The sequence below is a fragment of the Streptomyces sp. NPDC053079 genome (genome assembly GCF_044546695.1).
In the GTDB taxonomy this organism is placed as follows: domain Bacteria; phylum Actinomycetota; class Actinomycetes; order Streptomycetales; family Streptomycetaceae; genus Streptomyces.
This window is the reverse complement of the sequence record NZ_JBITZJ010000003.1, coordinates 57,672-115,342: the sequence shown is the minus strand read 5'-3', so window position 1 is coordinate 115,342 and position 57,671 is coordinate 57,672. Positions and strand designations below refer to the sequence as shown.

Sequence of the window (57,671 nt, the reverse complement as noted above, 5' to 3'; positions counted from 1 at the left end):
CCCTTGGCCGTCCGGCCCTTCTCCTCTTCCTTGGCGATGAACCCGTCCTTGTCGATCCAGACGTCGATCTCGGCCTTTTCGATGCCGGCTTTACCGGTCTGCAGGAGGTACAGGTCGCGGCAGTCCTTCGTCATGGCCGGACCCTCGTAGTTCTTCAGGTCGGCGAGGACGACCGTGCCCCGGTAGTGGTCGGTGGCCCGTCCACCCACCGTTTCGCCGCCGATACGCTTGAGGTCCTTGGAAGCGGTCAGCAGGGCGCCGACCCACTTCTTCACTGAGCCCCCGACGCGCCGGCCGGCGTTCTCCTTGGGCGGCGTCGACGGCGAGGCCGCCGGTTTCTTCGCTCCGGAGCCGGGCTCCTCCATGACGAACCAGGACTTGCCCGGCACGTCCTTGGTGGCCAGGTACGACGCGCCGCCCACGGACACCATGTGCGTCTCCGCCGTCTTGACTTCGGACGCCTCGGGCTCGTTCTGGAAGGCCATCTCGGCGCGGGACTCCGGCTCGTCGCCGGTCTTGCCGGTCTCGACGGTCCGGTAGGAGTTCTGCCGGGCCATCTTCTCCATGGCGGCCTTCAGAACGGCGGGTGCGTCAGCACGCTCTCGTGCCGCCGCACTGCCGGGACCGGCGGAAGAGCCGTCCACGGCCGACGCCTTCGTGTCGTGGCCGCCGCAGGCCGCCAGGCTCATGACCAGGGCGGCGCTCGTGGCCGCCATGACGCTCTTACGGATCGCCTTCACGGCTTTTGAAGCCCTTTGTCAGTCCTGAAGTAAAACAGGGGAAGACTACCCTTTTGCCGCTGTCGATTCGAACTTATTGCCGAAAGGTCGTCCCGTCACGCGCAGGCCAAACGAAAAGCGGGTCGGCCCACCCCGGTGGCTTCGAGACCGTCATCGGCGCGAGTAGCACGCTGGACGAGACGGCTGACCGCATCTTGCGCGACTCCGGCCTGGCCTGCCTTCGCACGATCGAGCACTGAACAGCCGAGGCCCGGGGTATGTCTCCCGAGGCCTCGGCTGTGCGTGGTAGGGCTGGTTCACGAACCGGCTGCGACCGTCTCCTTGTTGCAGCCTTCCGATTGCATCCGGCGGTGTCGCGCGGGGGAGGGGAGCGCAACGCGGCAGTGCTCCCAGGGATGGCCGGACGCCTCCACCTCGTGGAAGAGGGGGCCGTAGCCGACCATGTGCCAGCCGTCGCGGCCGGCCTCTTCCAGGGCGGCCATCTCGTTGAACGCGGACAACCCGCTGAGCTTGCGGCGCTTCGGGGCGTTCGGCCCCTCGGCGGGCGGCGCCGACGGGCCCGCGCCCGCGGCCTTGCCCGCGAAGCGCTGCTGGGCGGCCTGACGGCTCACCCCCAGGACGCGGCCCACCGTCTCCCAGCTGTGGCCGGCGGCCCTGGCGCCCTGGACGGCCTCGCGCAGCAGCCGGCTCGCCTCCTCGGCGCCGACGCGCGAGGCGTCCACCAGGCGCAGGTACCCGTGGGCGTCGTGTTCGAGCGAGTCGGCCATGCCGGGACGGACACCAGCAACGTGGTGTCCGCGCCGCGCCGGCCGCGCTCGCCGAGGGCCGCCAGCGGGCGATGGTGCCCGCGAGGCGGAGGGGTATCGCCGGCATCCGGGCGGCCCGACGGAGGACTGGTACTCCGACGTCGCCCAGGGCGTGGCACGTCTACCTCGTGCACATGGACAGGGTCCAGCAACCAGGCTGTACGCACGCGCTCTCCAAAACCGGCGACAGACCCGCATACTCCTCACGCGTCTGGTCGCTGAGGGTGACCCGGCGAAGCCGGGGACAGTGCTGCGCAGCGGCGGCGGAGCGAGGCCGAGTTCGTGGGCCGTTTCGAACGCGGTCCACACGCACGTGTGCGTGTGGACCCGTCCTGATCAGGCGTCCGCCTCGGTCTCCTCGGCCTGCAGCCCGCCGACGGGCTCGTTGGCCAGGAGGTAGTTGGCGCTGTTCGCGCTGGAGTGGGCGCCCCCGGCGGGGCAGCGCCCGTTGTCCGGGAAGCCGTTGAACCACAGGCCGTAACACTTGTTGCACCAGCGTCAGTCGCCGGTCGGGCACTCGAACCGCCGATGTACCGCTGTCTGTCCGCGCAACTGCGCAGGCTCGCCGCGAGGGCCGCTTCCCTGACTTGATCGACACCGTCCACGCCGAAGTCCATGTGCCGTCGGCATGGCCGGGCGCGGGCGCGTTCATGGACGTCCCCAAGCTCTCCCCGCTCGAGGACCGGCACATCAACTTCCGGGGTCGCTACCTGTTCACCATCAAGGCCTGCGGCCTCGGCCGGGGCCTGCACCCTTCCGGGACCCCGGATGCCGCCGAGCACTGACTGCCGACGCACCGGCTGACGTGCGCACACCGCACATGGCGCATCGCTGTGCACGCCGCTGGACCCGATGCCCCACGCTCCGGGAGTGCTCGTGTCGCGGGTTCCGGAGTTCTCGCGAGGGTCCCTGCGCACGCACCATGTGTGGGGGTCGTTGTCGGGGAGTCGGATATCGGCTGTGATCTTGAAGCCGCGGTGCAGGGTCGAACCCCCGCGTATGCAGACGTGCAGCCGACGGCTTCGCCGATGTCACGGGTGTCGTCGAGGGTGCGACCTCGGAACTCCCACGACCTGCGGGCTGGTCCTCTGGGTTCGACCTGGCACGGAGAGTTTCACGGTCATGCCTCTCCTGCTGTACGCGCCGCAGCGACCACGGCCTCATACACCTCCAGCGCCGGCTGGGGCTCGCGGCCCAGGAGCGTGCGCAGGGCGTTGTCCTCGATCCCGCTGCCGTCCAGGAAGCCCCCGGCGATCACCGAGTACGTGCCCACCAGCATCGGCACCTGGTACGGCAGCGCCTGGCCGGCCTCGGTGATCGCCTCACGGGCCGCGCCGAGCGAGGAGGGCTCGTACGAGCCGCCGATCGCGGCAGCCAGCTCGGCGCCGCCCAGGGCCCGCTCGCCGACGAGCTCGTACACCCGCCCCGCGTGCCGTTCCGGCTCGGCCGCCACCCGGGCCGCCACCGCCGCGAGGTCTGCGCGGGCCACCGCGGCCAGGCGGCCCTCGCCCAGCGGCGCCGCGATCGTCCCGTCGGGGCCCGGAGCCGCGATACCGGCGAGGAACTCGGCGTAAAGCCCGTTGCGCAGGATCGTCCACGCCAGCGGGCTGCGCTCGAGGCGGCGTTCGGTCCAGCGGTGGGCGAGCGCGTAGGCCAGGTGGTCGCCGTCGCCGCTGAGGCTGGTGTAGACGATGTGCCGCACGCCCGCTCTCTCGGCCGCCGATATCGCCGCGTCGTGGCGGGCGATGACGACGTCGTCCTCGCCGTACCCGGCGGAGATGAGCAGCAGGGTGTTCACCCCGGCGAAGTCGAGCGAGGACGGGTCGTCGAAGTCGACGCGCCGCTCCGCGGTGGAGCGGGGGGTGCGGGTGCCGAGGACGACGTCGTCCCGCCCGGCCAGTTCGTCGGCGACGAGCTGTCCGAGCGCGCCGCCTGCACCGGTTACCAGAATCATTGAGATCTCCCTCCTGAGCTGTGTGTTTCCATCATGGGGAGTGAGTTTCGATCGCATAAGGAGGCACTTTGATGTCAGTAGGGCACACCGCGGTAACCACCCCGGTGCCGGACGAGCCCGTGATCGTCTGCGAGACGCCGCAGGACGAGTGCGGTGTGAGGGACGTGCTGGACCGGCTCGGCGACAAGTGGTCCGTTTACGTGGTGGTCGAGCTCGCCTCCGGCATACGGCGGTTCAAGGAGCTGCAGCGCGCCATCCCGGGCAATATCTCGCAGCGTATGCTCACGCTCACCGTCCGGCGTCTGGAGCGCGACGGGGTGGTGAAGCGGACCGTGTATCCCACCGTGCCGCCCCAGGTCGAGTACGAACTGACGGAAATGGGTCACAGTCTCACCCACCTCGTCAAGGCCCTTGCGGACTGGTCGATCGCCCACCGGCCCTTCATCGCCGCCTCGCGGGCGGCCTGGGACGCCGCTCACCCGGAGCCGACTGCTGGTGAATGAACGGCGGCCCGTGGCCGCCCGCCCGGGGTGCTCCGAGCGCCGAGGGCGGTCGAGCCTGGGCGAACGCTCAGCGCGGTGGAGAGTGAACAGCGCGCGGCGCCGGGCGGCGGCGTATGAGGTGGCCGGTCGGCGTGGCCCAGGTGGCTGTTCATGGGAACCGTTCGCGGGCCCTGCGGGCCCGCGAGCTGCAGCTCGCCATCGTGTCCCTCGCGTCCCTTGCCACGGTGTCTGGCGTGGCGCCTGCTCAGCGGGGCAAGCGCCGTGCTCGCCTCGCCTGCCCATGCCGACAGCACCGATGACGGCCCGCAGGTGATGGTCAGCGCACAGCAGTGCGTCGACAGCGGCGGCCGCATCCGGCAGATCTTCTGGATTCCCCCGATGTACATGTGCGTCGGCGGCCCGCACAACGGAGAGGCCATCACCAGCTGGTGACAGTCGGGCCCCCACCAGCCGACACTCCGCGCCCCCGTGCCTTCTTCACGAGGCTGTTGCCGAACTGGTCCGGCACCGCCGGAGGCTGCCGCTGGGACAACGCCGGGCCTTGGGTGAGGACCGGATCCAGGAAGCGACGCGGTCGGCATGCCCGCGGTCCCCGCGGGGTGCCGTAGGTGCTGTGTGCCTGGCATCTCGCCGCGCGCGGCAACTGGTCTCGGCGCCCGGCTGGTTGTCCTCCCCGGTGTCGAGCCGCTGCCGAGCCGGTGCCGGGTTGGCCGCCCCCGGCCATCGACCGCGAGCAGTACCGCCTGCGGAAAACAGCACATTGGGGTGAGAGTCAGCAGCCCGAGGCAGGAGGGTAGTTCAGGCTCACACGGTTGGCTCAGCGGGGTGGATGATGCGTAGTCCGGCAAAGTCCTGGGGCTCGGCTTCGCTGCCGCCCAGGGCGAAGGCGAGGGGAACGACCACGACCCCGTAGAGGAAACCGCCCAGCCACCGGCCGGCGGCCTGGTGCAGCCGGGGCCGGCCACCGTCCGCGCGGCGGACCACGTACGTGCCCACCAGCGCCTTGCCCACGCTCCGGCGGACAAGCATGACCAAAGCCACGTGGTTGAGAAAGGAAGCAGCCAGGCCGCCGGCCAGGATGCTGGCCCACAGCGCAGACACAGCGGGAAATGGGGTGTCGGCGTTGATGGCGTGTGACACCAGGAAGGCAAAACCCACACCCAGCCCACAGGCAACGGAGAGGGCTCCGTCAATCACAGCCGCCGCGTAGCGCCGCCCCAGGCTCGCCGGCCGGACGCCGCGCACCGCCGTGCTCACACGCTCCCCCTCACCTGAACGATCAGTCGCCCAACGACCGTATCGCACGACAGGTTGCCGGCTCTTGCGACGGTGCCCTCTTCGGCTGGGGCGCGGCCGTGGTCGGTCAGAGCACCCTGCGCCTGTGTGGCACGAGAGGTGTCGCCGGAATCCGGGAGGGGGCGGCGAGGGGAGGGAGATAGGTCGTTGATCGACATATGTAGATCAACGACCTATGGTGTCCTCATGGCTGACCGACCAATGCAGGAGCCCACTCTGTTGCTCCTGACCGCGTTGAGTGATGAACCGCGCCACGGCTACGCGATCGTGCAGGAGGTGCTGGCGATCTCCGGGGGACGGGTGAGATTGCGGACGGGGACGTTGTACGCGGCTCTCGACCGGCTGGTGCAGGAGGAGTTGATCGAGGTGTACTGCGAGGAGGTCGTCGACGGGCGGCTGCGGCGGAGTTACACGCTCACCGGCGGCGGGCGAGTGCGGCTCGCCGCGGAGGCCGACCGGTTGCGGGCGGTGGCGAACGAGGCGCAGCGGCGGCTCGGGCTCGCCGGCGGCTTCGGGACCGCCGGCTCGTCCGTGCCGAAGGGGGCCACCGCATGAGCCGGCCGCCCCTGGCGCTGATGCTCTACCCGCGCGCGTACCGCCAGGCGTACGGCGACGAGATCGCCGCCCACTTCGCCGAGTCCACCGCGGGCGCCTCCCGGGCCTGGCAGTGGTACGAGGGAGCGGACCTGGCCGGGCACGCGGTGCGCATGCGGCTGCGGCTGACCTCGGCCGGCCCCGCCGGGCGGGTGCTGGCCGCTGCCGCGCCGTACGCGGCGGTGGGCTCGGCCGTGTACGCGGCGCTGGCCTTCGCGCAGTTGGCGATGAGGGTGGTGGTCCATGTCCTGCCGGATGGGCCGGACGGTTTCACCCTCGGGCTGCTGGTGACGGCGGACCTGACGCTGGCCGCGGCCGGCGGGGCGACCCTGGCAGGGCGCTGGCGCGCCGCGCGTGTGCTCACCGTGCTCGGCACGGTCGCTCTGGCCGTGCAGCAGGTGTTCGGGGACATGTACGTCCTCGACGGGACGGGCAGGATGCTGTCGGCCGTCCTCGCCCTCGTCATGGTGCTGGGCTGTCCGCCGGACACCCCGCCGGTCGGGCGGGCGGTGCGCAGGGGTGCGGCGGTGTACGCCGCGGCTGCCTTCCTGCCTCTGTTCGGGCTGCTGGTCACGGGATCGGCGCTGTTGTTCCTCAGTCTCCACTGGTCGGTACTGCCTGTGCTGGCCCTGGCCGCCGCCCTCGTGATCACGGGCCCCCGTGCCGAGGGGCCCGGCGCCCATGCGGCGGGGACGGCTCTCGCGGCGCTGCCCTGGCTCACCTACAACTTCCAGGTCCTCCATTGGGAGCTGGATGCCGTGGGGCTGTGCCTCGCCGTGCTGGCCGGGGGAGCCTTCCTCGCCTGGGCGCGGGGGTGGCTCGTCCGCCACAAGGCGGCGGCCCGCGGCCGGTGAAGCCGCTATCGCCCTCTGTATGGGTATATGCGATGATCTGCCCATGGGGACTCGTGGGAAGAGGTGCAAGCGCTGCGGGCAAGCCAGCCGTTCGTGGCGGCGTACCTGTAAGTCGTGTCGGGCGCGGATCGATCGGGGTGATCTGGCGGGTGATGCCGCCGAGGCAGCAGTCGATTTGGGGGCTCTGGGCTGGATAGTGCGTGGCATACGCGCCCTGGCCAAGGCCGTGCTGGACTGACGTCGGACAGATGGCAATGCCCCGCTCTCCTCAAGGAGAGCGGGGCATTGCCACGCAGTGCGCGGCGGCATAGCCGTCGAGCGGCGGTTCGGGACTCCGCTCGGGCTGGGGTCGACGAGGCCCGAGCTGCTCGAGGGCGGCCATGTCGCCGGCCGCAGCACGGGTACAGGGCCTCGCGGCGCAGGCACGTTCCAACCCTCACTGCCCCGTCAGGGCTCGTGTCCCAGGCACACAACGTTCCCGTAGCGCGGTGAGTTCAGCCGCCGGCAGCCGCAGAGAGGCGCCCCGGCGGCTGCCGTCGAGGCGCGCGCTTCCGGCGTCGAGCCATTGCGGGAACGGCTCGACGCCGATGAAGTCCGCCAGTCGCGTCAGCTCCTTGCGGGGCTCGTCGAGCAGGTCCTCGTAGGCGAGCGTGGTCCGCATCGGTGCGGGCACCGCACTGAGGTGGTCCACGCCCCGGGCGATGAGCTCCGACCACAGGGCTCCGAATCGAGTCAGCGGCAGGTCGCGGTCCAGCACGAGCGCAGAGTCGAATCGCTCCGCCAGCAGTTCCGACAGCTCGGGCGGCAGGGAACGGATCTGGTCCTCGGTCAGATCGCCGGGACGCTCGACACCGGTCCGCGCGGCGATTTCCCGCATCAGGAGGATCAGCCGGTAGCCCGTGTGCCGGCTCATGGACAGGGCGCAGTCGGGCCCGTTCCTGAACAGGTGCACGAAGCGCGCCTGTGGGAAGGCCCTGCGCAGGAGCGGCACCCGCTCCGTCGAATAGCCGGATCGCTCGACGACCGCTGTGCGCCCGAATCGCGCGCACAACAGGCCGAACAGAGCCGTGTAATGCCTTGCGGCAGTACGGTCCGGCCAGCGGCAGACCTGCTTCTCGAGCTCGTCGAAGAGCCCGTCCGGGTCGTCGGTGAGGTGCGGAAGCACCATCAGGGAGAGGGCGGGGATACCGGTGGTCTCCGTCGCGAATCGTCCGGGCCGGCGGGTGTAGACGAACTCCGGCATCGGCACCCCGCTGCGGATCATGCGCTCGAACAGCGGATTGGGGTCGGCGAGCAGCCGCCAGAACTCCCCACCGCCGAGAAGGCCCTCGGGAAAGCCCCGGCTCTGCACCGACGACAGCAGCTCGTTGAGGCTGAGCACGTCCGGATGCGCGTTGACGATGCCGGACAGCGCGGTCGACCCACTGCGGCCTGTACCGACGACGAACGTCAGGGTGCGCATGTGGACATTCCCCTCCGACGACGGACCCGTGCTGATCGCGAACAGGCTTCCCCCGACGCCGCCACCGTACGCGCCCGTTCACCGCAGGCTCATTCGGGCCGCGCTCCCGCGGGTGAATCGTGCGGACAGTGGCAAAAGGGACTCTCCGCTCCTGCTGTCCTAGTCGCACCCCGTGATGAAGCGGGGCGCATCCGCGGTAGGAGGGGCTATGCGGCTCACACGATGCTCGTCAGGGGAAAGCGCATCTACAGGGCGAAGAGCTGCACGGCAGCCGGCGGCGCTCGCCGCAGCAGTGGTGTTCGGCCTAGCCGGTGCCGGCGGTGCCATCGCCGCCGACCGGGTGCAGGGGGCGGTGCTGTTCTGCTTCGGCGATATCACCGTGAACGTCAACGAGTTGTCCGGGGGAGTCTCCGGCAGCGGCAGTCTCACATGCGACGAGCCCGGCGGCCCCCGGCATAGTGCCACCATCCGTATGTCGGGCTCTGTGCTGAGCACCAGCGGGCTGATCACCGAGACCGTCACCAGTGACACCATCACCTACGACGACGGCCAGGTGTCGGACCTAGGTGTGAACAGGCGGCTGGAGAAGCTCTCCAACAGCACCCACGGCAACGCCCGAGGTACCGGCAGTGGAAGGGGCAACAGCGGCCGTTTCGTCGACGCGGGCGAAAACGAGCAGGCGAGCGGCACGTTCGCCATCGGAGTCGCCGGTACGACGACGTACCGATTCGGCGACGTCAGTCTGGGCCTGTCCCGGTAAGCACTTCCGCACTTCCGCACTTCCGCACTTTGTCACTTCCGCACGTCCACGACGTCACCTCCAAGCGAGAACTCAGTGGCGAGCCCGGGCCTCCACAGACGAACATGGAACGCATGAGCGATCAACCCGCGCGATGGACCCAGGCGACCGTCTACCCCGACATGTGGGCCGATCCGGACGACGACCCCCGCAACAGCGAAGGTCCCAGTCCGGACGGCGAGCTTGCGACGCTGCAGGACTTCCTGACGAACTACCGCTTGACCCTGCGGATGAAGTGCGAGGGCCTGGACGCGGAGCAACTGGCCCGTCGGTCGGTTCCGCCGTCGACGATGTCGCTGCTCGGCCTGGTCCGGCACCTCGCCGAGGTGGAACGGGACTGGCGCAACTGGATCAGCGACGGTGACCCGCTGCCGAAGCTGTACGGCGAGCGTGACGCGGACTTCGACGGAGCCGTCGGCGAGCAGGCCGTGGTGGACGCCGCGTACCTCGATCTGGAGCGCGAGCAGGCCGCGACCGACGCCGCGCTGGCCGAGCACCCGGACCTGGGCGAGCGTGTGGGGAAGGACAGGATCGCGGTGCGGGAGTTGATGGTGCACAGGATCGAGGAGTATGCCCGTCACTGCGGGCAGGCCGACCTGTTGCGCGAGTGCATCGACGGAAGGGTGGGCCAGTAACGAGGGCCGGGGTTCACGCCCGCCCCCGCCGGCGCGTCACCTCGAAGTGAGGCTGCGGTCCAGCCGGGCGTGGGGCGCGGCGGTGTTTGTATGTCTATAGGGCGCCGACGGCGTGCGCCTTCTCTGCGCTTGGTACAGGGCTCAACTATGAGCGGAAGGTGATGGTCCTGTTCCGGACTGCCTTCCGCTGTGCCGGTTCAACACCTGCGGCCTGTTCGTGGTGTTGCCCGGCATGAGTGTGCGCGTGTCCCAGGTCCCGTCGCATGAGCAGCGGTAGCCCCCTTCTGCGGCTGTGACCGTTCGGGCGCCCGCGCATCACGAGCAAGGGGATGAGTGCCGTGATCACTGTCCCAGGCGGCCAGGCTGCCGACCGGGGATGTGTCCGGCCCGCCCGGTCGGGCCGGTGCTGTCCCACCGCGCTCGGCGACCTCGACCCCGTGACCGTCCGCGAACACACCACCGTGCCCGGGCCGGTGACCTTCGGGCTGCCTGCGGCGGTGAGGGCCCGATGAGCGCCCGACCCGTGCCCACGCCCCGCCCGCCTTCCCAGCCCCGTACCGGATCCGGGAACCGGGCACCCGTCGGGGGCACCACGCCTCTTGCCGGCGAGGGGATCTCGCCCGCGCGCTTTCCTCTCCTGTCCGCGCTCACAGCACCGGAGGACCTGCGTGGTCTCGCACAGGAGGAACTGTCGGCGCTGGCGGGGGAGATCCGGGCGTTCCTGATCGACAAGGTCTGCGCGACGGGCGGGCATCTGGGTCCGAACCTCGGCGTGGTGGAACTGTCCATCGCTCTCCACCGGGTGTTCGACTCCCCACGCGACACGGTGCTGTTCGACATCGGTCACCAGGGATACGTCCACAAGCTCCTCACCGACCGTGCCAGGGGTTTCGACCGGCTGCGGCAGGCGGGCGGTCTGTCCGGATACCTCTCTCGCGAGGAGTCGCCGCACGACGTCATCGAGAACTCCCACGCCTCGACCGTCCTGTCCTACGCCGACGGCCTGGCCAAAGCCCGTCACCTGTCCGGCGAAGCCGACCGGAACGTGGTCGCCGTCGTCGGCGACGGGGCCCTGACGGGCGGGATGTCCTGGGAGGCGCTCAACAACCTCGGCGGCAGCCCGGACCGGCCGTTGGTGATCGTGCTGAACGACAACACGCGCTCCTACGCTCCCACTGTCGGCGCCCTCGCCGACCACCTCCAGCACCTGCGCTCCACCACCCCCGACAGAGACCAGGGCAGCCCGGGGCTCCACAGCCCGCACGCCGCGGGTGGCAGTGCGCCACCGGGGCCGATGACGGCGGCCCGCAACCTCTTCCGCCTGCTGGGCTTCGCCTACCTCGGCCCCGTCGACGGCCATCACCTGCCGTCCCTGGAAGAGGCCCTGACCAGGGCGCGGGATCTGCGCCGCCCGGTGGTCGTCCATGCGGTCACCGTCAAAGGGCGCGGCTACGCCCCGGCCGAGGCGGACACAGAGGACTGCATGCACGCGGTCGGTGTCCTGGACCCCGCCACCGGACAGCCGGCCCGGGCAGGCGGCGGACGGTCGTGGACGAGTGTGTTCGCCGGTGAACTGTGCGAGCTGGGGGAGCGGCACGAGCAGATCGTGGCGATCACTGCGGCCATGCCGGGCCCCACGGGCCTCGCCCGCTTCGCCGAACGCTTCCCGCACCGGTTCTTCGATGTCGGGATCGCCGAGCAGCACGCGGTGACCTCCGCCGCCGGCCTCGCACTGGGCGGCTTCCACCCGGTCGTCGCCGTGTACGCCACGTTCCTCGGCCGCGCCTTCGACCAGGTCCTCATGGACGTCGCCCTGCACCGGCTGCCGGTCACCTTCGTCCTCGACCGCGCGGGCGTCACCGGCCCCGACGGGCCGTCGCACCACGGAATGTGGGACCTGACCCTCCTGGGTACGGTGCCCGGGATGCGGGTGGGGGTACCACGGGACGCCGCACGGCTGCGCGAGCTCCTCGGCGAGGCCGTAGCGCACACCGCCGGCCCGACCGCGTTGCGCTTTCCCAAGGCCGCGGTCGCCGACGACATCCACGCCGTGAAGCGCGAGGGCCCCGTCGACGTCCTTCACTGTTCCGGAACCCGGGATGTGCTGGTGGTGGCGGTGGGCCCGCTGGCCCAGCCGGCGGTGGAGGCCGCCCGTTCCCTGGACGGGCAGGGCACAGGCGTGACCGTCGCCGATCCCCGCTGGGTGCTGCCCGTACCGGCGGAACTCATCGAGCTCGCAGCCACACACCGGCTGGTGGTGACGGTGGAGGACAACACACGTGCCGGGGGAGTGGGCACCGCGGTGGCCCGGGCCGTGGCCGATGCCGGCTCCCGCACCCCGGTACGGGTGCTGGGTCTGCCGGGGCGCTTCCTCGCCCACGGCACCCGTGCCGACATCCTTGCCGCTGCCGGCCTCACCGCCCAAGGCATCGCCTACTCCGTCCTGCGCGCCCGCGCCGACCTCCCCGCTCATGAAGGGAGGCAGTGATGTCCGCCCGGCGGGCCTTCCGGCGGATTCCCGACGGTTCCCTCCGGCCGCCCGGCCACCGTGCCCCTTTCCAACCCCGCCCACTGCCCCGCCCCCGCCCACCACGTCAGGAAGGGAGCCTGAGATGCCCGCCATCGACCTCGGCCTCCCCACCCCGCCCCCCATCACTCCGGTGCGCCGCCGCACCCGGCGGATCCATGTCGGCGATGTCCCCGTCGGCGGTGGCGCACCCGTCTCCGTCCAGACCATGACCACCACCAACACCACTGACATCGACGCGACCTTGCGGCAGATCGCCGAGATCACCGCCGCGGGCTGTGACATCGTCCGCGTCGCCGTCCCCTCCCAGGACGACGCCGATGCCCTGCCCGCCATCGTCGCCAAGTCCCCGATCCCCGTCATCGCGGACGTCCACTTCCAGCCCCGCTACGTCTTCGCCGCCATCGACGCCGGCTGCGCCGCCGTCCGCGTCAACCCCGGCAACATCAAGAAATTCGACGACAAGGTCGAAGCGATCGCCCGGGCCGCCTCCGCGGCCGGGGTGCCGGTCCGGGTCGGCGTGAACGCGGGCTCCCTCGACCCGCGCCTGCTGACCAAGCACGGCAAGGCCACCCCCGAAGCGCTGGCGGAGTCCGCGCTGTGGGAGTGCGCGCTCTTCGAGGAGCACGGTTTCACCGACCTCAAGGTCGCGGCCAAGCACCACGACCCGCTCACGTCGATCGCCGCCTATCGCATCCTCGCCGAAGCCTGCGACTACCCCTTGCACCTGGGGGTGACGGAGGCGGGCCCGGCGTTCCAGGGGGCGATCAAGTCGGCGGTCGCCCTCGGGGTGCTGCTCGCGGAGGGGATCGGCGACACCATCCGTGTCTCGATCTCCGACGGACCTGTCGAACAGGTCAAGGCCGGCTGTCAGATCCTCGCCTCCCTCGGGCTGCGGCCGCGCAAGCTGGAAATCGTCTCCTGTCCCGGCTGCGGACGGCTGCAGGTCGACATCCACAAGCTGGCCGCCCGGGTGGAGGCCGCGTTCACGGACTTTCCCCATCCGCTGCGGGTGGCCGTGATGGGGTGCGTCGTCAACGGCCCCGGCGAAGCCCGCGAAGCCGACCTGGGGGTCTCCTGCGGGAACGGCAAAGGCCAGATCTTCCGCAAGGGAGAGGTCATCGCCACCGTTCCGGAGCGCCGCATCGTCGAAAGGCTCCTGGACGAGGCACTCCGCCTCACGGAGCCGGACGGCGCCCCACCGCAGGCGGGCCCGCGATGACCGCCGAACTGCCGGCCGGGGCGACCGCCGAACCACCCGCCGCCGTGCCCGACCCGGCGACCGTACGGGCGCACGTGGCCAGGATCCTGGCCGACTTCCTGGACGGCAAGGCCCGCACCGCCGACGAGCGCCGCATGCCCGGCGAAGTGCCCCGCACCCTGGGTGAATTCGTCCTCGCCGGGGGAAAGCGGCTGCGCCCCGTGCTCTGCGTCGCGGGCTGGCAGGCCGCCGGGGGCGCGGGGGACCCCTCGGCCGTACTCAAGGCCGCGGCATCACTGGAACTGTTCCACGCCTTCGCGCTGATCCACGACGACATCATGGACGGCTCGGACACCCGTCGCGGCCACCCCAGCGTCCACTGCGCGCTGGCCGCCCGCCACGCACCGGGCCGCACCGGCGCGGCCGCGGCCCACCTGGGCGCCTCGGCCGCCATCCTCATCGGTGACTTCGCCCTGGCCTGGTCGGACGAACTCCTGCACGGCGCGGGTCTCACCACCCCCCAGCTCGCACGCGTCCTCCCGCTGCTCGACACGATGCGCACCGAGGTCCTGTACGGCCAGTACCTCGACCTGACCTCGACCGGGAAACCCACCGACGACGTCGATCAGGCCCTGATCACGATCCGCTACAAGACGGCCAAGTACACCGTTGAACGGCCGTTGCACATCGGTGCCGCCCTGGCCGGCGCCGGCCCCGAGGCCTTCGCCGCGCTGAGCGACTTCGCCCTCCCCCTCGGCGAAGCCTTCCAGCTGCGCGACGACCTCCTCGGTGTCTTCGGCCGGCCCCGGGCCACCGGGAAACCCCGGCTCGACGACCTGCGCGGCGGCAAGCACACCGTACTGATCGCCCTCGCCCTGCGGAGCGCCCGGCGGACCGAGCGCGACCTCCTGCACACCCTGCTCGGCAACCCGGAGCTGGACGAGGGCGGCGCGAGCCGCATCCGTGACCTGCTCACCACCACCGGTGCCCGGGACACGGTCGAGCGCATGATCCAGGTCCGCTACGAGAAGGCGCTACGAGCTCTGGACCGAGCCCCCTTCCCCTGCACGACCGTCGACGTCCTGCGGGCGACGGCCCGCGCCGCCACCGTGAGGACCGCGTGAGCCCGCCCCCGCCGCTCCCTTCCCCCTCCTCTTTCTCCCCCCCCAGGAACCCCATGATGACGAGCCTCCCCGCGACCCTCACCGTGCCGCCCGTCTACTCTCCCTTCCCGCCCCGGATCCACGCGGGGCACGTACGGGTGCAGGAGAACAGCACCTCCTGGGCGCAGCAGTGGCACATCGGCTCCGATGCCCTGCGCGCCCACCTGGTCCAGCAGGACATCGGCGTCTTCGCCGCCCGGGTGCTGCCCGAAGGCCCGCAGGAGGTCGTCGAACTGCTGGCGGAGTTCATCCTGTGGCTGTTCGGCGTCGACGACGACATCTGCGAGCACGGCGAGCTGGGCCGTCACCCCGGCGAACTCGCCGCCCAGCTGTCGCGCCTGCTGAGAGTCGCCCAGGAGCCGCGGTCGCCCATGCTGGACGGTGACCCGCTGGCCGTGGGCGTCCGTGAGCTGCGAGGCCGTCTGGCGGAGTACGCCACACCCGGACAGTTGGCCCGCTGGACCGACGGGATCCGGGAGTACTTCTTCTCCCTGGTCTGGGAGGCTCACCACCGCAGCATGGGCAGCATTCCGGGCCTCGACGACTACACCCTGATCCGGCTGTACAACGGGGCCGCCACCGCTGCCGAGCCCTTCCTGGAGATTGCCGGCGGCTACGAACTGACCCCGCGCGAACGCCATCACCCGCTCGTGCGCGCACTGGCCGAGATGGCGTACTTCGTCATCGGCTGGGACAACGACATCTTCTCCTTCCACAAGGAGAACCGCGGCCCGTACTACTTCATGAACGCTGTTCAGGTCGTACGGGCCGCTGACGGCGGCAGCCTGCGCGACGCCCTGGACCGCGTCATCGCCCAGCGCGACCGCGTCACGGCCCACTTCCTGCGCCTGCGGGACCGCCACGAAGCCGAGCTGACACACCATCAGCTGCGCTATATCGGCGACCTGGGCTGCTTCATCCGCGGCAACCAGGACTGGGCGATCACCTCCGACCGCTACACCAGCCCGACGGACCCCGCGGACCTTCCCACCGCCTTCACCGCCATCCCCACCGACGAGCGGGACGAACCGTTGCCGATCGCCGCGGTGCACGCTTGGTGGCAGCTGTGACGCGCCCCCGCGCCGCCACGGAGCGATCGCTGCCGGATCGCGCCCGGCAGGCCCGCGGCACCGTCCGGGCCTGGGCGGCGCTGGGAGCGGTCTGCGTCCTGGCCCAGCTCCTGGTCCTGATCCGCTGGATCGACGACGACGGCTACCGCCTCACCGGCGGCCAACGGGCCGCCCCGGCCCTCGCCCTGGTCCTGCAGTCCCTGTTCACCGCGGCGGTCGTGTTCACCCTGGCCCTCCTGACGGTGCGGGCTTACCGGGAGAGCCGGGCCCGGCGGCAGCTGTCGTTCGACGCCGCGGGCATCACCGGGTTCCTGCTCGCCGCCTGGCTCGATCCCGTACAGAACTACCTGCACCCCGTCTTCGTCCAGAACGTCCACGCACTGACACCGGCCGGGTCCTGGGGGCCCTACCTGCCCGGCTGGGCCGGCCCGCCCGCCCACACCGGCACCTGGCTCTGGCTTCCCCTGCTGCCGATGTACGGCGCCTTCTACGCGGCGGTCATCCTGATCAGCAACGCGATGGGGCGCCTTCGCGCCACCCGCCCCGCATGGTCCCCACGGCGGCTGTACACGACGAGCTACCTGGTGTCGTACCTTTCGGTCGCGCTGCTTACCCAGATCTACCCGCTGCTCGCCGTCGGCGTCTGGGGCCACGCCATCCCTCAGCTCACCCTCTTCGACGGCCGCTGGTACCAATGGCCGCTCTACGAGGCACCGGTGACGGCGCTGGTCGTCCTGCTCCCCGCCATCCTCCGTTTCCAGCACCTGACCACCGGCACCAGTGCCGTGGAGCGCGGCATGGACAGGCTCCCCGCACGGTGGCACGGGGCAGCGAGGCTGCTGGCGGTCACCGCCGCGATGAACGCCACCGTCCTGCTCTACATGGCGGCGCAGATCGCGTTGTCGCTGCTGCCCGGCACCGGACCGGACGCGCTGCCCGCACACATCCGCACCACGCCCTGATCCGGACCCGTACGTACGACGGGGAGGAAGCACATGCCCCAACCGACCGTGAGCGCGCGGCGCGCCGTGGTACTCGGCGCCGGGTTCGCCGGCCTGCTCGCCGCCCGGGTCCTGGCCGGCCATTTCGACGAGGTGGTGGTACTGGAAAGCGACGCGTTGCCCGGCGACGGACACCGCCGCGGCGTCCCGCAGGCACACCACCCGCACGCACTGCTCGCCCGGGGCGCTCAGCTGCTCGAGCTGCTCTTCCCGGGGCTGAGGGACGAACTGCGCGCACGAGGCTGTCCGGTGGCCGACTTCACCCGGGCGACGCGGCTCTGCTTCCCGGCCGGCTGGGCGCCCCGCGCGCCCTGCGGATTCGACGTCCAACTGGTGGGCCGCACCACCCTGGACCACGCTCTGCTGCGCCGGGTCACCGCCGCGGGAACCGTCGTCGTGCGCGCTCGCCACAGGGTCGACGGGCTGTTCTTCGACCGAGCCGGAGGACCGGTCACCGTCGCCGTGCACGCGACGTCGGCCCACCGGAAGGAGCTGATCACCGCCGACCTCGTGGTGGACGCCACCGGGCGCGGCACCCGGCTCCCGCACTGGCTGAACCAGGCCGGCCTGCACTGTCCCTCCCCCCTGGTCGTGGACGGGCACGTCACCTACACCTCCCGGACGTACGCCCTGGCCGCGTCCCCGGGCCGGGACTGGCTGGCGTCCTACCAGCCGACGCTGGCCCCGCACTCCCCCCGGGGCGGGGTCGCCGCACGCATCGGCCCCGACCGGTGGCTGCTGGGCCTGATCGGTGCCGCGGGCCGCACCCCGCCCACCGACGAGCAGGGCTTCCTCGCCTACGCGGCGGGGCTGTCCAACCCGGACTTCGCCGCGATCATCTCCGAGGCCGTCCCGCTCACCCCCCTGCACCGCACCCGTGCCACCGCGAACCGCTGGCACCGCTACCACCGGGTGCCCCATTGGCCCGGACGGCTGGTGGCACTGGGCGACTCCGTGTGCGCCTTCAACCCCGTCTACGGACAGGGCCTGACCATCGCCGCGATGCAGAGCGAACTCCTCGACACGCTGTTGTCCGCGTACGCGCACGACGGCCGAGCGGACCGGCTGGGCCCGAGGTTCCAGCGCGAGGCGGCTCGCCTCGTACGCGGAGCGTGGCTGCTGAACACCTCCGCGGACCGCGGCTGGCAGGGGCCGGGCACACCGCTGCCGAGCCGGCTCGCCTGCGCCTACCTCAATGCGCTGGCCGGCCGGTTCCCGTACGACGAAGACCTCGTGACGCGGTACGCGCGCACCATGCACATGCTGGACAGCCCAAGGCGGCTGTTCTCCCCGCCCCTGGCCGCACGGCTGCTGCTCGCCTCCCTCGACGGGCGTTCGCGTTCCCCCGGCGCACCGGCCGCCCCGGAACCCGCCCCGCCCCGGCACCCACCTTCCAGGAGCCCGTCATGACGCCCAGCCACCCCGCCGCCGACACGCCCCTTCCCCCGCCCGTCACCGCCCGGGGCGCCCTGCCCCTGCTGGGGCACGCGCCGGCGCTGCTGACCCGCCGGATGGACTTCCTCCAGGCCGTGCGCGCCGAAGGCGATCTCGTCCGTATCCGCCTCGGCTCCCGGACGGCGTACGTCGTCAATTCCCCCGACCTGATCCACCGCGTCCTCGTCACCGATGCCCGCCGGTTCGACAAAGGCATGATCTTCGACAGGATGCGGCCGTTCATGGGGGACGGCCTGGTCACCTCGGAGCACCATCACCACCGCCGACAACGCCGCCTGATCCAGCCCGCGTTCCACAGGGAGCAGGTCAGGCAATACGGCGAACACATGCTGCGGTGCGTCGACGAGTGCACCGCCGACTGGAGGTCCGGCCAGGTCCGGTACCTGGACCAGGACGTGCAGCGGCTGGTCGTCGACATCCTGGCCACCACCCTGTTCGCCACGCGGCGGGCACGGCAGGCCGCCGTCGAACTGAACCGCTCGCTGCCCGCCTTCAACCACGGGCTCACCGCCCGCACCCTTCTGCCCGCCTGGGCGTCCCGGCTTCCCCTGCCCGTCCTGCGACGGTTCGACGAAGCGGCGACGCGGCTGCGGGCCATGACGGACGAACTCGTCACTGACCACCGCGCTCTCGGACAGAGCCACGGCGATCTGCTGTCCCTCCTGCTGTCCGCGCGCGACGCGCACACCGGCGAGGGCATGACGGACGAGGAGATCCGCGACGAGGTGATCAACCTCCTGATCGCCGGCATGGAGACCACCAACAGCACCCTGGCCTGGATCGTCCATGTCCTGGGCCGGGACCCGGAACTGGAGCGGCGCGTCCACGAAGAGGTCCACGCCGTGACCGGCGGCCGGCCCCTCCGGGCCGACGACTTCCCCAGGCTCGTCCACACCCGCCACCTCGTATGCGAGGTTCTACGACTGCATCACCCACTGTGGCTGATCATGCGCCGGGCATCCGTTCCCGTGCGTCTGGGCGGCGCCCGGATCCCCGCCGGGACCAACGTCATCTTCAGCCCCGCCACGCTGCACCGCGACCCGCGCCTCTACCCCGACCCCCTCGCCCTCCGCCCCGAACGATGGGCGGGTACGAGCGCCTCGCAGCGCTCCTTCATCCCCTTCGGTGCAGGCGCCCGCCAGTGCATCGGGGACGGGTTCGCCTGGATGGAACTCACCCTCGTCACGGCACGCCTGGTCCAGCGGTGGCAGTGGCGCCCGACCCCTGGCCACCGGCTGCGGCCAGGCCGGTCCGTGGTCATCCACCCGGGCCGGTTGCCGATGAGCCTCACCCCCCGCCTGCCCGTCCCCGGGGAAGGAGCCCCCCAGTGAACAGCCACGAATCCCCCCTGAGCAGTACCGATTCCCCGCGCACCGCGCTGGTCACCGGTGGCGGATCCGGCATCGGCGCGGCCTGCGCCGGACGCCTGGCCCGCGGGGGAGCATCGGTCGTCGTCGCCGACATCGACGAGGCGTCCGCCCGGCAGGTCACCGAGAAGATCCGTGCGGGCGGCGGCACCGCCCGCGCCGCACGGGTCGACACCACCGATCCCGACGCCGTCTCCGCACTCGTCGAAGGCATCGTGGCCGCCTCACGCCGACTCGACCTCGCCGTCAACGCGGCCGGAATTCTCGGCCCGCTCGCCCCGCTCACGGAACTGCCGCCCGCCGACTTCCGCCGGATCATCGAGGTGAACCTGACCGGCCTCTTCCACTGCCTGCGTGCCGAACTCACGGCCATGGCCACCGGGCGCGGCGGGGTCATCGTGAACCTGGCGTCCACCGCCAGCCACGTCGCCTTCCCCACCATGGCCGCCTACACGGCCAGCAAACACGCGGTCATCGGCCTCACCAAGGCAGCCGCCGTCGAGTACGCCGGCGCCGGGATCCGGGTGCTCGCACTCGCCCCGACCGCCGTCGACACACCCCTGCTGGACGCGGCTCCGGCCGCACTGGTCCAGGCCGCGTTGAACAGCCAGGCCGTCCGACGCCTCGCCCGTCCCGACGAGGTCGCCGCGATGGTGGAGTTCCTCGCCTCGGACAACGCGGCCTTCGTCACCGGCAGCGTCCACCTCTTCGACGGTGGCTACCTCGCGAGCTGAGCCCGGCACGGACCATCCCCCCATGCCCCTGACAGTACGGAGGCGACATGGACATCGGCATCATCCTGCTGTTCGACGGCCGGCCCGGCAACACTCTCGCCGAGGTCCCTGACATCGCCCGCAGCATCGAAGACCTGGGATTCACCCACCTGTGGCTGCCCGACCACGTCGCGCTCTTCGAACGCTACGCGCCCAACTACCCCTACAGCCCCGACCGGCAGCCGCCTCTCGCGCCGACCCAGGGCTGGTACGACCCGCTGACCACCCTCGCGGCCGCCGCCTGTGCCACCAGCCGCCTGCGACTGGGCACCAACATCCTGATCCTGCCCGAGCGCAATCCCGTGATCCTGGCCCAGCAGATCACCTCCCTGGACCACCTGTGCTCCGGCCGCCTCGACCTCGGCATCGGCCTGGGATGGTCGCCGGAGGAATACGCCGCACTCAACATCCCCTTCGCCCGCCGCGGTGCGCGGGCCGACGACTACCTCACGGCCATGAAGCGACTGTGGCAGGACCTCCCGGCCGGCCACCGAGGAGAGTTCATCTCCTTCAACAACGTCATCGCCCTGCCCAAGCCCCTTCAACGCCCCCACCCACCCGTACTCATCGGCGGCAACAGCGCCGCGGCCCTGCGCCGGGCCGCCCGGTACGGCGACGGCTGGATCAGCTGGATGCTCCCGGAGGAGGAGCTTCCAAGGGCCGCCTCCCGCCTTGCGAAGGAATGCGCGGCGCTCGGCCGGGACGCCGCTCGGCTGCGGCGTGTCCACGGCCTGTGCTACACCACGGCAGAGTCCCTCGTCCGTTATACGGAGACGGCCCGGGAGTACGGTGCCGACGAGATCGCCGTACTGCCCTGGGTGTCGGGGAGGGATCCTCGGGACGTTATCGAGGAGATTGCCGCACTCGCGGGTGATCAGTAGCGGTCTCTTCGCCGGGAGCCGGCTCCGAAGGTGCGGCAAGGACCGTGCGGCAGTCGAGCCAGGCGTCGTCGCTGAGCCAGTCGTGGAAGCGGTTGAACAGAGCGAGGAGCTCGGGGCCCCACTGCTCGCGGAAGGCGGGGTCGGTGCGAGCGAGGTCGAGTTCGTTGGCGGCGGACAACTCGGCGAAGTCCCGGCGCAGCTGCGGATCCACCCGGTGCGCGCGGCCGGTGAATCGGTCGTGGAAGACGGCGTCGGCCTGGGCGAAGACCGGATAGGTGGCCTTCCGGTCGCACGAGGCGTAGAGGTAGACGACGGCTTCGGCCTCGGGGCCGATCACCGCTGCAAGGTCCGCGCGGCGGTCGAGCGGCAGCAATACCGTGGGGAAGCCGTCAGTGCCCTACAAGGCGTGGCACAAACCGGCGAGTCGGAGGGCGGGGCGGGCTTTCCACGTGGCGAGCTGCGTCTGGACGCGCTGGAGGTGGGCGAGGAGAGTACCGCCGGGGTGGGCGATGCCTTCGGCGCCGAGCCGGCGCAGGAGTGTCATGGCCTGGGCGGCCGCAACAGGGGGAGCCGGCACAAGCCTGTCTCCTTTCGGTGGCCGGTGTTCTGTGATGGGTGGTCGACACCCGTACGGTGCCTTCGCCTGGTCCGGATCCTTGCGAAGGCACCGTACGGGTTGCCGCCTGGGGCCCTGTGAGGATCCTCGCCGCCCTCGAGCACCCCAGTCAATCCTGGGGATCTCTAGCCGTCTCCAAGCTGTAGCTTGGGTCCTGTGACTCTTGACGACCTGCGCGTGTTCGTCGCCGTGTGCCGGGCCGGGAGCCTCAGCGCCGTGGCCCGCGAGCTGACCTGTACGCAATCGGCAGTGAGCCAGCACGTGAAGCGGCTGGAACGGGAGACCGGCGTGAGCCTGCTGGAGCGCCAGCCGCGCGGGGTCGTGCCCACCGCGGCCGGGCGCATCCTCTACGACGCCGCCGCCGACGGCATCGCCGGACTCGATCTCGCGCTCCGCCGTCTCGGGGATCTCGTGAACGGGGAAAGCGGCTCCGTGCGGATCGCCACCGGCGGAACGACCGTACGGCACTTCATGGCCGACGCGATCGTCTCCTTCCGCAGGCAGTACCCCAAGGTGAGCCTGGAGTTCCAGACCGAGACCTCCGGCCGCCGCTGCTTCGACGCCCTCCTCTCCAGCAACCTGGACCTGGCGTGGATCACCATCGGAGGACCCGTACGCGGCATAGAACAACGGCCCGCCGTCGCCCTGCCCTGGGTGCTCGCCGTACGGGCCGACGACCCGCTCGCGAGCCGCCCCCGCATCGACGCCTCCGACCTCGCGGACATCCGTCTCGTCCGGCTGCCGCCGAACTCCGCCTCCGGCGGCCGGCTCGACGCCGCCTTCGCCGAGCTGGGCATCCGGGTCGGCTCCGACACGAGCGTCGCCGACTGGGACACCGCCCTGCTGCTCGCCGAACTCGGCTTGGGGCACGCCGTCGTACCCGCCGTACCCGGCCTGCACGAGTCGGGTGAGGACGGGCCGCTACGTCTCGTACCCATACCCGCACTGCCGCCCCTGTCGGTCGGCTGGGCCGTACGCCGCTGGGACGCCCTTCCTCCGCTCGCCTGCGCCTTCGCCGACACCGTCACCCGTAGCTGCGCGCAGAGGTCCACCGGTGCGTGCAGCGGCGGCAGAGTACCGGCCGGGCAGGCCGGACTTTCCGACCTCAGCTGCCGGGCAACTCCTGGCAATCCTTGACCGAGCCCGCGGGGGGCCGGCCGCCGATGAGCGTGACCGCCTCGGCGCCGGCGCGGCAGCCCTGGCGTGCGGCTGCGGCCGGGTCGTGGCCGGCCAGGCGGGCGGCGAGGAAGGCTCCGGTGAAGGCGTCGCCCGCGCCCGTGGTGTCGACGGGGGTGGCGGGCTCGGCCGGGACCTTGGCGACGACCGCGCCGGAGGCCGCCACCACCGCGCCCCCGGAGCCTTGTGTGGAGACCACGAGGGGAAAGCGACGGCTCAGTCCGGCCGCCGCGTCGGCCGGCTCGGCCAGGCCGGCCAGGAGCGCGGCCTCGTCGTGGTTGGGCAGGAGGACGTCCGCTCCCGCGACGGCCGCGAGGAAGCGGTCCACCCCGAAGCGAGCGATGAAGCCCGCGGAGGCCGGGTCGACGCTCACGGGGACGGAGCGCTCCCGGGCCGCCTCCATCGCCAGTCGGGCGAGCGCGCGGCTCGCATCGGCGAAGAGGAGATAGCCGGAGACGTGCAGATGGCCGACTCCGGCCAGGAGGTCGTCACTCCAGTCGGCGGTCGACAGCCGCAGCACCGCCCCGCTGTCGGTCAGGAACGTCCGTTCGCCGTCCGAGCCCACCAGGCAGACCACCGTGCCGGTGGGAACCTCGCGGTCGACCACCAGGTACGGGCGGACACCGGCCGCGCGGAGGGCACGTTCGTGTCCCTCTGCCGCGTCCGCGCCCACCCGGGCCAGGATGCGCACGTCCCGGGCGCCCGAATGGGCGGCCCAGCAGGCCGCATTGGCACCGGCGCCGCCCGGAAGAGTGCTGATGCGGGCCGCCGTGTCGGTCATCGGGGCGAGTGGCGTGCGGTGGCGGGCGACGACATCCGTCACCACGTCACCGACGACGAGCAGCGCACCACTTTCGACGCCGGTCACGAGGCGTACTCCGTGGCGATCTCGGCCGCCAGCCGCACATTGCCCCGCACCGCGGCCACGTTGGCCTCCACGGACGCGCCGTCCGTGTGCCGGACGAGGTAGTCGAGCAGGAAGGGAGTGACCCCCTGCCCGCTGACCCCGTCCCGCTCACACGCCGCCAGCGCCCGGGCCAGCACCCGGTCGTGCAGGGCCGGGTCGAGCTGCTGCGCTTCGGGTACGGGGTTCGCGACGATCAAAGCCGACGGCGGACCGCCGAGCACGTCCTGAGCGCGCAGCACGTCGGCCACCTCCGCCGCCGACCCGGCCGTCCAGTCGACCGGTTCGCCCGAACTGCTGAGATAGAAGCCCGGAAACCGCGACGTCCGGAAACCCAGCACACCGACGCCCAAGGTCTCCAGGCGCTGGAGCGTCGCCGGCACGTCCAGAACCGACTTCACCCCCGCGCAGACCAGCGCGATCCGCTCCTTCGCCAGCAGACTCAGGTCGGCCGACTCGTCCTGGGTCTGCGTCCACTCGCGATGGACCCCACCCAGGCCACCCGTCGCGAAGACGCGGATCCCGGCCCGTGCCGCGAGGAACGCGGTCCCGGACACCGTCGTCGCCCCACTCGCCCCGGCCGCCACCGCCGGCGCCAGGTCCCGGTGCCCCAGCTTGCGGAGCCCGTCCTCGCCCGCCACCCGCGCCAATTGCGCCTTGTCCAGCCCGATACAGGGCTTCCCGTCCAGCACCGCGACCGTCGCGGGCACGGCGCCGCCGGCCCGTACGAGCTCCTCCAACTCCTCCGCCACCAGCAGATTCCGCGGCCGGGGCAGGCCGTGAGCGATGATCGTCGACTCCAGAGCGACCACCGGCCGGCCGCGGTCCAGCGCCTCCCGCACCTCGTCCGCCACGACCAGCAGCCGCTTGCCCGACACCTCTGACATCGCAGGTCCCTTCCGTCGCGCCACGCATGACGCTGCTCACTGGATCCCTGATGCACAGAGCCGTTCCCCACCCCGTGACGTCGGAAGCCTCCGGCAGGACGTAAGGTCGGTCGAACTCACGGAGGGGTGACGGAGTGCGAACTCGGATGCTGGTCTTCGGTCTCTACGCCGACGAGGCCGGTCTGGAATGGGTCCGAAGCATCGTGAGGTCCGCGGCCGCCTCGCGCCGGGCGCGTGTGGTGCTGTGGGAGGAACGCGGATTCCCGGAGCGCGACGCGTCGGTGGAGGACCTCTACGACCACTTGGCGGAGCAATGGTCGTACGAGCACCCGGGACAGGAACCGGCGGACCGGCAACTGGTGGAGCTGCGCGTGGGCCTGACCTGCTCGCTGCGGATGTGGCGGCCATTGCGCCGGATGGTGATCTCAGGAATGTGCCCGGAGGAGCTGGGGCCCCATGTGTGCAGAGTTCCCTGGGCCGCCATGTGACCGTCCGGCCAAGTGCGATGAACCCGACGACGACAGCATCGCCTCCTTCGTGTCGACCGCCCTCAGCGAGAACTCCCTCACCCGGCGCGGCAACACCGCGAGCGTCGTGGTCCTCGACGTCCTGGAGCAGACCTTCGCCAGGCCCCCGCACCACGGCGCCCAGGGCCTGGTGATCGCCTTCGGCCCGGGCGTCACGACGGTGGCCGTCACCGGCACGTGGAGGTCATGATTGCGTTGGCCGGACGGCCGGTTGCCTGGTCGCATTCGGCCTGCATTCAGCCAGGTTGGAAGAATGCGAGCAATTTCCGGCTGGCGTCCGGTGACGTCAGGATTTCGTGAACGCGCGCGGACTGCCGGCCAGCGGCGCTGGTGCGTTCGAACATTTCGCGTTCGTATTCTTTGACGGCGGCGGGAAAGTCGTCCGGGTGCGCGGCCAGCGCGAGGCCGAGCAGTGCGCCGTCGAGCAGCGCCATGTTGGCGCCCTCTCCCACCGGCGGCATCAGGTGCGCGGCATCGCCGAGCAGCGTGACGCCTGGCCTCGACGGCCAGGTCAGGCCGATCGGGAGGGTGGTGATCGACCGAGGCACGATCGTGTCGTCGCAGGCGGCGATCAGTGCGGTGAACCGTGGGTCCCAGCCGGCGAACAGGTCGATCAGCCGCACCCGGGCGGCGGCCGGGTCGTCGAACGGGATCCCGCTGGTGGCGAACCAGTCCTCGGCGGTGTTGTAGAAGTTGAGGCCGATGCGTACGCATCCGCCGCCGTTGCGCTGCGCCGCCAGGGATTGCCCCTTGCCGAACACCCAGTAGTTGCCGCGCCCGACCATCGCCGCGAGGTCGGGGTAGGTGCGGTCGATGTCGGTAATGCAGAGCTCGACGGCGTTGTGGCCGATATGCGCTGGGCGGGCGTCGGTGAGCAGTGGGCGGACCCGGGAGTTCGCGCCATCAGCGCCGACCAGCAGGTCGTACGTCGCGCTGCTGCCGTCGGTGAAGTGCAGCAGGTCGTGGTCGGCGTAAGCGAACGCGTGCCCCCAGCGCACCACGTCTTCAGGGAGGGAGTCCAGCAGCAGGTTGCGCAGATCGGCGCGGTCGACCTCGGGTCGCTCCAGTGGGGCGCCCTCGGGCGTGTCCTCCTGGAGCAGCAGGGTGCCGTCCGGCTCGAGAAGCCGCATGTCCTGGCCTTCACCACGGGCAATCGCGAAGAACTGGTCGATCAGGCCTGCCTCGCGCAGCGCCCGCTGCCCCGAGTGGATGTCGAGCATGCCGCCCTGCCCGCGCGCGCCGCGTGACGGTTCGCGTTCGTACACGACGGCGTCGATGCCGTTCACGTGCAGCACACGGGCGAGAGCCAGGCCGCCGAGGCCGGCTCCGACGATGGCGATGGTCATGATTGCCTCCCCTTCGATACACCGTACTTGCCGATACACCGTATCGCCTGATGCTGTGTATTGTTAGCGGCATGTTGGTGTGGGAGAGGCCGGAGCCACCGAATCGACCCGTGCCGGCCCCGCTGAACCGAGAGCGGATCGTGCGGGCGGCGATCCAGTTGGCCGACGCGGACGGCCTGGAGGCGGTGTCGCTGCGCAAGGTCGCCGCCGCACTGGGCGTCGGACCGATGCGGCTGTACGGCTACATCGCCGGCAAGGAGGAGTTGCTCGACCTGATCGTCGACGCGGTCCACGCCGAGATCCGGCCGGTCGGAGAGGGCTGGCGGGAGGTGCTGCGCTCCCTTGCCGAAACCACCCGGCAGGCCGCTCACGAGCACGAATGGCTCGCCGATCTGCTCGGCGGGCGACCGCGGCTCGGGCCGCACGCGCTGGCCAGGGGGGAGGCCGTGGTGGCCGCGCTGGACGGCGTTGATGTGGACGCCATCATGCCGGTGGTCACCGCGGTCGACGCGTACGTGATCGGCGCGGTGCGTCGGGAGATCGCCGAGCGACGTGCCGAGCGGGCCACCGGGATGGACGAGAAGCGTTGGCAGGCCTCACTCGGGCCCTACCTGGAACGGACCTTCGCCACCGGCCGATTCCCCGCGCTCGCCACGGTGGTGCGCGACGCCGCCCACCTGGACGCCGACCACACCTTCCGGATCGGCCTCGACTTCCTGCTCGACGGCATCGAAGCCCGCATCTCACGGTGACGCGCGGCCGCCGCCGCAACGCTCATGCCGACTCTGGTCGGGTCCGAGGGGGCCTGGGACCCGACAGCACCGGGGTGCCCCGCGGGCAGGGCTACGCCGCGTGGCCGCCGTCGACGGCGAATTCCGCACCGGTGACGTACTCCGCGCCGGCCCCCGCGAGGAACCCCACCATCGACGCCACCTCGTCCGGCGCACCGAACCGGCCCAGCGCCGTCATGGCCGCCTGGCCTTCGGAGTAGGGGCCGTCCGCCGGGTTCATGTCCGTGTCGACCGGGCCCGGATGAACGATGTTCGCCGTGATCCCGCGCCCGCCGAGCTCCCGCGCCAGCGCCTTGGTCAGGCCGATCAGCGCGGACTTGCTCATCGCGTACAGCGTGCCGCCCGGACCCGGCACGCGTTGCGTCATGCACGTGCCGATCGTGACGATCCGGGCTCCGCGCTCCATCCGCGCGGCCGCCGCCTGCGACGTCACGAACACCCCGCGCACGTTCACCGCGAGCACCCGGTCCACATCGGCGAGCGTCAGGCTCTCCAGCGGCCCGAGCAGCCCGACGCCCACGTTGTTGACCAGGACGTCCAACCGCCCGAAGGCCTCCGCCGTACGCTCCACCGCCGCCACGGCCCCGGCCGCGTCCGCCGAGTCCGCCCGCAGGGCAAGCCCTCGACGGCCCGTCGCCTCGATCTTCCGTACGACCTCCCGGGCCGCCTCCTCGCCCTGGACGTAGGTGATCGCCACATCGGCGCCCTGCTGGGCCAGCCGCAGGGCGGTGGCCGCGCCTATGCCGCGGCTGCCACCGGTCACCAGGGCCGCCTTGCCGGTCAGGTCGCCGTTCACGCCGTTCATCAAGAACTCCCTCATCGTGTTGCTCAGCAGTGGTTACGGGCTCCATCAAATCCCCGTACGCCACTGGGCGCTGGCGGCCATCGGACGCCAAGATCAGCGTCGAGCAGCAGTTTCGCGGGCACCTCCGCCCCGTCGGTGCGGATCGTGCCGGCCACGGCCCTCGCTCGTGCGCCGGTCTCGGGGCTCACGGCCGTCCTGAGTGCCACCGACAGGGGCCCGGGTGGCCGTCGTCGTGGTGCCCGCGCCGCCGGCCCGGGCTCGTACGAGACGAGGGCCCATGTGTACGTCTGGGACGGGTCCCAGTGGCGCGGAGGCGTCGTCCGGTCCGGTGCCGAGAACGTGCCGTAACCACTGTGGGAAGCGGGTCCGTGCACCGCGCACAGACCCGCTTCCGCCGATCCCGCTGTCCGCGAGACCTACCAGGTCACAGGGATCCCCGCCGCCATGATGGCCATGCGATCGGGGTGCCAGGGAACCTCCGCCGGCGGTACGGCGAGGCGGATGCCGGGGAGGCGGTCGAGGAGGACGCGGAAGGCCACGTCCGACTGGCGGCGGACCAGGTGGGCGCCGGGGCAGTGGTGGCGGCCGTAGCCGAAGCGCAGGTGCGGGTTGGGGGAGCGGGTGGGGTCGAAGGTCTCCGGGTCGGAGAACGCGGCGGGGTCGAAGTTGACCGCGTCCAAGGAGAGCAGGATCATCTCGCCCTCCTTCACCTGAGCCGATCCGAGCTCCGCGTCCCTGGTGACGAAGCGGGGGATCGCGTTGCCCAGGACGACGCTGCAGCGCAGGAGCTCTTCGACGCACTGCGGCATCGTGTCCGGACGGGCCCGCACCGCGTCCATCACATCGGGCTTCTGGAGGAGGTTGAACGCCGCCACTCCGAGGAAGCTCGCGAAGTCCTCGTAGCCGCTGACGAAGAGGACGGACACGATGTTCGAAAGCTGCTCGTCCGTCAGCCCCTGGTGCTCGGCATTGAGATCGGCGAGGCGGTCCGCCAGGCCGCGCGGCTCGCCGGGGCGGCGAGCCGACATGTGCTCGTGCATGTACACGCGGATCTCCTCCCAGTTGCGGGCGAGTTCCTCGTGCGTGGGCGTGACCATGGTCAGGTCCAGGTCGGCGCGTACGGCGAGCCAGGCGTGGTCCTCGAAGGGCAGGCCGAGCAGCCGGCACATGCACTGCCCGGCGACCCACTCCGCGAAGTGGCGCTGCAGATCGCCGGGGCTGCCTTCCCGGACCATCGCGTCCAGGCCCTCGCGGGTGACGGTCTCGACCCAGTCGGCGGGCAGTTCGGGCTGGTTGCGGCCGAGGGCCTTGAGCACCTCGTCGCGCAGGCCGGCCTTCTGCAGGTGGTTCATGGCGTCGAGCAGTTCGGGCGCCAGGATCGGGGCGTCCTGCCCCGGGCTGTCCGCCTCGGCCAGTACGGAGCGGGCGAAGGCGCGGTCGCGCAGCACGCGCTGCGTCAGCTCGTAGCCGGTGACCAGCCACGCCTCGTCGCCGGAGTTGGTGCTCACCCGGGCCACGGGGCAGCGGCCGCGCAGCTCGGTGAGTTCGGGGGCGAGCCGGTCGCCCCGGGTGCTGAAGGGGTAGTGCGGGAGGGGCTGTTCGTTCGGGGCTTCCTCGGAGGACGCCGGTGCTTGGGGTGCGGTCACGGGGTGCGGGCCTCTTTCTTGTGTGCGTGTGCGGTATTGCTGAAGTCGCTGGGGTTGCGCAGAGGTGCGTCGGCGGCGCCTTGTCTCACCAGCGCACGGGCAGCCGGGCCGGTGCGCGCAGCGGGGTCGACTCGTCCCAAGGGATGGTCTCCGCCGGCACGGCGAGCTCGATGTCGGGCAGGCGCTCGAGCAGCACCTCGATCGTGATGGCGAGTTGCATGCGGGTCAGGTGCCCGCCCGTGCACGCGTGCGGACCGTGCCCGAACGCGATGTGCGCGTTGGGGGTCCGGGTCAGATCGAGGCGGTCGGGATCGGCGAAGGCCTGCGGGTCGCGGTTGGCGGACGCCGGCACCGGGATCACCGCGTCACCGGCACGGATGTGCTGCCCGTGCAGGGTGAGGTCTTCCGTCGCGACGAGGATGTTGATGGCGTTCATCAGCGGGACGTAGCGCAGCAGCTCATCGACCGCCGTGCCGATTCCCTCGGGCTCCTCGCGCAGCCTCCGCAGCTGCTCGGGGTGGGTGAGCAGCACCAGCAGGGCGTTGCTCGTGTGCTGGATGTTGGTCTTGTAGCCGGCCATGAGCATGGTGACGACGAAGCTGACGACGTCGTCCCGGACCAGCTCGCTGCCCGGTCGGCGGGTCTCGGCCAGCAGCAGCCGGATGTAGTCCTCGCCCTCGCTGTCCTTCTCCCTGAGGGAGATGAGCCCGTCGGCGTAGTCCTGCAGGGCGTACAGCGCCGCGAGCACCTCCTCCATCGTCAGCCCGGCGGCGCCGAGGAGCGCGAGGGTGTGCGGCAGGTAGATCTCGCGGTCCTCGTACGGCAGCCCGGTCGTCTCGCACAGCACGCGCAGCGGCAGCGGGTCGGTGTAGGCGGCGACGAGGTCCGCCGTGCCGTCCCCGGCTTCGGCCCCGGCCACCATCGCGTCGATGAGCTCCCCGGCCATCGCCCGGATCCGGGGCTCCATGAACTTCAGCCGGCTCCGGCCGAACATCGGCAGCACGGTGCGGCGTACGCGCTCGTGGTGTGCGCCCGTCATCTCCAGGAAGGTCGGCAGGGCGGGCGGCGGGGCGTCGTCCCCTTCGCGGGGCGGCCAGGCCGACAGCAGCGGCCGGATGAGCCGGGGATCGGCGAACGCGGCGCGCGCGTCCTCGTAGCGGCTGATCAACCAGCCCGTCTCGCCGTTGGGGAGCAGCGCCTTGACGACGGGCTGTTCGGCGCGCAGGCGGGCGTAGGCGCACGGCGGTCCGGCGGTACCGGGCTCGACGTCCGGGACCGGGATGACGTCCTCGGAGTGGTTCATGCGGCGTGCTCCGATTCCGCCGCCGCGGCGTGCGGCGTGCTGTGACCCGGCGTGTGCGTGGGGCGTGCGAGGTAGCCGGAGGCGAAGAAGTAGTCCAGGTAGCGGTCCAGCAGCGCGGAGTCGACCGGCGGGCAGTGCAGCCCGCTGCCGGTCAGCGCCTCCTCGGCGTTGCGCCGGCCCAGGACCGGGAAGATGTCCTTGAGGTACATCTCCTTGACGGACATGTCGGCGTTGCGGCTGCGGTCGACGCACAGGGACACGAACGGCGCCGTGGCGCTCGTCGGGTTCTCGGCGACGTAACGCACCAGCTCGCCGACCCAACGGTCGTACGGCAACGTGCGCAGGGTGAAGCCCGCCGCACGCATCCGGTCCAGGACGTCCGAGAACATCGCCGGGCGGGGGTTGGTGACGTGGTAGACCCGGCCGTCGGCAGGCTGGTGCGTGGCGATGTGGACCAGGGACTCGGCGAGGTGGTCGACGGGGACGAAGTCCATCGGCAGCTCGATGTCGGGGGCCAGCCCCGTTTCGGCGACCGTCTTGAACAGCGAGCAGATGGCCGTCTCGGTGTTGCACGCGCCGGTCGCCCGGTCACCCGTCACCTCGTACGGCCGGTACACGGCCACCGGCAGGCCCTGTGCGGCGGCTTGCCGCAGCACGCCCTCGGCGACCCACTTGCTCTCGGCGTAGCCCATGGTGAGCCCGTCCGCGTGGGCCAGCGGCAGGTCCTCGTCCACCTCGCGCACCCCGGCGGTGCCGAACCCGGCGACGACGGCGACGGTCGAGACGAAGTGCACCGGGACCCGGCGGGGCGCCGCGATCCGGATGACCTCCCGGGTTCCGTCGACGTTGGCCGGCCGCAGCTGCTCGTACGGGTAGAGGAAGTTGACCCGGGCGCCGTTGTGCACGATCAGGTCCATCCGGCGGGCCAGTTCGGCGGCGTGCTCGTCCGACAGCCCCAGCCCCGGCTCGGTGAGGTCCCCGGGGAAGCACTCGACGCGCCGCCACTCGGCTTCGTCGAGGTGCAGCCCGTAGCGGGCGAGCGCGGTACGCACCCGCTGCTCGGCGTGCGCCGGGCTGGTCGCCCGTACGGGGCAGTGGACGCGGGCGGCCGTCGAGCGCATCAGTCGGTGCAGCAGGAACACCCCGACGAACCCGGAAGCGCCCGTGAGCAGGACGTCCTTCGGGTCGTGCGGGTGCGGTGCCGGGCCTTCGGCGGGCGGGAGGTCGAAGCCGAGCTCGGTCTCGGCGGCGAAGTCGACGGCCGGTTCCGCGTCGTCGGCCCGGCCGAAGCCGCCCCGGGCCTCGCGCACGGCGGCGGTGAAGCCCTCGAGGGTGGGCGCGGCCAGCAGGGCCCGGATGAGGGTGGAGCCCAGGGCGGCGTCGAGGCTCAGTACGGCGAGGGTGCGGGTGACGGCCTCCGAGGCGAGCAGGGAGTCGCCGCCGAGGAGGAAGAAGTCGTCCTGGGGCGTGGGACGTACGCGCAGCACCCGCTGCCACACCTCGGTGAGGACGTCGAGCAGGCCCTCGACCTTGGGCTCTTCCGTCTCCGCCACGTCCATGTCGTCGTCGCGGCCGGCCAGCGGCGCGGCGGACTTCAGGCGGGCCCGGTCGACCTTGCCGCCGCTGGTCACCGGGAAGTGCTCCATGGGCACCAGGACCGGGACGGCCTGCGGGGGCAGCCACTGGGCGCAGTACGCGCGCAGGTCGGGCAGCGGCAGGGGGCTGCCGGGTACGGCGGCGGTGACGTAGGCGGTCAGGGCACCCGACTCGACCTCGACGACGGCCTCGCCGACCTCGGGGTAAGCGCGTAATCGGGTCTCCACCTCGTCGAGCTCGACGCGCGCGCCGCGCAGCTTGACCTGGCGGTCCAGGCGCCCGCGGTACTCCAGCAGGCCGTCGTCGCTCCGCACGACCCGGTCGCCGGTCCGGTACAGCAGCCCGTCCGGTTCCACGGCGGGCAGCGGGACGAAGCGCTCGGCGGTCAGCCGGGGGTCGCCGAGGTAGCCCAGGGCCAGTCCGTCGCCGCCGACGTACAGCTCCCCCTCCTCGCCCGGCCCCGCGACCGAGCCGTCGGCCCGCAGGACATGGCACGTGGAGGCGCCGAAGGGGCGGCCCAGGGGGACGTGCGTGGCGTCCTCGGCCAGGGGGCTCAGCACATGGGCGGTGGAGACCACGGAATTCTCGGTCGGGCCGTAGAAGTTGACCACCGTGGTGCCGGGGCAGGCCGCGAGGACGGCGTTCGCGAGGTGCGGGTCCATGGCCTCCCCGCCGGCGGAGACGAAGCGCAGGGTGGACAGCGCCTCGGGACGGGTGCGGGCGACGAGGTGGAAGACGCTCGTCGTCAGGTACGCCACGGTGACGTCCTGCGTGCGGAAGAGCTGTTCCAGGGCGAGGGGCGAGAGCAGCTCTTCCCGGTCGGCGATGACCAGGCAGGCGCCGGTGAGCAGCGCGCCCCAGATCTCGATCGTCGAGGCGTCCGAGGACAACCCGTAGGCGTGCAGCACCCCGTCGCCCGGGGCGGGCGGGGACAGCTCGGAGTCGGACAGCACGAGGCGCACCACGCCCCGGTGGGGTATCGCGACGGGCTTCGGGCGGCCGGTCGTACCGGAGGTGAAGACCACGTAGGCGCAGTCGGCCGCGGAGCCGGTACGGGACTGGTCAGCGCCGGTGGCAACGTTGTCGGCGGGAGGCGTGGAGCCGGCGCCGGCGGGGTGGTCGAGGGAGCCGACCTCGACTGACGCGCGTAGACCACGCACGGGGCGCGTGCTGCCCGGCAGAGTGACGGCGGCGCTCAGCCCCGCGTCCTCGGCCATGGCCCGCAGCCGGGCCGGCGGAAGGTCGTCGTCGAGCGGTACGTACGCGCAGCCGGCCTTGAGGATGCCCAGCAGCGCCACCAGCGCTTCCAGCGAGCGGCTGCCGCACACGCCGATGAGGTCACCGGGCCGGACGCCGCGTGCGAGCAGGCGCGCGGCCAGGGCGTCGGCATGGGCGTCGAGTTGCCCGTACGTCACGGTGCGCTCCCCGTGCCGGGCCGCCGGCGCGTGCGGCCGCGCCGCGGCCTGCGCCTCGAACAGCTCGGGGATGAGGCTGTCCCGGGGATAGCCGGTCGCGGGCGCGGTCGCGCCGGACGCCGCCGGCGACGGGGTGGGGGCCGGGGCCGGGGAACGGGGTAACAGCAGGTGTGACGAAACGTCGGTGTCGGTCATCAGGTCCTTCTTGCTTGAGCGGTTTGGTGCGGTGCGCACGGGGTGTGCGGGTGATGCGGTACGCGCCGTGTGCGCGGTACGGCGACGGGGATGATGTGCCGGCGCTCAGCCGGCGCTGCCGTCCTGGCCTGCGCCCGCTTCGGCGAAGTCCGCCGCGAAGGCGGCGAAGTCGGCGGTGCGCCAGTGCTGCGGGCGCATGCGGAAGACGACGTCCTCCTCGAGCTGGCCGGAGGTCGCCGCCAGGTAGGCGTCCGCCTCCTCGGGGTCCAGGTACCGCCGGGTCAGCGCCTCGCGCACCGCCGGGTCGACCGGGTCCTCGATCGCCGTGACGGGCCCCTCGACGCTGACGTAGCGGTACGGCCGGCCCTCGTCCTGTGCGCAGAGGCTGAACCGGCCGGCGGCGCGCAGGAGTCGCGCCTTGATCGTCTCCCGGCCCATCTGGACGATGACGTCGCCGCCGGGCTCGTAGCCGTACCACACCGGCACGATCAGGGGCGCGCGGTCGCCGCCCCGGGAGTCGGTGACCCCCAGGACGCCGACGCGCGGTTCGGCGAGGAAGCGTTCACGGTCGGGGCGGGGCATGGAGGGCAGCATGTGTTTCGGGCTCCTGTCCTGGTGGCTGAGACGTCGCGGCTGAATGGTGTTGTTGCGGCGCCGTCGTCTGTTGAGCAATCTTGAGAGCGAATGATCAATCCCCGACCGAATAGCTGATAAACACGGGATTTAGGCGGTTTTGAGCCTCTTCTTGTCGGAGCGTGGCAGGAAGTGTGCGGTCGGTGATCGTCGCAGGCGGGAGCGGTCGCGAGGCCGGAGACGGCGGGGGATGCGCGGCATGCCGCGCGACTGTTCGCCCTTCGGCCACAGGGGCCCTTCGATGTGCCGTCATGTCCGGATCACGCCGCTGGAGTCGGGCCGGCCACGCCGCCCCAAGTCCCGGGGCCTTGCCCCGGCGTCTGCGCCACCGCTGCGACGTGGCAGGCTGAGGGAGCGGCGAGCAGGCACGACAGCAGGAGCATGAGGCATGGACGCGGTGCCGGTCGAGGAGGCGGTCTGGACCTGGGAGCGCGCGCTTCCGCTCAAGTACGTACTGGTCAGCGAGGAATGGGACGGCGAACAGATCGTGTGGGCGCGGTGCGCCGACGCCGACGGCCTCTTCGTCGAACCGACCCCGCGCCGGGAACGGCTGACCTTCGTGGGCTGCGCCCCGACCGGGCGGCTGCGCAAGGCGGTCGAGCGCGCCGGCCGCGAGTCGGTCGCACCGGAGGGATCCGGCGAGCTCGTTGAGCCCGTCGAGGTCGCGGACCTCTCCCTCATCGTGGACTTTCCCATGCCCGGGGCCGACCCCGAGGCCGCCTCCCACCACGCCTACGACTCGCACCACTGGGAGCTGCTCGCCCCCGTGCTGCTCGACTGCCGCCCCTCCGCCCTCGACGCGTCGCTGGTCGACGTGGTCGTCGAGGCCGAGATCGACGGCCCGGCGTGGCAGCCCGCCGAGCCCGCGGACGCCCGTTGGCTGCTGTTCAACGGCGCGGGCGGCGCCGGTCTGGGGGAGTGCCGTCGCATCGAGGGCCTGTACGCCGAGCGCCCCTTCCCCTCCGCGCCACCGATGCGGCTGATCGGCTGCGAGCCCGGTGAACGGCTGCTGCGACGGCTGGTGCGCCCGCGCGCCGACGGCGATCGCGTCATGCTGCTCGCCGTGGACCGGTCAGGTCGTGTCATGCGCCTCGAGGAACACATGCCCCTAGAGGTCGTCGCCTCCCGCCCGTCCGCGCTCGGCGGAGCCCTCGTGGACCTCTGGCTGCGCAACGGCCCGGCCGCCCGGCCGGTGCCGGCGGCTCGACCGGTGTGGGACGCCTGGTTCGAGGGGCCGCCGACCGAGCCCGGCTCGTGGGCCGCGTTCCCGCCCGGGGGCCGGGCCGAGTGGGCCGCCTTCGCCGCTGCCCGACAGGGCGCCGGCCGGCCGCTGCCCGACCCCGTGCGGCACCTCGACGGCCGGCACGTCACCGACATGTCGGCGCTGATGTGCGCGCTCGGCGAGGCGATCGCGGGCCCCGGCGGCCACTACCACCAGTGCTGGGTCACCTTGCGCGGCTGCCCGTGCGGAGGGGAGTGGCCGCCCGCGCCGTTCACGCTGGTGTGGCACGACGCCGAAGTGGCCCGGCGCGCGCTCGCCTCGGTGAGCGTGGACACGGCGGGCGAGACACCGTACGTCGACGACGTCCTGCGATTGCTCGCACGGGTCGGCATCACCGTGGAACTCCGCTGATCTTCGGAAAGCCCGGACGGAAGCGTTTCCCGGTCCTCCGGTCCTCCGGTCCTCCAGTCCTCCGGTCCTCCGGTCGTCCGGTCCTCCAGTCCGTGGCGGTCGCAGGGGCCGATCGTCCCGTATCGTTGTTGATCATGTACACGTACAGACGTGCCGCGCGTGCCAGGGCGCCGCGCGCCAAGGCCGTGACCGCCACCCTGGCCCTGGTTCTCGCGGCAGCGACCCTGTCCACCGGCTGCGGTACGGACAGCGGATCCGAACCCGCCAAGTCCAGTGAGTCCATCAAGTCCGGCACGTCCGGCAAGCCTGGCGACCTGCCCAAGCCGCTCGAGTTGATCCTCGACACCCCACGGCTCGAGCGGGCGCTGCCGGATCGGTTCAGCGTCCCCGCCGACGTCGCGCAGCCGCGTAACCGGAAGGCGTGGGACTCGTACGACCCCACCATCTGCCAGTCCGAGGAGTGGCAGGCCAAGTGGTGTGCCCAGGCCCTCTCGTTCGGTATCGCCGCGTTCACGAACATGCAGGACCAGGAGCTTTCCGTCCGGCTGATCTCCTTCACCACGCCCGAGAAGGCCGCCGGACTGTTCGTCGGCGAGGGGACGGAGGACGAGGTCGGGAAGAATCCGCCCGGCGACCAGATCGACGGCTTCGAGATCTCCCCGGGTCAAGGCTGGGAGGGCCGCGGGGTCAATGTCCGGCAGGGTTCGGTGATCGCGAGCATCAAGTACACATGGAAGCAGGGGACGGCCATTCCGTCCGACCGGCTCATGTCCGTCACCAGGATGACCGTCGAGCGGATCCAGCAGGCACTGCGCGGCGAGGCGTCCGTCGCGTCGGCCCGTCCTCAAAGTTAGAAACGACCTTCCACCCGGCGCGGACAAGACGTCGACGGCGCGTTGTCAGTGGTCCCGTGCATGATCGGTCCTATGACTGAGAGCACCACCGACGCGCTGCACGCGCTCGCCCGTCAGCACCTGCCCGCCGAGATCGCCGAACGGTGGATCGGACTGCTGCGGCCGGCCCTGGGCCTGGAGAAGGCCACGGATCCGGCGGCGGGTGCGGCCGTCGGCCGACTCGGCGGTCTGCCGGAGCTTCCCGAGAACGAGGAGTGGCCGGTATGGGAGGGGCACGGTCCGCTCTCCTTCATCGCCTCCCTCGACTGTGCGGCGCTTCCTTCCGCCGCCCTCGACATCGCCGTGCCGGCAGACGGCACACTGGCTTTCTTCTTCTTCGACGGGCAGCTGGACGACGGCCGCGCGGCGGTCTCGCCCTACGATCCCGACAGCTGGGCGGCGGCGCGCGTGCTGTACGTACCGGCGGGCGTTCACCTCGTCGAACGCCCGGCGCCGCAGGGCATCCGGCCCTACCCCGAGGTACGGCTGACGGCACGCGTGGAGACGACGGCCCCCTACCTCTGGCATCCGGTGGTCTACCGGGAGTTCGCGCCGATGCGCGATGACCACCCCTTGTGGGACGAGGACTTCCGCGAGGCCCTCTGGGACCTCCCGGGTGCCGGGCACTGCATAGGAGGCCACGCCGACCCGGCGCAGGACGACGTCGAGTCCGAGGTCGCCTGCGGCGCCCTGGGCAACCCACCCTTCAATGACCCCCGCATCAACGAGGAGGCGCTGCGCTGGGTGCTGCTCGCCCAGTTCGGCTCGGATGACGACGCCGGCATGATGTGGGGTGACTGCGGTTCCCTGTACTGGCTCATACGCCCCGAAGACCTGGCGGCGCGCCGCTTCGACCGTGCCATGTTCACCTGGCAGTGCAGCTGAGGCGACGGTGCGGCGTGGACGACGCGCGGGGCGCCCTCCTCGTGCGGATGAGGAGGGCGCCCCGCTCTCGTCCCCGGTGCCGGGGCGGTTGATCAGCTCACCGTCACAGCCACTTGGCGGACAGCCCCTGGAGCAGGCCGGCGATCCGTATGCGTGCCGCGCTCGCCGGGTCGAGTCCGAGGATCGAATCGTCGAGCTTGTTGAGCTCCTCGAGGACGAGGATGGCCGCCGCGGCGTCGTCGGGCAGCATCTCCTCCCGCAGGTGACGGGCGAGGGCCAGTGCCGTGGGGTGCTCGAAGACCAGGCTGGCCGACAGGCTGAGCTGGGTCTCCTGAGCCAGCTGGTTGCGCAGTCGCACCGCCGCCACCGAGTCGAAGCCCATGTCCAGGAGCCCGCGGTCGGGGTCGACGAGCGTGCCGTCGGCGTGGCCGAGGACGATCGCGATCTGGTCGCGGACCAGCTCCAGCAGGACCTCTTCCTGCTCCTCCTCCGAGCAACCCGCCAGTCGCTGGACCAGGGAGACGGCGGCGTCCTGAGCCTCCGGTTCGGCGGCCCGGCGGATCTGCGCCGGCCCGGTCGCGGTCGTGGGAGCGTCCTGCGGGCCGGCGACCGCGGTGGCGTCCTCGGCCACCGGCTCCGCACCGGCACCGCCGGACGCGGTCACGGCCGCCCGGTCCAGCAGTTCCTCCGGTACCGCCCGCAGCTCCAGCGAGGCCACCGACAGCACCGGCGCACCCGTGCCGTCCGTCGCCCGCAGCGAGACCGCGTCGGGACCGGCGGGGGACAGGGCGACCCGCAGCCTGGAGGCGCCGACCGCGTGCAGGCCGACTCCCGTCCAGGCGGACGGCAGGTACGTCGCCCGCGCGTCGCCGACGAATCCCGCCAGTACCTCCTGGGTCAACGCCGCGTCCAGCAGGGCCGGATGAACGGCCCAGCGCCCGGCGTCCGGAACCGCCGTCCCCGCCGCCGCGGCCGACAGCGCGATGTCGAGGAACACCTCGTCACCGCGGCGCCATGCCGGGACCCCGGCGTCCTCCAGCGGCCACGCGCCGGCGGGCGGCCACGCCTCCGCGGCCTCCGGCTCCTGAGGAGCGCCCACGCACAGCACGGCCGTGGCATGACGCACCCAGTTCCGGTCGAGCCCGTCACGGCCGTGACGGCCCGTGTCACGACGGCAGAACACCGTCACCTCACGGCGGCCCGACCCGTCCGCACCGCCGACCGAGACCTGCACCTGGACGCCGCCCCTTTCGGGGAGGATCAGCGGCTCGTGCGCGGTGAGCTCCTCCACCACGTGGCAGCCGAACTGGAGCCCGGCCTGGAGCACCAGCTCCACGAAGCCGGTCGCCGGGAACAGAGCCGCCCCGGAATCCGGCCGCCCGGCCGGCCAGGAGCACGAGTCCGCGGCGATGACTCCGGTGAGGAGCCCGCCGTCGGAACCGGGCAGCGGCACCATCGCGGAGACCAGCGGGTGGTCCAGCGCGCCCAAACCGAAGTCGGTCGCCTCACCCGCCGTACGCGACGGCTCCAGCCAGAAGCGGGTCCGCTGGAAGGCGTAGGTCGGCAGCTCCACCCGACGGGCGCCGGGGAGGAGGGACGGCCAGTCCAGCGGCACGCCGCGGACGTGCAACTGGCCGAGTGCGGTGGTGACCGTGACCGTCTCGGACCGGTCGGCCCGCAGAGCGGGCACGAAGGCGGTGTCGGGGCCCGGGGCGCCCGCCTGCGCCAGCGCGGTCAGCGTCCCGTCCGGCCCGAGCTCCAGGAACGTCGCCGTGCCGAGCTCCCGCAGCCGCGCCAGCCCGTCCGAGAAACGCACGGACTCGCGGACGTGGCGCACCCAGTACTCGGGCGTGCACAGCTCCTGGCCCGCCACCGTGCCGGTCACGTTCGACACCACCGGGATCCGCGGCGCACGGAAGGCGACGCCGCGGAGGGCCTCGCCGAACTCCGCCAGCATGTCGTCCATCCGCGGCGAGTGGAACGCGTGACTGACCCGCAGCCGTCGCGTCTTCGCGCCACGTCCGGCCAGCACACCGACGACGGCCTGGACGGCGTCCTCGTCACCGGACACCACCACCGACTGCGGACCGTTCACGGCGGCGATCGCCACACGGTCGGTCAGCAGCGGCACCACGTCCTCCTCGGGCGCGCCCACCGCCACCATCGCCCCGCCCTCGGGCAGGGCCCCCATCAGCAGGCCACGCGCCGCGACGATCTTCGCCGCGTCCGGCAGCGACCACACACCGGCCACGTACGCGGCGGCGAGCTCGCCGATCGAGTGCCCCAGCAGATAGTCGGGCTCGACGCCCCACGAGGACACCAGCCGGAACAGCGACACCTCGAGCGCGAACAACGCCGCCTGGGTGTAGGAGGTTTCGTGCAAGCTGTCCGTGCCGTCGGTCACCACCTGGGTGAGCGGACGGTCCAGGTACGGGTCCAGCGCGGCACAGACCTCGTCCCACGCCCGGGCGAACGCCGGGTACGCGGCGTACAACTCGCGCCCCATCCCCGCCCGCTGGGAACCCTGCCCCGTGAACAGCACCGCCAGCCGGCCGGGCGCCGAGGAGTCCACGACCACACCCGGCGCGGGCTCGCCGGCGGCCAGCGCCGCCAGCCCGCGCAGCAGCTCGTCGCGGTCGGAACCGACCACGGCCGCACGGTGCGAGAGCACCGAGCGCGTGGCCGCGAGCGACCAGCCCACGTCGGACGGCCGCAGCTCCGCGCCCTCGTCCCCTGCCAGGAAGGACCGCAGCCGCTCGGCCTGGGCGCGCAGACCGCGCTCGCCCTGGCCGGAGAGCACCCACGGCACCACCGTCGGTTCGGCCCGCTCAGACTCCGCCCCGGCCCCGGACTCCGCCGGGAGCGCCGGCCGCTGCTCGAGGATCACGTGCGCGTTGGTGCCGCTCACGCCGAACGACGAGACACCGGCCCGCCGGGCACGCATGACCTCCGGCCACGCGGTCTGCTCGGTCAGCAGTTCCACCGCACCGGCCGACCAGTCCACGAAGGACGACGGCTTGTCCACGTGCAGCGTCCGCGGCAGCACACCGTGCCGCATCGCCATGACCATCTTGATCACACCGGCCACACCGGCCGCGGCCTGGGTGTGTCCGAGGTTGGACTTCACCGAACCCAGCAACAGAGGGTGCTCCCGGTCCTGGCCGTACGTCGCCAGAATCGCCTGCGCCTCGATCGGGTCACCCAGCTTCGTGCCCGTACCGTGCGCCTCGACCGCGTCGACGTCCGACGCGGACAGACCCGCGTCCGCGAGGGCGGCCCGGATCACCCGCTGCTGGGACGGCCCGTTCGGGGCGGTGAGGCCGTTCGAGGCACCGTCTTGGTTGACGGCGGAGCCGCGTACGACCGCCAGGATCCGGTGCCCGTTGCGCTCGGCGTCCGACAGCCGTTCCACGAGCAGCATGCCGACGCCCTCACTCCACCCGGTGCCGTCCGCCGCGTCGGCGAACGCCTTGCACCGGCCGTCCGTGGCAAGCCCGCGCTGGCGGGAGAACTCGACGAAGATGCCGGGCGTGGCCATCACCGTCACACCGCCGGCCAGCGCCAGCGAGCACTCGCCCGACCGCAGCGCCTGCACCGCCAGGTGCAGGGCCACCAGCGACGACGAACACGCCGTGTCCACCGTCACCGCCGGCCCCTCGAGCCCGAAGCTGTACGAGAGCCGGCCGGAGAGCACGCTCCCCGCGCCACCGGTCAGGAAGTACCCCTCCGAGCCCTCCGCCGCCGCCTGGTCGGCGCCCATGCCGTAACCCAGCGAAGCACCGCCGACGAAGACACCCGTCCGGCTCCCCTTCAACGACGCGGCCGGAATGCCCGCCCGCTCGAACGCCTCCCAGGCCGTCTCCAGCAACAACCGCTGCTGGGGATCCATCGCCAGCGCCTCACGGGGGGAGATCCCGAAGAAGTCGGCGTCGAACTCGTCCGCGTCGTAGACGAAGCCACCCTCACGGACGTACGACGTGCCCGACTCGTCGGCATCGTCGCTGATCAGGCCGTCCAGGTCCCAGCCGCGGTCCGACGGCAGGCCGGACACCGCGTCCCGGCCCGCGCCGAGCAGCTCCCACAGCTCCTCCGGCGAGGCCACCCCGCCCGGGAAGCGGCAGCTCATGCCCACGATCACGATCGGATCGTCATCGGCCCCCGCCACGGCCGGAGCGGGAGCGGCGTCGAGCCGCTCCGGCGCGGCCGCCCCGCCGACCAGCTCCGTGCGGAGATGGCCCGCCAGCACCAACGGCGTCGGGTAGTCGAAGATCGTGGTGGCCGGCAGCCGCACACCGGTCGCGGCGCCCAGCCTGTTGCGCAGCTCGACGGCGATCAGCGAATCGAAGCCGATCTCCCCGAACGTGCGCCCCGCGTCGACAGCCGCCGGCGAACTGTGCCCGAGGACCGTCGCGACCTGCGTACGCACCAGATCCAGGACGAACTGCTCCTGCTCGGCCACCGGCATGCCCGCCAACCGCGAGCGCAGGGACGACTCGCCCTCGGCCCCGCCACCGCTCGCACGGCGCAGCGGAGTACGGACCAGGCCGCGGAAGAGCGCCGGAAGCGCACCCGCGTCCGCCTGCTCCTGCAAGGCGGCGGTGTCCAGCGGCGTGGCGAGGACGGCCGCCTCCGAGGCCGTCCGCGCGAGGTCGAAGAGCCGGAGCCCCTGCTCCGTGGAGAGGGCCGAAGCACCGGACCGCGCCATCCTGCCGAGGTCCTGCTCCGAGAGATGAGCGGTCATGCCGCTGCGCTCGGCCCACAGACCCCACGCCACCGACACACCGGGCAGCCCCGACGCCCTGCGGTGGGCCGCCAGCGCGTCCAGATAGCCGTTCGCCGCGGCGAAAGCCCCCTGACCCGGGCTGCCCAGCACGCCCGCGGACGACGAGAACACCACGAATTCGGCCAGGTCACGGTCCCGCGTCAGCTCATGCAGATGCCACGCGGCATCCACCTTCGGCCGCAGCACCTCCCGCACCTGCTCCGGGCTCAGCGACTCGATCACCGCGTCATCGAGCACACCCGCGGTGTGGACGACCATCCGCAGCTCCGGAAGGCCGCCGAGCAGCCCCGCCAGCGCCTCACGATCGGCCACATCACAGGCCACCACCCGTACGGCGGCACCCAGCTCACGCAACCGCTCCGACACCTCACCGGCACCAGGAGCGGCCTCGCCGCGACGACCGGCCAGGACCACGTCCCGCACACCGTGCCGCTCGACCAGATGCCGGGCCACCAGACCGCCCAACGCCCCCGTGCCACCGGTGATCAGCACCGTGCCCCGCTCACCCAACGCCCCGGGAACGGCCGCCGCCTGCCCGACGACGCCGACCAACTGCGGGGCCAGGGCACGACCCTGCCGCAGCGCGAGCTGTACATGCCCCACGGCAGCCAGCGCGGCGGGCAGCGCCGCCACGGAGTCAGGGTGCCCGTCGTGATCGACGAGCGCGAACCGGTCGGGGTGCTCGTTCTGCGCGCTGCGCAGCAGACCCCACACGGCGGCGGCACCCAAGTCCGTCACATCCTCGCCCGAAGCGGCCGACACCGCACCGCGGGTGAGCACGACCAGGCGCGATGCGGCGCACCGCTCGTCGGACAGCCACTGCTGCACCGCCGCCAGCACCCGGCACACCACCACGGAGACCGGCTCGCCCTCCGACGCGCACGACAGCACCACGACCTCGGGCACCGACACGTCATCCGGACCGACATCCTCGAACCCGGCGACGGGCGCGGACGTGTCCTCCGACACGAAGACCTCGCTCCAGTCCACCCGGAACAGCGCCTCCTGCGCCACCCCACGGGTGTCCTCGACCCGCTCCTCGGACAGCGCCCGGAGCGACAGCGACGCCACCGACAGCACCGGAGCGCCCGTCACATCGGCCACCTCGACCGACACCGCGTCCGTACCGGCGGGCGACAGCGCGACCCTGACGGCCGACGCGCCCACCGCGTGCAGGGACACACCGGTCCACGACAGCGGCTGATGCCCCTGCCCGCTGTCGGACACGAACCGGCCGAGGCCCACCGCGTGCAGGGCGGCGTCGAGCAGGGCCGGATGCGCGCCGCACAGCGCCGCATCACCGTGCGCCTCCGGCGCCAGAGCCACCTCGGCGAATACCTCGTCGCCACGGACCCAGGCCGCGCGCAGCCCCTGGAACACCGGGCCGTAGACCAGCCCGCGCTCCGCCATCGCCCCGTACGTCTCCGAGACGTCGAGCCGACGTGCGCCCTCCGGCGGCCAGACCGCCAGGCGCTCCGTCACCGGCTCGCCCTCAGCGGCCGCCGCCAGAGTGCCGGAGGCGTGCAACAGCCACTCTCCGGCGCGGCAGGAATGGACCGTCACCGAGCGGCGCTGCCGCCCGTCCGCCGCACCGACCGCGACCTGGATCCGGACGCCGTCCCGATCCGGGACCACGAGCGGAGCGTGCTGGTCCAGTCCCTCCAGCACGGTCAGGCCGAACTGCCTGCCCGCCTGCAGGGCAAGGTCGACGAAGCCCGCGCCGGGGAAGACCACCGTGCCGAGCACCGCGTGGTCCGCCAGCCAAGGCTGCCCGTCCAGGGAAAGCAGGCCGGTCAGCACACTGCCGTCGGAATCGGGCAGGGCGAGCACCGCGCCCAGCAGCGGGTGCTCCACGCCACCGAGCCCCAGTCCGTCGGCCTCCGCCACGGGCCGCGCCGGCTCCAGCCAGTAGCGCTCGTGCTCGAAGGCGTAGGTCGGCAGCTCGACACGGCGTGCACCGGTCCCGGCGAACACCTGCTGCCAGTCCACCTCGACACCCCGGGCGTGGACCTCCCCGAGCGACGCGAAGAAGCGGTCGAGTCCGCCGTGGTCGCGGCGGAGGGAGCCGGTGGCCACAGCGCTGATGTCCTTGGCATCGGCGGTGTCGTGGATGCCGACGGTGAGGACGGGGTGGGGGCTGGTTTCGATGAAGACGGTGTGGTTGAGGGTGAGCAGGTTGTCGATGGTGTTCTGGAATTCGACGGTGTGGCGGAGGTTGCGGTACCAGTAGGCCGCGTTCAGCTCTGCTGTGTCGGTGAGTTGTCCGGTGACGGTCGAGTAGAAGGGGATGTTGCCCGTGCGGGGTGCGACGGGTGCGAGTGCCTCTGCCAGTTTGGCTTCGATGCGCTCCACGTGGGTGGAGTGGGAGGCGTAGTCGACAGGGATGCGCTTGGCCTGCGGGAACTCGGCCAGGATGGCGTCAAGGACGTCGTTGTCGCCCGAGACGACCGTCGAGGCCGGTCCGTTGACGGCTGCGATGGACAGTCCGTCACGACCGCGCAGCTGGTCGGCGGGGAGCGGTACGGAGACCATGCCGCCCTGACCCGACAGTGCGAGCAGAGCCTTGCTGCGGAGGGCGACGATGCGGGCGCCGTCCTCCAGCGAGAGCCCACCCGCGACGCATGCCGCTGCGATCTCGCCCTGGCTGTGGCCGACGACCGCTGCCGGTGTGACGCCGTAGGAGCGCCAGAGTTCGGCGAGGGAGACCATGACGGCCCACAGCACCGGCTGCACCACATCGACGCGGCGCAGAGCGTCTTCATCCGACAGCACATCGAACAGCGACCAGTCGACGAACGCGCTCAGCGCAGCAGCGCACTCCCGCATCCGCTCCGCGAACACCGGCGAGGACTCGATCAGCTCCAGCGCCATCCCGGTCCACTGCGACCCCTGACCGGGGAAGACGAACACGGTCTTGCGACCGGATTCGGCGGCGCCGCCGCTCTCCAGCGTGTCGAGGCTGCGCAGGAGTTCGTCCCGGTCCGTGCCCACGACCACCGCGCGGTGCGAGAGCATCGCCCGCGTCGAGGTCAGCGACCAGCCGACGTCCACCGGGTCCAGCTCCGGGCTGCTCTCCACGAAGGACTTCAAGCGGTCGGCCTGTGCCCGCAGGCTGTTCTCGCCGGCAGCAGACAGCACCCAGGGAACGACCGGCAGCTCAACCCGGTCCGCCTCGGGCTCCGTCACAGCCGACGGCTGCTCCAGAACCACGTGGGCATTGGTGCCGCTCACGCCGAACGAGGAGACACCGGCACGTCGCGGACGATCCGTCTCGGGCCACTCCGCCTGCTTCGTCAGCAGTTCGACCGCGCCTGCGGCCCAGTCGACGTGCGGGGTGGGCTCGTCGACGTGCAGGGTCTGGGGCAGCACGCCGTGCTGCATCGCCAGCACCATCTTGATGACACCGGCGACGCCGGCCGCGGCCTGGGTGTGGCCGAGGTTCGACTTCACCGAGCCGAGCAGCAAAGGCCGGTCCCGGTCCTGGCCGTACGTGGCCAGGAGCGCCTGGGCCTCGATGGGGTCGCCCAGCGTCGTACCCGTACCGTGCGCCTCCACCGCGTCGACGTCAGCCGCCGCCAGACCCGCGCTCGCCAATGCGGCACGGATGACCCGCTGCTGCGCGGGCCCGTTCGGGGCCGTCAGACCGTTCGACGCGCCGTCCTGATTGACGGCGGAACCCCGGACCACGGCCAGCACCCGGTGCCCGTTGCGTTCGGCGTCCGACAGGCGCTCGACGAGGAGCATGCCCACGCCTTCGGAGAATCCGGTGCCGTCGGCGGCTCCGGCGAAGGCCTTGCAGCGGCCGTCGGTGGCGAGTCCGCGCTGGCGGGAGAACTCCACGAAGAGCCCCGGCGTCGCCATGACCGTCACACCGCCGGCGAGCGCCAGCGAGCACTCGCCCGTCCGCAGCGCCTGCACCGCCAGGTGCAGGGCGACGAGCGACGACGAACATGCCGTGTCCACCGTCAGCGCCGGGCCCTCCAGCCCGAGCACGTAGGCGATGCGGCCGGACATGACCGAGGCCGAGTTGCCCGTACCGACGTGGCCGCCGAGTTCCTGCGGCTGGTCGCCGCTGAACAGGCTGACGTAGTCCTGGCCGTTCGTGCCGGCGAAGACGCCCGTCGCGCTGCCGCGCAGCGAGTGGGGGTCGATGCCCGCGTGTTCGAACGCCTCCCAGGACGCCTCCAGCAGCAGCCGCTGCTGGGGATCCATCGCCATCGCCTCGCGCGGGGAGATGCCGAAGAATCCCGCGTCGAATTGGGTGGCGTTGTGGAGGAAGCCGCCTATGCGGGTGTAGGAGGTGCCTTGGTGGTCGGCATCGTCGCTGAACAGGCCGTCCAGGTCCCAGCCGCGGTCCTCGGGGAAGTCGGACATGGCGTCCGCGCCGTCGGCGAGGAAGCGCCACAGCTGTTCGGGGGAGTCGACTCCGCCGGGGAAGCGGCAGCTCATGCCCACGATCACGATCGGGTCGTCGTCCACCGACTGTCCGGCCGGCTCGGCCCGTACGGGCTCCGCCGCCGACCCGAGCAGCTCGGTCCGGACGTACCGGGCCAGCGCGATCGGGGTCGGGTAGTCGAACACGGCGGTCGCCGGCAGCCGGAGGCCGCTCGCGGCGCCCAGCCGGTTGCGGAACTCCACCGCCATGACCGAGTCGAAGCCGAGGTCCATGAACGCACGGTCGGTCGGTACGGCCTCCGGTGAGGAGTGGCCGAGGACCACGGCCATGTGCCGGCGGACGAGATCGAGGAGCGACTCCTCCTGCTCGGTCTTGTCGAGGCCCGCCAGACGGTCGGCCAGAGCGGACACGCCGCCGGCCTCCGCATCGCCGCCGACCGCCCCCGCTCCCGCCTCGGCCAGCTGCCGTACCTCGGGCAGGTCGGCGAAAAGGGGGCTCGGGCGGGTCGCGGTGAAGGCGACGTAGTGCCGTTCCCAGTCGATGTCGGCGACCGTGACGACCGCGTCACCCTGCTCGATCGCGGTGCGCAGGGACGCGACGGCCAGCTCCGGATCGAGGGCCGGCACACCATGCCGCCTGGCCACTTCACCGGCTTCCGTTTCTCCCATGCCGCCGCCGGCCCACAGGCCCCAGGCCACGGAGGTGGCCACGAGACCCTGCGCCCGGCGGTATTCCGCGAGCGCGTCCACGAACGCGTTGCCCGGCGCGTAATTGCCCTGACCCGGCGTACCGGCCGTTCCCGCCATGGACGAGAACAGCACGAAGGCGGACAGGTCCATGTCGCGCGTCAGCTCATGGAGGTTGACGGCGCCGTCGGCCTTGACGCGCAGCACACGGTGGAGCTGCTCGGTGGTGAGCGATTCGACGGTGGCGTCGTCCAGCTGGGCAGCCGTGTGGACGACTGCTGTCAGCGGGCCGATCTCGCCGATGAGGGTGGCGAGCTGGTCGCGGTCGGCGACGTCGCAGACGGCGACGGTCACCTTGGTGCCGGCCGCCTCGAGCTCTGCGGCGAGCTCGGCCGCGCCCGGCGCGGCCATGCCTCGGCGGCTGGTCAGTACGAGGTGCTCGGCACCCTGATCCGCCAGCCATCGCGCGACGTGGCCACCGAGCGCTCCGGTGCCGCCGGTGACGAGCACGGTTCCGCCGGGCTGCCAGGCGGGCACCTCGGTGCTGAGCGCGGGGGCGTGGACGAGCCTGCGCCCGTACGCGCCCGCCGCCCGGATCGCGACCTGGTCCTCACCCGTCACGCCGGACAGCACCCGGGCCAGGCAGTCCTGTGCCCGTGGGGTGACGCCCTCCGGCAGGTCGACCAGCCCGCCCCAGTGCAAGGGCTGTTCGAGGGCGATGACCCGGCCGAGACCCCACACCAGAGCCTGCGGCATCCCGCTGATGACGTCGTGGAGCCCGGTCGACATCGCCTGGCGGGTCACGCTCCACAGCGGAGCACCCACTCCGGCATCGCCCATGGCCTGCGACAGCAGTACTGTCCACGCGTAACCGACAGGAACGGACGCAAAGGTCGGATGCGGTCGCTGATCAAGGGCGACCAGCGACACCACGCCGCTGACCTCCACCGCTTCGCGCAGCCGCTCGGCCAGCGCGGCGCGGTCCAGCTCGCGCTCGGCGAGGACGAGCAGCGACGGCTCGGCACCGTGGCCGGCCAGCGCCTCGGTCACACCCGTGACCCACGCGTGCTCGACGTCGGCCTCGGAGACCACGACCAGCCACGAACCCGACAGGGCCGCGGGCTGGTTGCCGGTCAGCGGCTTCCACTCGGCATGGTAGCGGAGCGACTCGAGCGCGGTCCGCTCCTGCCGCTGCCGGCGCCAGGCCGACAGGGCCGGCAGCAGGTCACCCAGCTGCTCGCCGCCGAGACCGAGGGCCGAGGCCAGCGACCCGACGTCCTCCCGCTCGACCGCAGCCCAGAACTCGCCGTCCGCTTCCGCCACCGGTGCGACGGCCGTCGCGGTCCGCTCGATCCAGAAACGTTCCCGCTGGAACGGATACGTCGGCAGATCGACGCGCTGCGCACCGGCTCCGGCGAAGACGGCCTGCCAGTCCGCTTCGACGCCGGAAGCCGAGAGCTCGGCCAGCGAGGTCAGGAACCGCCGGGCACCCCCTTCACCGCGCCGCAGGGAGCCGGCCGCCAGGACGCCGATGCCGGCCGCGTCGGCGGTGTCCTGCACCCCGGCCGCCAGGACCGGATGCGGGCTCGCCTCGACGAACGCGGTGTGGCCGAGGGCGAGCAGGCTCTCGATGGTGCTCTGGAACTCGACGGTGTGGCGGAGGTTGCGGTACCAGTAGGCCGCGTCCAGCTCTGCCGTGTCGGTCAGTTGTGCGGTGACGGTCGAGTAGAAGGGGATGTTGCCCGTGCGGGGCGAGACGGGCGCTAGTGCCTCTGCCAGTTCGGCTTCGATTTGCTCCACGTGGGCGGAGTGGCTGGCGTAGTCGACGGGGATGCGCTTGGCCTGCGGGAACTCCGTCAGGATCGCGTCCAGCACGTCGTTGTCGCCCGAGACGACCGTCGAGGCCGGTCCGTTGACAGCCGCGATGGACAGTCCGTCCCGGCCTCGCAGCTGGTCCGCGGGCAGGGGTACGGACACCATGCCGCCCTGACCCGACAGTGCGAGCAGGGCCTTGCTGCGGAGGGCGACGATCCGGGCGCCGTCTTCCAGCGACAGGCCGCCCGCGACGCATGCGGCCGCGATCTCGCCCTGGCTGTGGCCGACGACCGCGGCGGGGGTGACGCCGTAGGAGCGCCAGAGCTCGGCGAGGGAGACCATGACGGCCCACAGCACCGGCTGCACCACGTCCACGCGGCGCAGCGCCTCTTCATCGGCGAGGACGTCGAACAGTGACCAGTCGACGAACGCGCTCAGCGCAGCAGCGCACTCCCGCATCCGCTCCGCGAACACCGGCGAGGACTCGATCAGCTCCAGCGCCATGCCGGTCCACTGCGAACCCTGCCCCGGGAAGACGAACACCGCTCCGGACGACGGACCGGCGATGCCGGTCACCACGCCCTGCGCCGCTTCCCCGAGCGCCACCGCGTCCAATGCGCGCAGCAACTGATCGCGGTCAGCGCCCATGACCACCGCGCGATGCGGCAGCAGCGTCCGAGTCGATACCAAGGACCAGCCCACGTCCACGGGGTCGAGCTCCGGCAGCCGGTCCACCTGGGACCGCAGCCGCGCGGCCTGCGCACGCAGAGCGTCCTCGCCCTGACCCGACAGCACCCACGGAACCACGGGCAGGCCAGTCCTGTCCGTTCCGGGCTCGGCCGCCGCCGACGGCTGCTCCAGGACCACGTGGGCGTTGGTGCCGCTCACGCCGAACGACGACACGCCCGCACGCCGCGGACCACCCGTCTCGGGCCAGTCGGTCTGCTCGGTGAGCAGCTCCACCGCACCGATGGACCAGTCGACGTGCGGGGTCGGCTCGTCGACGTGCAGGGTCCGGGGCAGCACCCCGTGCTGCATCGCCAGCACCATCTTGATGACACCGGCGACGCCGGACGCCGCCTGGGTGTGTCCGATGTTGGACTTCACCGAGCCCAGCAGCAGGGGCCGTTCCCGGTCCTGGCCGTACGTGGCCAGCAGTGCCTGGGCCTCGATCGGGTCGCCCAGCGTCGTACCCGTGCCGTGCGCCTCCACGGCGTCGACATCCGCGGTCGACAGTCCGGCGTTCGCCAGCGCCTGGCGGATGACCCGCTGCTGGGACGGACCGTTCGGGGCCGTCAGGCCGTTCGAGGCGCCGTCCTGGTTGACGGCGGAGCCGCGTACGACCGCGAGGATCCGGTGGCCGTTGCGCTCGGCGTCCGACAGGCGCTCGACGAGCACCATGCCGACGCCTTCGCCCCAGCCCGTGCCGTCCGCGGCCGCGGCGAACGGCTTGCACCGGCCGTCGGCCGCGAGCCCGCGCTGGCGGGAGAACTCCACGAAAGTGGCCGGCGTCGCCATCACGGTGACGCCGCCGGCGAGCGCCAGCGAGCACTCGCCGTTCCGCAGCGCCTGCACCGCCCAGTGCAGGGCGACGAGCGACGACGAGCACGCCGTGTCCACCGTCACCGCCGGGCCTTCGAGCCCGAAGGTGTAGGACAGCCGGCCGGAGACGACGCTGCCCGCGTTGCCGGTCAGAAGGTATCCCTCTGCCCCTTCCGGCAGCTCACCGTCCCCGCCGCCGTAGCCCTGCGACGACGCACCGACGAACACGCCCGTCCGGCTGCCCTTGAGCTCGGCAGTGGAGATACCTGCCCGTTCGAACGTCTCCCAGGCCGTTTCCAGCAGCAGTCGCTGCTGCGGGTCCATGGCCGTCGCCTCGCGCGGCGAGATCCCGAAGAAGCCCGCGTCGAAGTCGGCGGCGTCGTGGAGGAAGCCGCCCGCCCGCACGTACGACCGGCCCGAGCGCTCGGGGTCGGAGTCGTACACGCCTGCGAGATCCCAGCCGCGGTCGGTGGGGAACGGCGAGATGGCGTCCGCGCTCGCGTTCACGAGCTCCCAGAAGGCCTCGGGGGAGTCGGCGCCGCCGGGGAAGCGGCAGCCCATGCCGACGATCACGATCGGGTCGTCGTCCACCGCACGGGTGGCCATGGGCGCGAGGACCACCTCGGCGACGCCCAGGGCCTCCCGGCACACGTGCTCCGCCAGAGCGGTCGGGGTCGGGTAGTCGTAGATGACCGAAGCCGGCAGGGTCAGCTCGGTGGCCGCGCCGAGCCGGTCGCGCAGTTCCACCGCCATCAGCGAGTCGAAGCCCAGCTCCTGGAACGTCCGGTTCAGGTCGACCGCGGCCGACTGCGCATGGCCCAGCACCTCGGCGACCCGTGCCCGGATCAGCTCCGCGACGGACCGCTCCCGCTCCTCCGGGGGCATCCCGGCCAGCCGGGCCGCGAAGGCGCCGACCGGTCCGGTCCGTCCGGCCGGTGCGGCGGCGGCCGGCCCGGCCGGTTCCGACGCCTCGGCCATCAGCGCGCTCAGCAGCGGGCTCGGGCGCAGCGCGGTGAAGCGCGGGCCGAACCGTGCCCAGTCGACGTCGGCGACCACGAGGGCCGTCTCGTCGTCGGCCAGCGCCTGCCGCAGCGCCGCGACCGCGAGCTCCGGTGTCATGCCCGACACGCCACGCTCGACGAGGAACTCCTCGCCGCCCTCGGCCATGCCGCCACCGGCCCACATGCCCCAGGCCACGGAGGTGGCCACTAGGCCGTTCGCACGGCGACGATGCGCCAGTCCGTCCAGGAACGCGTTGGCCGCGGCGTAGGCGGACTGGTTGCCGCTGCCCCACACGCCGGCGATCGACGAGTACAGGACGAACGCGTCCAGGTCCCTCCCTCGCGTCAGCTCGTCGAGGATCTCCGCCCCGGCGACCTTCGACCGCACGCTCTCGGCGAACTCGGCCGGAGTCAGCCCGTCGACCGCACCCCAGCTCGGCACGCCCGCGGCGTGGACGACGACCCGGAGGTCGGGGAGCGTGTCGAGCAGTGCGGCGACCGTGTCGCGGTCGGCCACGTCGCAGGCGGCGACCGTGACCCGGGTGCCCAGCGCCTGCAGTTCGGCGGCCAGTTCGCTGGCCCCCGGGGCGTCGGTGCCCCGGCGGCTGGTGAGCACGATGTGCTCGACGCCGGTGCCCGCCAGCCAGCGGGCGACGTGGGCGCCCAACGCCCCCGTACCACCGGTGATCAACACGGTGCCCCGGCCGCGCCACTCGGCGGACCCGGACTCCGACCCGGACCCGGCTCCCGCCGATGCCGCCCGGGCCAGCCTGCAACCCCACACCTCGGTGCCGCGGATCGCGAGCTGGTCCTCGCCGGTGGCGCCGGAGAGGACTCCCGCCAGCAACGCCCCGGCACGCTCGTCCAGCACCGCGGGCAGATCGATCAGACCACCCCAGCGATCGGGGTGCTCCAGGGCGACCACGCGGCCCAGACCCCACAGCCCGGTCTGGTGGGGATCCACCACGTCACCGTCGACGACGTGGACCGCGCCACGGGTGACGGACCACAGCGGTGCGTGGACCCCGGCCGCGCCGAGGGCCTGTACGAGCGCGACCGTCGCCTCGACCGTCAGCAGCGACACCACGCCCGCGACCGGAGCCGTACCCGGAACGGCATCCTGGGACCCGGTCAGCTCCGCGACCGTCACCGTACGTACGTCGGCCCCGGCCGCACTCAGCGCGGCGACCACGTCGGTACCGGAGCACCCGCCCGATGCGTCACCCGGCTCGGTGATCACCCACCAGGTGCCGGACAGCCCGGGCTCGGCCTCCGCGGGAACGCCGGTGACCGGCGTCCACGTCAGCCTGTACCGCCACCGGTCGGGGTCCGGCAGCTGTCGGCCCGCGCGCAGCCAGTAGCGCTCGCGCTGGAAGGCGTACGTCGGCAGGTCCACCGGCCGGGCCCCCGCGAACACCGCGCGCCAGTCCACTTCGGTGCCCCGGACGAACAGCCCGCCCAGCGCCGTCATCAGCGTGGCCGCCTCCGGGCGGCCGGGCCGCAGCGCCGGAACCCCGTCACCGTCGGCCAGCGACGACAGCGAGCCGTCGGGGCCGAGCTCCAGGAACGTCGCCGTACCCGACGCGCGCAGCGCGCCCAGCCCGTCGGCGAACCGTACGGTCCCGCGGACGTGCCGCACCCAGTACTCCGGCGAGCACAGCTCCTCCCCGGCCACCGCACCCGTGACGTTCGAGACCACGGGAATGCCGGGGGCACGGAACTCCACGCCCTGGAGCACGTCGCCGAACTCGGCCAGCATCGCGTCCATCCGCGGCGAATGGAACGCGTGGCTCACCCGCAGCCCGCGCGTCTTGACCCCGCGCTGCGTCATGGCGTCGGCGACGGACCGCACCGCGTCCTCGTCGCCGGACACCACGACCGACGACGGGCCGTTCACGGCGGCGATCGCCACCCGGTCGTCCAGCAGCGGGACGACGTCGGCCTCCGGCGCCGCGACGGACACCATCGCCCCGCCGGCCGGAAGCGCCTGCATCAGCCGGCCGCGCGCCGCGACCACCTTCGCCGCGTCCGCCAGCGACCACACGCCGGCCACGTGCGCGGCCGCCAGCTCGCCGATGGAGTGACCGAGCAGGTAGTCGGGCTTGACGCCCCACGAGGACACCAGGCGGAACAACGCCACTTCGAGAGCGAACAGACCGGCCTGGGTGAAGGCCGTCTCGGCCAGGAGACCGGCGTCCTCGCCCCACACCACCTCGGCGAGCGGCCGGTCGAGATGCGCGTCGAGCTCCGCGCACACCTCGTCCCACGCCCGCGCGAACACCGGGAACGCGTCGTAGAGCTCCCGGCCCATACCCAGCCGCTGGGAACCCTGACCGGCGAACAGCACACCCAGCCCGCCGGTCACCGGAACACCGGCGACCAACGAATCCAGACCCTTGAGCAGCTCGTCGCGGTCCGCGCCCACGACCACCGCGCGGTGCGACAGCGCCGCGCGCGTGGACGTCAACGACCAGGCCACGTCGACCGGATCGAGGCCCGGGTCGCCCTCGACGAAGGACCGCAGCCGCTCGGCCTGCGCACGCAGCGCGTCCTCGCCGGCGCCGGACAGCACCCACGGAACCGCCGGCAGCTCGGCCCGCTCCACCGCGGTCCCGGCCGGCGCCTCGGGCGCCTGCTCCAGGACGACGTGGGCGTTGGTGCCGCTCACGCCGAACGCGGAGACGCCGGCACGTCGCGGCCTGTCGATCCGCGGCCAGTCCGTCCGCTCGGTGAGCAGCTCGACGGAACCGGTCGTCCAGTCGACGTGCGGGGTGGGCTCGTCGACGTGGAGGGTCTGGGGCAGCACGCCGTGCCGCATCGCCAGCACCATTTTGATGACGCCGGCGACGCCGGCTGCGGCCTGGGTGTGTCCGAGGTTCGACTTGATCGAGCCGAGCAGCAGGGGCTGTTCGCGGTCCTGGCCGTAGGTGGCCAGGAGTGCCTGGGCCTCGATGGGGTCGCCCAGGGTCGTGCCCGTGCCGTGTGCCTCGACGGCGTCGACGTCGGCCGCCGCCAGACCCGCGTTGGCCAGTGCGGCACGGATGACGCGCTGCTGGGAGGGACCGTTGGGGGCGGTGAGGCCGTTGGACGCGCCGTCCTGATTGACGGCGGAGCCCCGGACCACGGCGAGGATCCGGTGGCCGTTGCGTTCGGCGTCCGACAGGCGCTCGACGAGGAGCATGCCCACGCCTTCGGAGAATCCGGTGCCGTCGGCGGCTCCGGCGAAGGCCTTGCAGCGGCCGTCGGTGGCGAGTCCGCGCTGGCGGGAGAACTCCACGAAGAGCCCCGGCGTCGCCATCACGGTGACACCGCCGGCGAGCGCCAGGGAGCACTCGCCGTTCCGCAGCGCCTGGACCGCCAGGTGCAGGGCGACGAGCGACGACGAGCACGCCGTGTCCACCGTTAGCGCCGGGCCCTCCAGCCCGAGCACGTAGGCGATGCGGCCGGACATGACCGAGGCCGAGTTGCCCGTACCGACGTGCCCCGCGAACTCCTGGGGCTGGTCGCCGCTCAGCAGGCTGACGTAGTCCTGGCCGTTCGTGCCGGCGAAGACGCCCGTCGAGCTGCCGCGCAGGGAGTACGGATCGATCCCGGCCCGCTCGAAGGCCTCCCAGGACGCCTCCAGCAGCAGCCGCTGCTGCGGGTCCATGACCGTCGCCTCGCGCGGGGAGATGCCGAAGAACTCCGCGTCGAATTCGGTGGCGTTGTGGAGGAAGCCGCCTATGCGGGTGTAGGAGGTGCCTTGGTGGTCGGGGTCGTCGTGGTAGAGGGAGGCCAGGTCCCAGCCGCGGTCCTCCGGGAAGTCAGACATGGCGTCCGCGCCGTCGGCGAGGAAGCGCCACAGCTGCTCGGGGGAGTCGACTCCGCCGGGGAAGCGGCAGCTCATGCCCACGATCACGATCGGGTCGTCGTCCACGAGCTGCCCGGCCGGCTCGGCCCGTACGGGCTCCGCCGCCGACCCGAGCAGCTCGGTCCGGACGTACCGGGCCAGCGCGATCGGGGTCGGGTGGTCGAAGACCGTCGTGGCCGGGAGCCGGAGGCCGCTCGCGGCGCCCAGCCGGTTGCGGAACTCGACGGCCGTCACGGAGTCGAAGCCGAGGTCCTTGAACGCGCGGTCGGCCTGTACGGCGTCGGGCGCGGAATGTCCGAGGACCACCGCCACGTACCGGCGGACCAGGTCCAGGAGGAGCCGGTCCTGCTCGGCCCTGTCGAGGACGACCAGCCGCTCGACCAGCGCGGACCGGCCGGGAGCCACCTCGTCGCCGACCGTCCCCGCTCCTGCCTCGGCCAGTCGCCGTACTTCGGGCAGGTCGGTGAGGAGAGGGCTGGGGCGGGTCGCGGTGAAGGCGACGTAGTGGCGTTCCCAGTCGATGTCGGCGACCGTGACGACCGCGTCACCCTGCTCGATCGCGGTGCGCAGGGAGGCGACGGCGAGGCCGGGGTCGAGCGCGGGGACGCCGTGGCGTCGGGCGACTTCGCCGGCTTCCGTTTCTCCCATGCCGCCGCCGGCCCACAGGCCCCAGGCCACGGAGGTGGCCACGAGGCCCTGCGCCCGGCGGTATTCCGCGAGTGCGTCCACGAACGCGTTGCCCGGCGCGTAATTGCCCTGACCGGGAGTGCCCACCGTCCCCGAGAGGGAGGAGAAGAGCACGAAGGCGGACAGGTCCATGTCGCGCGTGAGTTCGTGCAGGTTGACGGCGCCGTCGGCCTTGACGCGCAGCACGCGGTGGAGCTGCTCGGTGGTGAGCGATTCGACGGTGGCGTCGTCCAGCAGGGCGGCCGTGTGGACGACTGCTGTGAGCGTTCCGATTTCGTCGATGAGGGTGGCGAGCTGGTCGCGGTCGGCGACGTCGCAGACGGCGACGGTCACCTTGGTGCCGGCCGCCTCGAGGTCGTGGACGAGCTCGGCCGCGCCGGGCGCGTCGATGCCCCGGCGGCTGGTGAGGACGAGGTGGTCGGCGCCCTGGGCGGCCAGCCACCGGGCGACGTGGCCGCCCAGGGCCCCGGTGCCGCCGGTGACGAGCACGGTCCCTTCGGCCTGCCAGGTGGGTGCCCCGGGGTTGAGGACGGGGGCGTGGGCGAGCCTGCGCCCGTACGCGCCCGCCGCCCGGATCGC

Annotated in this window: 37 protein-coding genes and 1 pseudogene (2 of these 38 cut by a window edge); 23 read left to right on the top strand and 15 right to left on the bottom strand. The window is 72.2% G+C overall.

The annotated features are described in order from the left end of the window. Window positions 1-740: the 5' portion of a hypothetical protein gene (locus ACIGXW_RS12720; RefSeq protein ID WP_399572610.1), read on the bottom strand. The gene continues 133 nt to the left of window position 1, outside the view; only the first 740 of its 873 coding nucleotides appear in the window; the start codon lies at window positions 738-740; the stop codon falls past the left edge of the window. A gap of 296 nt (window positions 741-1,036) precedes the next feature. Continuing rightward, on the bottom strand, window positions 1,037-1,507 hold the full coding sequence (locus tag ACIGXW_RS12715; protein WP_399572608.1) for a hypothetical protein: 471 nt from the start codon (window positions 1,505-1,507) through the stop codon (window positions 1,037-1,039). 626 nt (window positions 1,508-2,133) lie between these two features. On the opposite strand from ACIGXW_RS12715, the gene ACIGXW_RS12710 reads away from it, so the two are divergent. Beyond that, complete coding sequence (locus ACIGXW_RS12710) at window positions 2,134-2,331, top strand: hypothetical protein (RefSeq protein WP_399572606.1); 198 nt, start codon at window positions 2,134-2,136, stop codon at window positions 2,329-2,331. A gap of 335 nt (window positions 2,332-2,666) precedes the next feature. Here ACIGXW_RS12710 and ACIGXW_RS12705 read toward each other — a convergent pair whose 3' ends face one another. Beyond that, window positions 2,667-3,500 (bottom strand): NAD(P)H-binding protein, encoded by an 834-nt coding sequence (locus ACIGXW_RS12705; RefSeq protein ID WP_399572604.1) that lies wholly within the window; start codon window positions 3,498-3,500, stop codon window positions 2,667-2,669. A 71-nt stretch (window positions 3,501-3,571) separates the two neighbouring features. Between ACIGXW_RS12705 and ACIGXW_RS12700 the strand changes: the two genes are divergently transcribed. Both ACIGXW_RS12700 and ACIGXW_RS12695 read left to right on the top strand, forming a co-directional pair. Then, window positions 3,572-4,003 (top strand): winged helix-turn-helix transcriptional regulator, encoded by a 432-nt coding sequence (locus ACIGXW_RS12700; protein ID WP_399572602.1) that lies wholly within the window; start codon window positions 3,572-3,574, stop codon window positions 4,001-4,003. A 261-nt stretch (window positions 4,004-4,264) separates the two neighbouring features. Next, on the top strand, window positions 4,265-4,435 hold the full coding sequence (locus ACIGXW_RS12695; RefSeq protein WP_399572600.1) for a hypothetical protein: 171 nt from the start codon (window positions 4,265-4,267) through the stop codon (window positions 4,433-4,435). A gap of 372 nt (window positions 4,436-4,807) precedes the next feature. Here the strand turns inward: ACIGXW_RS12695 and ACIGXW_RS12690 are convergent, their stop codons facing one another. Continuing rightward, window positions 4,808-5,260 (bottom strand): RDD family protein, encoded by a 453-nt coding sequence (locus ACIGXW_RS12690; protein ID WP_399572598.1) that lies wholly within the window; start codon window positions 5,258-5,260, stop codon window positions 4,808-4,810. A gap of 225 nt (window positions 5,261-5,485) precedes the next feature. Here ACIGXW_RS12690 and ACIGXW_RS12685 point away from each other — a divergent pair, with 225 nt between their 5' ends. Together ACIGXW_RS12685 and ACIGXW_RS12680 are read left to right on the top strand one after the other, a co-directional pair. After that, on the top strand, window positions 5,486-5,854 hold the full coding sequence (locus ACIGXW_RS12685; RefSeq protein ID WP_399572596.1) for a PadR family transcriptional regulator: 369 nt from the start codon (window positions 5,486-5,488) through the stop codon (window positions 5,852-5,854). After that, window positions 5,851-6,747, top strand: coding sequence for a hypothetical protein (locus ACIGXW_RS12680; protein ID WP_399572594.1), 897 nt, complete (start codon window positions 5,851-5,853; stop codon window positions 6,745-6,747). The genes ACIGXW_RS12685 and ACIGXW_RS12680 overlap by 4 nt, the downstream gene beginning before the upstream one ends. Window positions 6,748-7,183: 436 nt before the next feature. On the opposite strand, the gene ACIGXW_RS12675 is transcribed toward ACIGXW_RS12680, so the two are convergent. Continuing rightward, window positions 7,184-8,209 carry a sulfotransferase gene (locus tag ACIGXW_RS12675; RefSeq protein WP_399572592.1) on the bottom strand — a complete coding sequence of 342 codons (1,026 nt, stop codon included), beginning with the start codon at window positions 8,207-8,209 and terminating at the stop codon, window positions 7,184-7,186. 295 nt (window positions 8,210-8,504) lie between these two features. Between ACIGXW_RS12675 and ACIGXW_RS12670 the strand changes: the two genes are divergently transcribed. The 11 genes from ACIGXW_RS12670 to ACIGXW_RS12620 all read left to right on the top strand — a co-directional run bounded on the left by ACIGXW_RS12670 (window position 8,505) and on the right by ACIGXW_RS12620 (window position 21,081). Beyond that, window positions 8,505-8,969: a hypothetical protein gene (locus ACIGXW_RS12670; RefSeq protein ID WP_399572590.1), complete on the top strand. Its 465-nt coding sequence runs from the start codon at window positions 8,505-8,507 to the stop codon at window positions 8,967-8,969. Window positions 8,970-9,073: 104 nt separating this feature from the next. Continuing rightward, window positions 9,074-9,643, top strand: a complete 570-nt coding sequence (locus ACIGXW_RS12665) for a DinB family protein (RefSeq protein WP_399572588.1) — start codon at window positions 9,074-9,076, stop codon at window positions 9,641-9,643. Between the two features lie 508 nt (window positions 9,644-10,151). Further along, the gene (dxs, locus tag ACIGXW_RS12660; RefSeq protein ID WP_399572586.1) at window positions 10,152-12,131 is read left to right on the top strand and encodes a 1-deoxy-D-xylulose-5-phosphate synthase; all 1,980 of its coding nucleotides are present in this window, start codon (window positions 10,152-10,154) and stop codon (window positions 12,129-12,131) included. Window positions 12,132-12,255: 124 nt separating this feature from the next. Then, window positions 12,256-13,392, top strand: a complete 1,137-nt coding sequence (gene ispG, locus ACIGXW_RS12655) for a flavodoxin-dependent (E)-4-hydroxy-3-methylbut-2-enyl-diphosphate synthase (RefSeq protein ID WP_399572584.1) — start codon at window positions 12,256-12,258, stop codon at window positions 13,390-13,392. Next, complete coding sequence (locus ACIGXW_RS12650) at window positions 13,389-14,495, top strand: polyprenyl synthetase family protein (RefSeq protein WP_399572582.1); 1,107 nt, start codon at window positions 13,389-13,391, stop codon at window positions 14,493-14,495. The genes ispG and ACIGXW_RS12650 overlap by 4 nt, the downstream gene beginning before the upstream one ends. 53 nt (window positions 14,496-14,548) lie before the next feature. Continuing rightward, on the top strand, window positions 14,549-15,604 hold the full coding sequence (locus ACIGXW_RS12645; protein ID WP_399572580.1) for a selina-4(15),7(11)-diene synthase: 1,056 nt from the start codon (window positions 14,549-14,551) through the stop codon (window positions 15,602-15,604). Next, window positions 15,592-16,566 (top strand): spirocyclase AveC family protein, encoded by a 975-nt coding sequence (locus ACIGXW_RS12640; protein WP_399572578.1) that lies wholly within the window; start codon window positions 15,592-15,594, stop codon window positions 16,564-16,566. Before ACIGXW_RS12645 ends, ACIGXW_RS12640 begins: the two co-directional genes overlap by 13 nt. A 33-nt stretch (window positions 16,567-16,599) precedes the next feature. Further along, window positions 16,600-18,015 carry an NAD(P)/FAD-dependent oxidoreductase gene (locus ACIGXW_RS12635; protein ID WP_399572576.1) on the top strand — a complete coding sequence of 472 codons (1,416 nt, stop codon included), beginning with the start codon at window positions 16,600-16,602 and terminating at the stop codon, window positions 18,013-18,015. After that, window positions 18,012-19,391: a cytochrome P450 gene (locus ACIGXW_RS12630; protein WP_399572574.1), complete on the top strand. Its 1,380-nt coding sequence runs from the start codon at window positions 18,012-18,014 to the stop codon at window positions 19,389-19,391. Before ACIGXW_RS12635 ends, ACIGXW_RS12630 begins: the two co-directional genes overlap by 4 nt. Further along, entirely contained in the window at window positions 19,388-20,161 is a 774-nt protein-coding gene (locus ACIGXW_RS12625; protein ID WP_399572572.1) for an SDR family NAD(P)-dependent oxidoreductase, read from the top strand. Before ACIGXW_RS12630 ends, ACIGXW_RS12625 begins: the two co-directional genes overlap by 4 nt. A gap of 47 nt (window positions 20,162-20,208) precedes the next feature. Next, entirely contained in the window at window positions 20,209-21,081 is an 873-nt protein-coding gene (locus tag ACIGXW_RS12620; RefSeq protein ID WP_399572570.1) for a TIGR03619 family F420-dependent LLM class oxidoreductase, read from the top strand. Here ACIGXW_RS12620 and ACIGXW_RS12615 read toward each other — a convergent pair. Further along, window positions 21,044-21,625, bottom strand: a pseudogene (locus ACIGXW_RS12615) (DUF6817 domain-containing protein). The gene ACIGXW_RS12620 and the pseudogene ACIGXW_RS12615 overlap by 38 nt on opposite strands. Before the next feature lie 228 nt (window positions 21,626-21,853). On the opposite strand from ACIGXW_RS12615, the gene ACIGXW_RS12610 reads away from it, so the two are divergent. Next, on the top strand, window positions 21,854-22,834 hold the full coding sequence (locus ACIGXW_RS12610) for a LysR family transcriptional regulator (RefSeq protein ID WP_399572568.1): 981 nt from the start codon (window positions 21,854-21,856) through the stop codon (window positions 22,832-22,834). Here the strand turns inward: ACIGXW_RS12610 and ACIGXW_RS12605 are convergent. Further along, complete coding sequence (locus tag ACIGXW_RS12605) at window positions 22,803-23,741, bottom strand: carbohydrate kinase family protein (RefSeq protein WP_399572566.1); 939 nt, start codon at window positions 23,739-23,741, stop codon at window positions 22,803-22,805. The two genes, ACIGXW_RS12610 and ACIGXW_RS12605, sit on opposite strands and share 32 nt — an antisense overlap. Continuing rightward, window positions 23,738-24,640, bottom strand: a complete 903-nt coding sequence (locus ACIGXW_RS12600) for a pseudouridine-5'-phosphate glycosidase (protein ID WP_399573499.1) — start codon at window positions 24,638-24,640, stop codon at window positions 23,738-23,740. Before ACIGXW_RS12600 ends, ACIGXW_RS12605 begins: the two co-directional genes overlap by 4 nt. A 170-nt stretch (window positions 24,641-24,810) precedes the next feature. On the opposite strand from ACIGXW_RS12600, the gene ACIGXW_RS12595 reads away from it, so the two are divergent. After that, complete coding sequence (locus ACIGXW_RS12595) at window positions 24,811-25,152, top strand: hypothetical protein (protein WP_399572564.1); 342 nt, start codon at window positions 24,811-24,813, stop codon at window positions 25,150-25,152. A 49-nt stretch (window positions 25,153-25,201) separates the two neighbouring features. Further along, window positions 25,202-25,381: a hypothetical protein gene (locus ACIGXW_RS12590; RefSeq protein ID WP_399572562.1), complete on the top strand. Its 180-nt coding sequence runs from the start codon at window positions 25,202-25,204 to the stop codon at window positions 25,379-25,381. Window positions 25,382-25,427: 46 nt separating this feature from the next. Here ACIGXW_RS12590 and ACIGXW_RS12585 read toward each other — a convergent pair whose 3' ends face one another. Next, window positions 25,428-26,537 (bottom strand): FAD-dependent oxidoreductase, encoded by a 1,110-nt coding sequence (locus ACIGXW_RS12585; RefSeq protein WP_399572560.1) that lies wholly within the window; start codon window positions 26,535-26,537, stop codon window positions 25,428-25,430. A 71-nt stretch (window positions 26,538-26,608) separates the two neighbouring features. Here ACIGXW_RS12585 and ACIGXW_RS12580 point away from each other — a divergent pair, with 71 nt between their 5' ends. Beyond that, window positions 26,609-27,289: a TetR/AcrR family transcriptional regulator C-terminal domain-containing protein gene (locus tag ACIGXW_RS12580; RefSeq protein WP_071967807.1), complete on the top strand. Its 681-nt coding sequence runs from the start codon at window positions 26,609-26,611 to the stop codon at window positions 27,287-27,289. A 91-nt stretch (window positions 27,290-27,380) separates the two neighbouring features. Here ACIGXW_RS12580 and ACIGXW_RS12575 read toward each other — a convergent pair whose 3' ends face one another. The 5 genes from ACIGXW_RS12575 to ACIGXW_RS12555 form a co-directional block, all read right to left on the bottom strand. After that, a complete protein-coding gene (locus ACIGXW_RS12575; RefSeq protein ID WP_399572558.1) occupies window positions 27,381-28,133 on the bottom strand; it encodes an SDR family oxidoreductase in 753 nt (250 codons plus the stop codon). A gap of 416 nt (window positions 28,134-28,549) precedes the next feature. Then, window positions 28,550-29,779 (bottom strand): cytochrome P450, encoded by a 1,230-nt coding sequence (locus ACIGXW_RS12570; protein ID WP_399572556.1) that lies wholly within the window; start codon window positions 29,777-29,779, stop codon window positions 28,550-28,552. A gap of 85 nt (window positions 29,780-29,864) precedes the next feature. Continuing rightward, window positions 29,865-31,082: a cytochrome P450 gene (locus tag ACIGXW_RS12565; protein ID WP_399572554.1), complete on the bottom strand. Its 1,218-nt coding sequence runs from the start codon at window positions 31,080-31,082 to the stop codon at window positions 29,865-29,867. Next, window positions 31,079-34,288, bottom strand: a complete 3,210-nt coding sequence (locus tag ACIGXW_RS12560; protein WP_399572553.1) for an amino acid adenylation domain-containing protein — start codon at window positions 34,286-34,288, stop codon at window positions 31,079-31,081. The genes ACIGXW_RS12565 and ACIGXW_RS12560 overlap by 4 nt, the downstream gene beginning before the upstream one ends. A 105-nt stretch (window positions 34,289-34,393) precedes the next feature. Beyond that, complete coding sequence (locus ACIGXW_RS12555; protein ID WP_071967813.1) at window positions 34,394-34,882, bottom strand: pyridoxamine 5'-phosphate oxidase family protein; 489 nt, start codon at window positions 34,880-34,882, stop codon at window positions 34,394-34,396. 427 nt (window positions 34,883-35,309) lie between these two features. Between ACIGXW_RS12555 and ACIGXW_RS12550 the strand changes: the two genes are divergently transcribed. The 3 genes from ACIGXW_RS12550 to ACIGXW_RS12540 all read left to right on the top strand — a co-directional run bounded on the left by ACIGXW_RS12550 (window position 35,310) and on the right by ACIGXW_RS12540 (window position 38,332). Beyond that, complete coding sequence (locus ACIGXW_RS12550; RefSeq protein WP_399572551.1) at window positions 35,310-36,554, top strand: hypothetical protein; 1,245 nt, start codon at window positions 35,310-35,312, stop codon at window positions 36,552-36,554. Between the two features lie 134 nt (window positions 36,555-36,688). Beyond that, on the top strand, window positions 36,689-37,408 hold the full coding sequence (locus ACIGXW_RS12545) for a hypothetical protein (RefSeq protein WP_399572548.1): 720 nt from the start codon (window positions 36,689-36,691) through the stop codon (window positions 37,406-37,408). A gap of 72 nt (window positions 37,409-37,480) precedes the next feature. Beyond that, complete coding sequence (locus tag ACIGXW_RS12540) at window positions 37,481-38,332, top strand: YwqG family protein (protein WP_399572546.1); 852 nt, start codon at window positions 37,481-37,483, stop codon at window positions 38,330-38,332. A 103-nt stretch (window positions 38,333-38,435) separates the two neighbouring features. On the opposite strand, the gene ACIGXW_RS12535 is transcribed toward ACIGXW_RS12540, so the two are convergent. Next, window positions 38,436-57,671, bottom strand: partial view of a type I polyketide synthase gene (locus ACIGXW_RS12535; protein WP_399572544.1) — the 3' portion only. 12,222 nt of this gene lie beyond the right edge of the window; only the last 19,236 of its 31,458 coding nucleotides appear in the window; the start codon falls outside the window, past its right edge — the gene reads right to left on this strand; the stop codon is at window positions 38,436-38,438.

What these genes read in the sequence shown, in the direction of transcription:
- ACIGXW_RS12715 (WP_399572608.1), bottom strand. Translation starts at nt 1,507, where the DNA reads ATGGCCGACTCGCTCGAACACGACGCCCACGGGTACCTGCGCCTGGTG.
- ACIGXW_RS12705 (WP_399572604.1), bottom strand. Translation starts at nt 3,500, where the DNA reads ATGATTCTGGTAACCGGTGCAGGCGGCGCGCTCGGACAGCTCGTCGCC.
- ACIGXW_RS12700 (WP_399572602.1), top strand. Translation starts at nt 3,572, where the DNA reads ATGTCAGTAGGGCACACCGCGGTAACCACCCCGGTGCCGGACGAGCCC.
- ACIGXW_RS12685 (WP_399572596.1), top strand. Translation starts at nt 5,486, where the DNA reads ATGGCTGACCGACCAATGCAGGAGCCCACTCTGTTGCTCCTGACCGCG.
- ACIGXW_RS12680 (WP_399572594.1), top strand. Translation starts at nt 5,851, where the DNA reads ATGAGCCGGCCGCCCCTGGCGCTGATGCTCTACCCGCGCGCGTACCGC.
- ACIGXW_RS12675 (WP_399572592.1), bottom strand. Translation starts at nt 8,209, where the DNA reads ATGCGCACCCTGACGTTCGTCGTCGGTACAGGCCGCAGTGGGTCGACC.
- ACIGXW_RS12665 (WP_399572588.1), top strand. Translation starts at nt 9,074, where the DNA reads ATGGAACGCATGAGCGATCAACCCGCGCGATGGACCCAGGCGACCGTC.
- dxs (WP_399572586.1), top strand. Translation starts at nt 10,152, where the DNA reads ATGAGCGCCCGACCCGTGCCCACGCCCCGCCCGCCTTCCCAGCCCCGT.
- ispG (WP_399572584.1), top strand. Translation starts at nt 12,256, where the DNA reads ATGCCCGCCATCGACCTCGGCCTCCCCACCCCGCCCCCCATCACTCCG.
- ACIGXW_RS12650 (WP_399572582.1), top strand. Translation starts at nt 13,389, where the DNA reads ATGACCGCCGAACTGCCGGCCGGGGCGACCGCCGAACCACCCGCCGCC.
- ACIGXW_RS12645 (WP_399572580.1), top strand. Translation starts at nt 14,549, where the DNA reads ATGATGACGAGCCTCCCCGCGACCCTCACCGTGCCGCCCGTCTACTCT.
- ACIGXW_RS12635 (WP_399572576.1), top strand. Translation starts at nt 16,600, where the DNA reads ATGCCCCAACCGACCGTGAGCGCGCGGCGCGCCGTGGTACTCGGCGCC.
- ACIGXW_RS12630 (WP_399572574.1), top strand. Translation starts at nt 18,012, where the DNA reads ATGACGCCCAGCCACCCCGCCGCCGACACGCCCCTTCCCCCGCCCGTC.
- ACIGXW_RS12620 (WP_399572570.1), top strand. Translation starts at nt 20,209, where the DNA reads ATGGACATCGGCATCATCCTGCTGTTCGACGGCCGGCCCGGCAACACT.
- ACIGXW_RS12595 (WP_399572564.1), top strand. Translation starts at nt 24,811, where the DNA reads ATGCTGGTCTTCGGTCTCTACGCCGACGAGGCCGGTCTGGAATGGGTC.
- ACIGXW_RS12585 (WP_399572560.1), bottom strand. Translation starts at nt 26,537, where the DNA reads ATGACCATCGCCATCGTCGGAGCCGGCCTCGGCGGCCTGGCTCTCGCC.
- ACIGXW_RS12580 (WP_071967807.1), top strand. Translation starts at nt 26,609, where the DNA reads ATGTTGGTGTGGGAGAGGCCGGAGCCACCGAATCGACCCGTGCCGGCC.
- ACIGXW_RS12575 (WP_399572558.1), bottom strand. Translation starts at nt 28,133, where the DNA reads ATGAACGGCGTGAACGGCGACCTGACCGGCAAGGCGGCCCTGGTGACC.
- ACIGXW_RS12565 (WP_399572554.1), bottom strand. Translation starts at nt 31,082, where the DNA reads ATGAACCACTCCGAGGACGTCATCCCGGTCCCGGACGTCGAGCCCGGT.
- ACIGXW_RS12560 (WP_399572553.1), bottom strand. Translation starts at nt 34,288, where the DNA reads ATGACCGACACCGACGTTTCGTCACACCTGCTGTTACCCCGTTCCCCG.
- ACIGXW_RS12555 (WP_071967813.1), bottom strand. Translation starts at nt 34,882, where the DNA reads ATGCTGCCCTCCATGCCCCGCCCCGACCGTGAACGCTTCCTCGCCGAA.
- ACIGXW_RS12550 (WP_399572551.1), top strand. Translation starts at nt 35,310, where the DNA reads ATGGACGCGGTGCCGGTCGAGGAGGCGGTCTGGACCTGGGAGCGCGCG.
- ACIGXW_RS12545 (WP_399572548.1), top strand. Translation starts at nt 36,689, where the DNA reads ATGTACACGTACAGACGTGCCGCGCGTGCCAGGGCGCCGCGCGCCAAG.
- ACIGXW_RS12540 (WP_399572546.1), top strand. Translation starts at nt 37,481, where the DNA reads ATGACTGAGAGCACCACCGACGCGCTGCACGCGCTCGCCCGTCAGCAC.